Genomic DNA, 57,427 nt, shown 5'->3' with positions numbered 1-57,427 from the left:
GTGCTGAACTGCGCCTGGCCACCCGGTCGCTTGAGGAACACCACTAGTTCGCGCGCTACATCGAGCGCGAGCGCGCTCCCGAGATCATCCTCGATCAATGCAAGCGCGAGATCGATTCCTGCTGTCACGCCCGCCGATGTCCAGAGCGCGCCGTCACGAATGAAAATGGGCGAGGGGTCCACGCGGACAGCGGGATATCGCTGCCCGAGATGTTCGCAATGCGCCCAGTGCGTGACCGCACGGCGCTCGTCGAGCAAGCCGGTAGCGGCCAGCAAAAACGCGCCCGTGCATACCGATGCAACTCGCCGGCACTGCGCCGCGCGCTCCCTGACCCAGGCCACCTGCGCGGGATCTTTCGATGCCGCATGCACGCCGCGCCCGCCCGCGACGATCAGCGTGTCTGTCGTTTGCTGAGCGGTGGGCAAGGGCTGGGCGAGCAGGCCGAGACCCGCGGTGCTTTGAATCTCCCCCGCGACTGCAGCGACAACACGCGCCATGTAAGGTACTGCGGCTCCGCGCGCGAGCGAGAGTTCGTTGGCGGAGGCGAAGGCCTGGAGCGGGCCGGCGACATCCAGCAACTGGACGTCCGCAAAAGCCAGGATGTCGATACGGCGCGCAGCTTGGCTCATGGCTTAAAACCGGGTTGGCGTGAAACGAGGGTTAATTGACGATTTCGCCAAATCGTAGCGAGGTATTCTAAGTGCGTCTACTTCCTTTTAAAGGTTCATCGCCATGACGCTGCATATCGGTTTCCTCGTTTTCCCACGCGTCCAGCAACTCGACCTGACTGGGCCGCATGACGTCTTCGCGTCGGTCCCTGGCGCGACCATCCACCTGGTTGGAGAAACGTTGGACCCCGTCAATGCGAGCAGTGGTCTCGTGCTGTCGCCCACGATTACTTACGCCGACTGTCCTGCGCTCGATGTCATATGCGTGCCGGGCGGCGTGGGTGTCGGCGAGTTGATGGAGGACGACATCGCGCTCGATTTCATCCGGCGTCAGGCTGCGCAGGCGCGCTTCGTCACGTCGGTGTGCACGGGGGCGCTGGTCCTCGGAGCGGCCGGTTTGCTGCGCGGACGGCGCGCGACCACGCACTGGGCGGCTCATCATTTCCTGGAAAGCTTCGGGGCTATTCCCGTGAAAGAGCGCGTTGTTCAGGACGGCAATCTGATGACGGGCGGTGGCGTGACGGCGGGCATCGATTTTGCGTTGACGCTTCTCATCGGCTTGATCGGCGAGACCGAGGCGCAGGCAATTCAGCTTCAACTGGAATATGCGCCCGCACCGCCCTTCAATTCAGGAACACCTGACACCGCGCCGAAGGCGCTGGTGGATCTGTTGTGGAGTCGCGGCGAAGCGGGGCGTGCTGTGCGCGCTGCAATCGTTGAACGCGCCGCGGCGCGATTGCATAGTTAGCAGACCCGGCGCGGTGCCGATGCGCTCGGGCGTGCGTTTTACCAGAGGCGGATGTCATGCCACGCGTGCGGATTGCTTCGATCACGGTTCTTGCCTCGATTGGCATAGTGCTGGGCGGGGCGCCTGACGCTTTTGCCCAGAGCTCCGATCTAACGCCGGCCGTGCCATCACCAACGTCGCCAACACTCAAGCAGGCGCAGAAAGCGCAACGCAAAGCCGATAGAAAAGCGGCGCGTGCGAAGAATTCGGCGGAACTGAGCAAGTTGGAGAAGAACGGCTATAACCCGGCCGATGATCGTAGCGACTACCCGGATAACTTGCGCCGAGCGCAGGACAAGGCGAACGGGCAGTGAGTTCGCGGGGAGTACCGGGGAGTGCATTTTCATTTCGTTGTCCCGGGTATGCCCGATGCTGAGTAGGCAACGACAACCCGGGAGACCACCATGTCGAAATTTCATCTTGCGCGAGTGATTGTTGCATCCGCGACAATTTCTTTAGCTTTTACGAGCGCAGTGCATGCACAGTCCGCCGCGACAGGCTCCACCGCGCAACCAGCCAGCGGACCGACCACTCGAGCGTCGGAAAAGGCCGATCTGAAAAATCTGGAGAACCACGGTTATCGGCCGACTGCGACCGAGTCGAACTATCCGAACGACATCCAGAAAGCCGAGAAAGCCACCTACGGGTCGGGTGCAAAGGGAGCAACCGGCGCCACCTCAGGCACAAACGCTAAGACGCCCGCCAGTCCAAACAACTGATCACCGATCGCTGATCGATTCAAGCCCATTGACGCTTGCCTTCCGAGCTTACGCTTCGTAGGGGAATGGAAGTTGCGACGGCCGCCTCTGGTTGGGCAGCAGCCTGCTGCCTGCATTAACCTACGGTCGACGCGTGAATGAGAAGAAAAGCCCTGCTGTGCGCTGTATTGTGTGTTTGTGTTGCCGCGAGCGGCTGCACCTCTCTCGGTGCAAACCGTCTCAAGGCCGATCAGGTCGATTATGCGAGAGCACTGGGCGAAGCCAAGAAGCGCGAGATACTCGCGGCTATAGTAGGCATCCGCTTCGCGGACTCGCCGGCCTTTTTGAGTGTCAGCCAGATCATTGCCGCCTATACCTTCGATGCCACCGCCGGGTCCACACTCAGCGCGGGTGACGCCACGCAGAATTTCGCCGCCGCCAACGCCAGCGTTTCGTACTCCAACCATCCCACGTTCACGTTCACGCCGACCACGGGCCCGGCGTTCGCCGCGGCTTACATTCGCCCGCTTGCGCCGGCGCTCGTGCTGCCGCTGGCCGAAAGCGCGATTCCTATCGACCTGCTGTTGCGCATCACGGTCCAGTCGATAGGCGGCCTGCAGAACGCAAACGCACTAGGTGGCCCGAACGCGAACGGCAGTGTTGGATTCTTCGAACTGATCCAGGCGTTGCGGCGGCTTCAACTAGCCGGCCAGCTCAACGTTGAGTCGCACGATGAAGATAAAGGCGGCGGTGTCTACTTCACGCTTGGCGCGACCACGAGCGGCGAGAGCGGGCAGACGTCAGCCGATCTGGCGCTGGTGCGCAGGCTGCTGAAGCTTTCGCCGAAGACCAAGACCTACGAGGTCGTGTACGGCCAGTCGGCCCAGCGTGGCGAACGGATTCCAATGGTCACGCGTTCGGTGCTCGGGATTTTGACGGACCTTGGCGCGCAGATCACGGTGCCTGACGAACTGGTGGCTAGCGGGTCGACCAAGACGACGATCGGCTTGATCGGGGTTGAGACGCGCCCTACGATCGTTGTCAACGTTGGCAAGAAGGCGCCGGAAGACGCGTACATCGACATCCGCTATGGGCCGTCGCACTACTGGATCGACCGGGGTGATTTCGACTCGAAGTACGCGTTCACGGTCGTGCAGATGTTGATGGCGCTGGCGGAGACCAATCAGGACGCGAAGACGCCGATCGTGACGATTCCAGCGGGGTAGGCGCGTGTGATGGGCGGCGAGGCTTGATTCGCAGTACGTCTCGATTCAAGCCTCGATACACTTCAATGTGCTTCGCCGCGACCTGCAGGGCGAATGGGTGGGTTGTCGTCCGGCGCTTTGGATCCAAACCAGGCCGTGTCTGCATTTCGCACGGGCTGGAAGGCCACGACCGGCTCACCCATCTCCGGTGCAACACCGGTCTCGTGGGTCTCATGGGCCTCGTGTGTTACGTGGATTTCGCGTGGTGCACGTGCGATCGGGTTTGCGAACAAGTGCGGCGGCGCGCTAAGCGTCGTGGTAGGCGTCGTGGTCGGAACGCTACCCGTGCTTGCCATTGGCGCCGTGCGCGGGACTGCAGGCGTGCTCGCGACTGAAGCCGCGCGCGGGATCACGATGGCCTCGCGGATTGGCGCAGGGTGGAGCGGCCCGCGTTCAGCAATGGCGGCGTTCTGGATCTCCGCGATTTCCGCCGCTTTCTTCGCTTCGGCAATCTTGATAGCCACATGCCTCAGGAACACGCGCGAGTCGGTGTAGCTCGAGTCGATAGCGAGCGCGTCTTTTGCATAACGCCGTGCGCATCGCCATGAAGCCGAGCGGTCGCATGTGCGAGCGTGTTGCATGGCGGTATCGCGTGCGGCTTCGCGTTGGGCGAAGTCGTCGCGGACCCGCTGGACATCAGGGCTATTGACCTGATCTGCGGGCACGTTGGCCAGGTTCTTTCGAGCCGCGCTCAGGTCGTTGGTGACCAGTGCGAGGCGGGCGAAGTAGAGGCTCTCTCCCGAGCTGCCCAACGGCGGACGCTCAGTGGCGATGACCGGCGCGACCGGCGGCAAGGACAGTTTTGGCAGTTCCTTTTCAACTGACACAGACGGCTGCGGCGCATGGCTGGCGATGGGGACATCGGCGACGGCGCTAGGGCTGGGTGCGGGCGGTAAGGCAGCGATTGCAGGCGGAGTATTGAATACGGGCGCGGGGCTCGGCGCGATCGGCGCGGTTGTCGCGTTCGTTGACGGTGGCGTTGTAGCCGTATTTTGCGCAAGCGTGACGGGTGCTGGGGGCGGCGCCGTTGTCGCGTTCGTTGACGGTGGTGGTGTAGCCGCATTTTGCGCAAGCGTGACGGGCGCTGGGGGCGGTGTTTTATGCGGTGCGGGTGCGGCCACAGGACTCTGTGCGAGCGTGACTACCGATCCGGTACTCACGTTCTTTGGTGCGCGTGCGGCTAGAGGACTCGGCGCGTTGGTCTCGTTCGCCGTCGTCGTGGCTGCGGTCGCTGTCTGCGCGGTTGCAGGGGGTGGTGCGATCGATGTCGCCGTGGCGACGGGACCGGCCGCCGGGCTCATCGTGAGCGTTGATATCTCCGCCCGCAAGGCCACGGCTGCGGTTGTCAACTTGCTCATGATCGACGCGATCATCTCAGTCGTCGGATTCGTCGCCGGGGCGAGCGTTGCCGCTGGTGATGGTGCTTGCGATCGTGCTTGTGGCGCAATTTGCGTCGGGTTTTGCGCAAGTGCGGGGGGCGTCACAACGATCGGCGCAGGAGGCGTTGCAACGATCACTGCAGGGTGCGTTGCAAGGATCACTGCAGGAGGCGTTGCAGGGATCACTGCAGGGTGCGTTGCAAGGGTCACTGCAGGAGGCGTTGCAGGGATCACTGCAGGGTGCGTTGCAAGGGTCACTGCAGGGGGCGTCGCAAGCGTCACTGCAGGATGCGTCGCAGGGATCACTGCAGGAGGCGTCGCAACGATCACCGCGGGGGGCGTAGGAGCGCGCACCGAGGCGGGCTTCGCCGGTTTCGCTGCCGCTACGATCGTCGTTGTGCTGGCCGGTGCTGCGGCTTTCGGTGCATTGCTGGTTGCCACGGGAATGAACGCCGGTGTTCTCGCAGGCTCCGGCAGCGCAGCAAGCCGTTGGACCACGGGCGATCTCAGGCCGGGCGCGTAAGTCAGTGCGAGCGCGACGGCGAGCAGTGAGCCGCCTGCCACGCCGAATGCCACGCGCCGGACGACGCGGGCGCGCGCCCGCGCAATATGCATTGCCGCGTCGACTTCCTCGGGCACGCTCGGATACGGCACGAACATGCGCCCGGGCATCAACATGGCGGCGCCGTTATTGAAGTCGACGGAGTTCGGTGCGGACAATGCGCGGGACCGATCTGTGCCGCAATGCGGGCATTCTTCTTCGCCGTGTGTCAAGGCGTTGCCGCAGCGATGACAAACCGCGTAAAAGGCAGGCGTGCGAAAAGATAACAGGTTCATGGCGAACCCCTCGGGGCAAGTGTCGACGCCGGCTCCTGATGCGAGCCGGATCGTTCGTATAAGAATAGTGCGATTAATTCAGAAGTTAGTAACCCCGTATGTTTTGTAGACCGCATTGATGCATATCGGTGGCACTTCTCCACGCCCGCATCAAGCTGCATCGGGCTACGCTCGTTGCAGCTTGTCTGAATCTGGCTTGGGTGTGGCGGAAAACAGCGAAGAAAACAGGTCGCAGTCTGAAATTCACCGCCTCCCGGTAAGTGACTTGAAAGCCGCCAGTCGCCAGCGTGGCCAAGTTCACATAGGCGAAACGTCTCGTCCGGGTTGCGCATGATAGTGGCTGGGTTGTTTGTGTTCAGCCGGTACCGGGGATGAGTCCTGTGCCACTTGTCGGATCCGGTGACGACAGGTCCGAAGCAATGTTGTAGTTCTTCGTGCGTTCGGGTTGCGGGTTCGGATTGTCGTTGATCAACATGGCTGATGTACCGCAGCACGCCGGGCTGAGACGGATCGAGCGGATCGGATGCAGTCTGGTTGAGCAGCGTCTCTGACTGCGAGTTTTCGACCGGCGGTGGTGCAGGCAAGCTCCCACCTGAATCGATTAGCAATCTTAACGAATTGCTAGTCGGACTTCATTTAAAGATGATAGATATGTCAGAGTTGGATAGTAGACCGCCGCGATATTGCGTTCGGTGGACATCTGTTGAAATGGGCGCCATCAGGACATCCGGTCCCCGTGGCCGCAAATTTAAGGTCGTAACAGGCGACCCAACAGACCGGCCAACAGACAATCGGTAGCTCCGAGAGATATTCTCCCTATAACGGAATTTCTCCGTCCAGCAGGCCTTCGAATTTAAATGTTCAACAGAATAAGGATTTTGAATACTCAGTAACTCAATATTATAGTTAGGATTTAGAATACCCAATAACATAACCTTATACGATTACCGCCTTGTTTGTGTGAGTATTAATTACCGAGCGCCCTGAAAACCGAAGTCGGTCATTATCATTGTCGTCGGCTATATGTAATTATTTAGAATATTTTTTGTAATTTATAAAAATTTGTATTCAGAGTGTCGTAAATAGCGCTAAAAATTTTTTCAAACGCTGGTCTTCCTTCTCTTATTTTTTCAGCTTTGGATGTTCACTCCCGTCGGCCCTCGATCATCACGTCAAGTGTACAGTCCGAGCCTCGTTCGAGGCCCCGCGCAACCGCTTCAAACGACCGCCCAGCATACCTTTGCGCTTTCTACTTCCAGCCATGTGCCGATAGATCATGGCGTGCCATGGAAAGACCGTCGCAGCCGCGGCATCCCAATTATCGAGTTGCGAGAGGCGCGCGCATATCTGTTCGAACATCCGCTTATTCTTTTAAAGCGGTGCAAAAACAGCATCGGTTAGAGCCTTTTCTCTAAAATCGGTATGCTGTCATCAAATAAAGTTTGACCGTGCATTTTTTGTCCTGTTATCGTCGCATCCCATGAAACGCCGGTGACAATCGCGCAAACAGTTCAAGAGTCATCGGGCGCTTCGTTCAAATCGTCTTCACGCGTTAATGACAGACTGAAATGATCGATTCGAATTTACTTTGTCGTAAATCTGCTTAGACAATCGTTCGGCGGTTGCGAAATCCCACCGAGGTATTGCATGGCCGTATCCGTGTCATCGCGTCAGGCTTGCGCGCTGCAACATAAATTCGGAGTGCAAATCAAGGGTCGGAGTGAAGGAAGCAGTTGGCGGAAGTGAACGTTGGTTGCTCGCTGGTTGCTGAATTCAGCGCGCGGCAGTTATAGAAATGGACGGTTCACGCCGGAGGAGTAAAGGTGGGTACGAAAGTCGAAGGGCAATTTCCGGCAGCAACGGCCCGTTTGCAAAGGCCAGGACGCCCACGTGAGTTTGGGCGCAAGCAGCAAAACCCTGTGCGGCGCTTCGGCGGAATCGCAGTTGTTCTGCTCCTGCACATCGTGCTGATCTACGCACTCATCAACGGCCTTGCCACCAAGGTCGTACAAGTCATCCAGCATCCTATCGAGACCAAGATCATCGAGCCGGTGAAGCCGCCTCCGCCGCCGCCATTGCCCACCGTGCAATTGCCGCCGCCGAAGTTCGCGCCGCCACCGCCGCCGTTCGTGCCGCCGCCGGAAGTGCAGGTACAGACGCCGCCCCAGCCGACGATCACGCACCAGGCCGCGCCTGTCGTATCGGCACCTGCCGTGGCGCCGCCCGCACCGCCGGCGCCTCCCGCGCCGACCAAGCCTGTGAGCACCGAAGTCGGCGTGGTGTGCCCGAACTCGGATCAGATTCGTTCGTCGATTCACTATCCGAAGGAAGCGCAGGAGAACAACGTGACGGGCGATGTACTGATTGACTTTGTGGTCGACCCGCAGGGCCATATTACGAACGAACGCGTTGCCAAGTCCTCGGAAGATTCTTCACTCGATCGCGCGGCTTTCAACGCGGTCAAGCAGTTCACGTGCGTTTCCCAAGGCCAGGCCGTCCGTGTGCAAGTTCCGTTCTCGTTTAACTTGAACTGAAACCCACGGGCAGTCCGGTACGGGTAGCGATTTATCGGTCTTCGTTTAGAAGTTGTACTAATGAACATGGAGCAGGCATGAAAAAGCGTACTCTCGCCGCATTGGCGGCAACCCTGTTGTTCGCCGTAACCACGGTGGATACCTTTGTGGCACCGCACATGGCTCACGCGCAAGCTAGCGACGCGACCGCGTCGGCCGCGGCCGCCACCACCGCCGCGCCGCAAACGGCCGGATCGGCCACAGACGAAGCGGTACCGCCGCCGGCCGCGGCTACGTCCGAAACCGTCAACAACCCGTACGGTCTCGGCGCGCTCTGGAAGAACGGCGACTTTGTTGCACGCTTCGTGCTGATTCTGCTGGTGCTGATGTCGATGGGCAGCTGGTACATCATGATCACCAAGTTCTTCGAGCAGTTCCGCGCCAATCGTCGTGCCAAGAGCGCGGACGAGCAGCTGTGGACCGCGCCGTCGCTAGTCGAAGGCGCCAAGATGCTCGACGAAGCTTCGCCGTTCCGATTCATTGCCGAAACAGCCATCGAGGCGGGCGAACATCACGACGAGGCGCTGCTTGAAGCCGTCGACCGCAACACGTGGATCGACACCTCGGTTGATCGTGCCATCACGAACGTATCGAATCGTTTGCAGGATGGTCTGGCTTTCCTCGGCACAGTCGGCTCGACAGCGCCGTTTGTCGGCCTGTTCGGTACCGTGTGGGGGATTTATCACGCGCTGACGGCCATTGGTATTGCTGGCCAGGCTTCGATCGACAAGGTCGCGGGCCCGGTGGGTGAAGCGCTGATCATGACCGCGATCGGTCTCGCCGTGGCTGTGCCGGCAGTACTCGGCTACAACTTCCTGGTTCGCCGCAACAAATCGGTGATGGAGCGTGTTCGTGCGTTCGGCGCACAACTGCACACTGTCCTTCTCGCCGGCAGCCGCCGCTCGGCGCGCGCTACGGCCCGCGAAGCAGCGATGGCCCAATAAGCGGAGTTCGTCATGGCTATGAGCGTTGGGCAAGATGATGACGACGAGGTCATCTCCAGTATCAACACCACACCGCTCGTCGATGTGATGCTGGTCCTGCTGATCATCTTTCTGATCACGATTCCGGTGGTGACGCATACGGTGCCGGTGCAACTGCCGAAGGAGACGATCCAGCCGCTGCAGACCACACCAAAAAGTATTGTCATTGCGGTCAACCGCGACGGCGATTTCTTCTGGAACGAGAAGCTGGTGGACGGCCCGACACTGCTGGCACGCCTGAAAACCGTGTCGGTCATGACACCGCAACCGGAAGTGCACGTTCGTGGTGACCAGAGCGCGCGTTATGAATTCATCGGCCGGGTCATTACCGAGTGCGAGCGCGCCGGTATCGCGAAGGTTTCGTTTATTACCGAGCCGCCTGCACGCGGCGGCTAGGTGTGCATGCGATCGGAGCAGGTGCTTTGCACCCAGTCCGATCGACAGCTTTGCATGGGCTTGGACTAAGTGCTGTGCATGGGGCCGGAGTAAGCGCTAAAGCGCCAACTCTGGCCGACAGCTCAAGCGTGACAGGAGACGATTATGGGAATGAACGTATCTTCGGGCGGCAGCGGAGAACCGGATGTGATGGTCGATATCAACACCACGCCGCTGATCGACGTGATGCTGGTGTTGCTGATCATGCTGATCATCACGATTCCGATCCAGACGCACGCCATCAAGATGAACTTGCCGGTCGGCAACCCGCCGCCGCCGATCACGCAGCCGGAAGTGGTGCAGATCGATATCGACTTCGACGGCACCACGACCTGGAACGGCCAGCCGGTACCGGACCGTGCGGCGCTCGACTCGAGGCTTGCACAGGTGGCCGCCGAACCGGTGCAGGCGGAAATCCATCTGCGGCCTAACAAGCTGGTGCCGTACAAGGATGTCGCTGCGGTGATGGCGTCAGCGCAACGACTGGGCGCGACGAAAATCGGCCTGATCGGCAATGAGCAGTACATGCAATAGGGAAGTGCAATGCTAACGATCCATCAATGGTTCAAACGTACCGCCATGGCGGCCGCTACCTGCGGACTGTCCGCGCTCGTCGTGCTACCGGTCACGTCTCATGCCGCGGACACTTTGCGCCCGGATGTGGCGAAGCCGCTGAACGCCGCGCAGGATCTGTATCGCGCGCACAAGTACAACGATGCATTGACGAAGATCGATCAGGCGGCGGCCGTCCCGGGCAAGACGCCGTATGAAAGCACCATGGTCGAAGAGATGCGCGGCGCTGCTGCTGCGGCGGCAGGCAACAACGCTGTGGCGGCTCAAGCCTATGAAACGTTGCTGGGCTCAGGGAGGCTCGCTGGCGCCGACGAACAACGCACGACGGCGGCGCTTGCAGGCATCTACTTCCAGGAGAAGAACTACCCGCAGGCTATCAAGGTCGCGCAGCGCTATCAGAAGTCCGGCGGCAGCGATCCCGATATGCGCACGCTGCTCGTTCAGTCTTACTACCTTTCGAACGACTGCGGCAATGTGGTGAGCTTGCTCAAGCCAGGGATCGACGCGCAAGCGCGTGCCGGCCACGCGCCTGACGAGTCGCAACTGCAATTGCTTGGCACCTGTGCGCAGCGCGTAAAGGATGACGCGACGTACCGCGGCGCGCTCGAAAAGCTGGTCGCCTATCACCCGAAGCAGTCTTACTGGGACGATCTGTTTCAATCGATCCGCACGAAACCGGGCTATTCGTCGGCGCTCGATGTTGACACGTATCGGTTGCGCCGGGCGACCGGCTCGCTCACGAGCGTCGACGATTACATGGAGATGACGCAGCTCGCGATCGTGGCGGGAACCACGGCCGAGGGCAAGCAGGTGATCGACCAGGGGTTCGCATCGGGTGTTCTGGGCCACGACGCACAGGCGGATCGCGAGAAGCGGTTGCAGGCACTCGCCGCGAAGCGGGTGCAGGCACCGGCTGATGCGGCGAACCCTGTAGCGCCGGTCGACGTCGATTTCAACGAGGTCTTCGCGGGCCAGACCAAGCAGGGTCTTGCAGCAATGGAAGCGGCGATCGCGAAAGGCGGGCTCGACCACCCTGACCAGGCGGAGCTGCATCTCGGCGTCGCCTACTACATAGCAGGTGACAAAGCTCGCGCAGTGCAAACCTTCCGTGCGGTGAAGGGCTCCGACGGTTCAGCCGACCTCGCCCGATTGTGGGTGCTGGTGGCGTCGAAATAACGGTAACGGTGTTCCGGCCCAACATGTCCCAACCTGCGAAGTGCCACCGCGCTATCCGTGCATTGAAGCGGGCAGGACATGCTCGCCGTATGAAATGCAGGTCAACGACCGACTACGGGGTTGGTTGCGTATGCAACCACCGCCCGGTTTTAGACCGCTGCGAAAGTGTCCCGACGATCGCACTGTCTGAACTACGCATCGCGGCAACTAACCGGGCATATGGTGCGTGTCTCAGGGAGGATGTTGCATTCAATAAAACATAGTTTGGTATACAAACTAATTTTTGACCAGGATTCTGTCTTGCTATGGTTTTGCCACTCGATAACAAGGCACAGGTCGCAGTTTCCATAGGCAGCAAAATCCGCGCGCTTCGCCAGCGACTCCAGCGCACGCTGGATGAGGTGGCAACAACTGCGGGGATTTCCAAGCCCTTTTTATCGCAGGTGGAACGAGGTCATGCAACGCCTTCTATTACCTCGCTGGTGGGCATTGCGCGAGCGCTGGGCGTCACGGTGCAGTACTTCGTTGACACGCCGACCGAAGGCAAGTCAGTGCATAGAGGAAGTGACCTGAAGTACTTCGGGTTTGACGGCACCGAAAACCTTTTTGGACGGCTGACGAACCTGGCGGTCGGCGGCCGGCTGGAAGCGATTCTCGTGAGAATGCCGGTGGGACAGAACCCATCGGAAGTCACGACGCATGCAGAGGAAGAGTTCTTGTACGTGATGAGCGGTCAGATAACGCTTACGTTGGAAGGTACAACGTTCGTATTGCAGGCAGGTGACACCGCGCATTTTGAGTCAACCGTGCCTCACGCCTGGTGCAATACCGCTCGCGAAGAAGCGGTGCTTGTATGGGTGGGAACACCAAAATTGTTCTAGGTGCTGTTTTGATCGGTGCTTTTGTTAAAAGCAATCGATATACATTCGTAAGTATTGCTTATGGATAAGTGAAAGGTTGATCGGATGGAGAGGCGTTGTCTGGTCCATCAAGAAAAGTAGTTGAAGTTAAAAAAAATTAGAAAGCGCTGCGCAGTTCGTTTGTAACAAATAAGTAGTCCGATATTGAAGTATCTGAAGTGTCCCGTCTTCCCGTCTGGATTTGCAATCTGGTGCGCTATTGACCCGTTTGCCAGGCAGCAGGAGCGCGGGTCAGCTTTAACGGAGCGCGGCGCAAGAACGCCGTATATCGAGTGGAGAGGTCCACAAGGCCTCTCTTCACACACAGCTGTGGCTTTACTTACGAGCGGGAAGGGGAAAAATGAAACAAAGGGCATTGGCGCTGGCCGTCAAAAGAATAGTCTGGGCTGAACTAGCGTTGTCAGCCGCAATCGCCGTACCGGCCTTTGCGCAGACCCAGCCGGCCACCACCGCAACCGCGGCAGGCGCAACGACCACGGAAAGCACGCCGGCAGCAGCGGCGGCGCCGGCATCGGGCACCGCTGCAGCAGCGGCCGCGGACAACAACACCGCGACACCGACTGCTGAAAAGGGCGTCCAGCAAATCAAGAAATTCGAAGTGACCGGGTCGCTGATCCGCAGCGCCGACAAAGTCGGCTTCAATGCGGTTCAGACGATTACGCAGAAAGACATTACGGAGAGCGGCGCCACGACTGTCGCCGACTATCTGCGCACGACCTCGGCCAACTCGGCCAATAGCTGGGGTGAAGGTCAGTCGGGCAACTTCGCCGCGGGCGCTGCGGGTATCGCCCTGCGCGGCCTCAGCGAAAAGTACACACTCGTGTTGGTGGATGGGCAACGCGTTGCGCCGTTTGCGTTCTTCTCGAACAGCGTCGACTCCTTCTTCGACTTGAACACGCTGCCGCTGAACTCCATCGACCGCATCGAAATCGTGAAGACCGGTGCCGTGTCGCAATACGGCTCGGACGCCATTGCGGGCGTGGTCAACATCATCACGAAGCACGACTTCCAGGGGCTGCAACTCGACGGCAGCTACGGCAGCGCCATCAGCCAGGGCGGCGGTGCGGGCACGACCAAATTCGGCGTGCTCGCCGGCTTTGGCGATCTCAACGCCGATCGCTTCAACGTGACGGCAGCCGCAAGCTACTACAAGTCGAATGGCTTCACGCTCGCCGACCGCGACGCGACGAGCGCTCAGGATTTCACCAATCAGCCGGGCGGCCATTCGTTGCTCGCGCCGTCTTACTGGAATATGCCCGACGGCAGCGCGCAGGCATTGAGCGGCTGCGCGAACGGTGGTTCGGTGCATCCCGCAGCCTCCAACTCGCTGACAGCGGGGTTGCCGGGCACGATCTGCGGCTACAACTCCGCGGAAAGCACGTCTATCGCGCCGATGACCGAGCGTTTGAACGCGAAGCTTCACGCTGATTTCAAGATCAACGATGAGACGACGGCGTTCGGGGACTTCCTGATCAGCAGCAACAAGACCACGACGAATGACGGTCTGTGGAACAACGTTATCGGCAATCCGCAGGTCCCCGCACTCGTGTGGAATCCGGCGACCAAGCTGCTTTCGCCGTTCAACTTCACTGTGCCGGCGAGCAATCAGTACAACCCGTTCGGGGTAGCCACGCCGCTCACGTATGCATTCCCGGGCGCAGTAGCGGAAGACACATATGCCACCTACTGGCGCGCGTCGACGGGCATCAAGGGTTCGTTCAACCTGCCGAACGGCGAGTGGGATTGGGCGACGTCGGTCAGTCACTCGCAGAGCACGGTTTCGAACACCTATACGAACCAGCTCAACACCGCGGCACTGACCAATATTTACCAGAACGGGACGTTCGATTTCTCGAATCCCGCGGCTACGCCGAACGGCCTCAACGGGCTGTACCAGGATGCGAATAACCTGGCGATCTCGAAGCTCGATACCGTTGACGCGACGCTGTCCACGCCGCACCTCTTTAGTCTGCCGGCGGGCGATGTGGGCCTCGGCTTCGGTGCACAGTTCACGCACCAGAGCGAAGTGATGAATCCGGGCGCGGCGTTCGAACAAGGTCAGGTCATCAGCCCGAATCTCCAGACGGTGAACGGCCAGCGCAACGTGGCTGCCGTGTATTACCAGGTGGACATTCCGATTGTGCGCGCGTTGACGTTCAGCCAGTCGGGCCGTTACGACCACTACAGCGATGTAGGCGGTGCGTTCTCGCCGCGCTTTGCGTTGCGCTATCAGCCGGTTCAGGCGCTCACGATGTACACCTCGTACAACCGTGGCTTCCGTGCGCCGACGTTCGTCGAGAACAGCAACTCGCAAACGATGGGTATTCAGGTAGACCAGGCCACGGGCCAGAACTACACGTCGATCACGGAAGGCAATCCGGACCTGAAAGCCGAACGTACGAAGAACCTGAGCATCGGCTTCCAGCTGTCGCCCACCCGTACGACCGATATCGGCCTGGATTGGTACAAGATTCGTGTCGACAACGTGATTGGCCAAGGCTCGCCTTCCCAGACCGTAACCGACGCGAATGGGAATCTCCTGTACAAGGTCATCCCGTACATGAACCTCGGTTATCTCGATACGAACGGTTTCGAAGGCACGTTCCGCCAGTCGCTGCCGACGAAGACGGGGACGTTCACGCTGTCTGCTGACTGGGCTTATGTGAACAGCTTCAAGCTCGGCTCTCCGGGTGCGTCGCCAGTGAATGGTGCGGGTAACGATTACACCCTCACACAGCCGTTCGGCGGCAGCTTCCCGCGCTGGAAAGGCAACACCACGCTGGACTGGGCGTACAACAAGTTTGACGCAGCGTTGACCTGGCAGTTCACAGGCCCGTATGCGCAGAACCTGGTCGCTGCCGGACCGTCGCACGTGGGCTCGTACAGCCAGTTCAACCTGATGATGACGTACACGGGCTTCAAGCACTGGACGATCTTCGGCGGCATCGACAACATCTTCAACCGTGCGCCGCCGTACGATCCGATCTTTGCAAACGGCACGCTGGATCAGAATGGTTACGACCAGTCGATCTACACGAACATTGGCCGTTTCGCGCAGGTCGGCGCAACGTACAAGTTCTGACGCGGCTGTAGTCTGTCGGTCTGATGGAGCGGCCGCTCCGGCGCGTGTTATACGGCGCTGGAGCGGCCTCATTTTTGTTTGTCGCGCTGATTGTTTATCGGCGTGGTTTCATCGCGATCGATCTTGGACCTTTCGATCCAATCATCGATCTGTCGACGCTTCAACGCATGACGCGTTCATCGTCGTCACCCATGCCGAACGCGGAAGTCACGAATACCAGGAGTTTCCAGATGTTCTTCGCACCACGTCCCTTTCCTTCGATCCGACTTACCCGCGCGTCGGCGGCACTTGTTCTAGGTGGCGTCATGCTCGCGGGCACCGTGCAGGCGGCAATCGTTCCTCCCGGCGTGCAACTCGCCGCGAAGCAGGAACTGGTGCGCAACAACGGCACTGAAGTCGAGACACTCGATCCAAACGTAGCAGAATCGGTGCCGGCCAATACCGTCGCGCGCGATCTCTTCGAAGGGCTGACTGCCACGCGCGCTGACGGCGAGACCGTCCCCGGCGTCGCGGAAAAGTGGGAAATGAAGGACCCCACCACGTGGGTGTTTCATCTGCGAAGGAATGCGAAGTGGTCCAACGGGGAGCCCGTGGTCGCGGCTGATTTTGTGTACGGATGCCAGCGTCTCGTCGATCCAAAGACGGCCTCGCCGTACGCAACCACTTACGGCATGTTCCTGCTTAACGGAACAGACATTGTTGCAGGCAAGAAACCGGTGACGTCGCTTGGCGTAAGCGCAACCGACCCGTACACGGTCGAAATCAAGACTCCCTATCCGGTGCCGTTCCTGCCCGACCTGATGTCGAATACGAACCTCGGGCCGGTGAACAAGGCGGCCGTCGAAAAATACGGAAAGGACTGGACCAAACCCGGCAAGCTGGTCAGTAACGGCGCGTTCATGCTAAAGGACTGGCAAGTGAACAATCGCCTCGTGCTGGCGAAAAACCCGCAATACTGGAATGCCGCTAACGTGCAACTGAACCAGGTTACGTACCTGCCGGTGGAAGACGAAAACACCGACGTCGACCTGTACAAGTCCGGCGGTGACGACTGGGTCAACCAGCTTCCGTCGGGCACCTATGCCCGCTACAAACAGGAGTACCCGAACGAGATGCGCGCGGCACCCATGCTCGGCTTGCGTTATTACTCGTTCAACAACAAAGACCCGCTCCTGAAGGACGTGCGGGTGCGTAAAGCGCTATCCATGGTCATCGACCGGGACATCCTGGCGCAGCGTGTGACTGCCGACGGACAGATCCCGGCGTATGGGGTGATCGTGAAGGGCGTGAAGGGTGCCGACGTCAGCGCGTACGACTGGGCGTCATGGCCGATGGCGAAGCGTGTTGAAGAAGCGAAAAAGCTGCTGGCCGAGGCGGGCGTGAAACCCGGCACCAAGCTGCAGTTCGCCACCAACACCAGTGAGTATCACAAGAAGATGGCGATCTTCGCGGCTTCCGAATGGAAGACCAAGCTGGGCCTGGATACTGAAATCCAGGCGATGGAATTCAAGGTGCTGCTCAAGAAGCGGCACGACGGGGACTACCAGATCGCACGCAACGGCTGGGTGGCGGACTACAACGACGCAAGTACCTTCCTCACGCTGGTTCAATGCGGTTCCGAGCAGAACGACAACCAGGCGTGCAATCCCAAAGCCGATGCGCTGATGCGCCAGGCGTCCAACTCCACGGACCCGGCCACGCGCCAGACGTTGCAGACCGAAGCCGGAAAGGTGGCAATGGAAGATTATCCGATGCTGCCGCTGCTGCAATACACGCTGGTGCGGCTGGTGAAGAGTTATGTGGGCGGTTATTCCACGAAAAACCCGATGGACCATTACCGCAGCGAAGACATGTACATCATCAAGCATTGAGCGCTGCGCGTGGGTCCTGGGGGTGCTTATCGCCGCCGGCAAGGGATATAACTGCTCGTAAAACCTGCAACCCCATATTGGCGAAGTACAGTTCTGGTTCGAGACGACGGCCGCAAGTGACGATGAATAGAGTCTTTATCAACTTAGGGTGTGCGGCACTGCTTGTTGCATCGCACGCGTTCGCCAGGCCGTCGATCGCGCAATACGACGAGCCGAAATATCCGGCGAACTTCACGCACTTCGACTATGCAGACCCGGACGCGCCTACTAACGGCGACATGAATTTCCAGAACTACGACGAACTGCAAAGCTACGATTCGATGAATCCGTTCCTAGTCCGTGGCGCACCGGCGCCCGACCTGAAGAACCTGATGTTCGACACGTTGATGCAGCGAAGCTGGGACGAACTGGCGTCGGAGTATCCATTAATTGCGGACGACGTGGAGGTTGCTCCGGACGGCAAGTCGGCCACATTCCATATCAATCCCCGAGCGCGTTTTTCCAATGGCGACCCGATCACCGCCGCCGATGTGAAGTATTCGTACGACATGTTGTCCAGCCATCAGGCCTCGCCGATCTACAACTCGCAGTTCGCCAACATCAGCAGCGCGAGCGTGGTCGATCGCCTGACAGTGCGCTTCGACTTCCGGGAAGCGCGCCGCGATGCACCGCTGATCGCAGGAGACTTGCCGGTCTTCTCGCCGAAGTGGGGCATGAAAGCGGACGGCACGCGGCCGCCGTTCGACCAGATATCGGATGTGCCGCCGGTGGCAAGCGGTCCTTATCTGATCGAGCAGCGCAAGAACGACAAGCAGATCACCTACAGGCGCAACCCGGATTACTGGGCTGCCAATCTGCCGTCGCGACGCGGCATGTACCGCTTCCAGCGCGTCACGTTCCGGCTCTTTACAGATCACTACACGTCGCTGGAAGATTTCAAGGCGGGCCACACGGACATGCGTGTGGAGTATTCGTCCTCGACCTGGTCGCGCAAGTACATAGGCAAGAACTTCAGCAACGGGTCGCTTAAGAAAGGCGCGTTCCCCGATGGCCCGGCGCAGATGCAGGGCATCTTCTTCAATACGCGCAGGCCGCTGTTCGCGGACGCTCGCGTGCGCCGGGCGTTGACGCTCGCTTTCGACTACGACTGGTTGAACCGGCTGGCTTTCTACGGTCAATATCGCCGCACGGGAAGTTACTTCCAGGACTCTCCGTTTGGCGCGCAGGGCGTGCCGGATGCGAAGGAGTTGACGCTGCTCGAGCCATATCGGACGATGCTTCCCGCCGCCGTGTTCGGCCCGATGCTGAAGCAGCCGGATACTGTGCCGCCGCATTCGTTGCGTGGCAATTTGCGTGAAGCCCAGGCGCTGCTCAACGACGCGGGCTGGCAGTATCGGGACGGTGCATTGCGCAACGCCAGTGGCATACCGATGACCATCGAGATCATGGACGACCAACCCGGCATGGATGGGGTCGTCCTGCCCTACATCCAGCAGTTGCAGACGCTCGGTGTGCAGGCGCACCTGCGGGAACTCGACAGCGCCTTATATGAGAAGCGCATGGACGCGTTCGATTTCGACATGACCACGTTTATCTACGCACCGGTCACCATTCCGGGTGGTGAACTGACGCGCCGCTTTGGCAGCGCTGCGGCCTCGCAAACAGGCTCGGAGAATTATCCGGGAGTCCGTTCGAAAGCCGCCGATGCAATGATCGACGCTGCGTTGAAAGCCCAAACGCTGAGCGATCTGCAGACCGCTACCCGCGCGCTCGATCGCATCCTGATCAACGGGTACTACATTGTGCCGGAGTACTATGCGCCGAATACGCGCGTGGGGTATCGGGCGCGAATGGGTTTTCCTCAGGTCTCGCCGCTTTCTTACCTTGCGGAGGACTGGTTGATCGACTACTGGTTTGTGAAGGCGCCGCCCGCCGCCGTTGCATCAACACACTGAGATTGCCATGGCCGCTTATATCCTCAGACGCTTGTTGCTGATGATCCCCACGCTGATCGGCGTGGTCACATTGACGTTCGTCGTGACGCAGTTCGTACCGGGCGGACCGGTCGAACAGATCCTGACCCAGATGCGCCATGGCGGAGGCAGGGCAGAGGCGGGCGGGGCCGGCGGGTATCACGGCAGCCAGGGAGTGGACCCGCAGCAGGTCGAGCAACTCAAGAAGCAGTTCGGCTTTGATAAACCGCCGCTCGTACGTTACGCGACCATGCTCAAGAATTACGCGAGCTTCAATCTCGGCCAGTCGTATTACCAGCATCAAAGTGTCTGGGCGGTGATCCGTTCGAAGCTGCCGGTGTCCATCACGCTGGGACTCTGGACGGTACTGCTGACCTACCTCATCGCAGTGCCGCTGGGAATTTCGAAGGCCGTGCGAAACGGCTCCCGCTTCGATACCGCCACAAGCGTACTCGTGCTGACCGGTTACGCCATCCCCGGTTTCGTGCTTGGCGTGCTGCTGCTGATGTTGTTTGGCGGCGGCACGCTGTGGCAAGTGTTCCCCATGCGCGGTCTTACCTCCGACGACTTCGACCAGCTCAGCATGACGGGAAAGATACTCGATTACCTGTGGCACATCGCGTTGCCGGTGACCGCCGCGGTGGTCGGCAACTTCGCGATTATCACGATCCTCACGAAGAACACGTTCCTGGAAGAGATCAGCCGGCAATACGTGCTGACCGCTCGCGCGAAGGGCGCGCCGCAACGTGACGTCTTGTGGAAACACGTGCTGCGCAACGCGATGATTCCGCTCTTGACCGGATTGCCCGCGGCGTTTGTGGGTGCGTTCCTCAATGGCAACCTGTTGATCGAGACATTGTTTTCACTCGATGGCATGGGCCAGCTTTCCTACGACTCGGTGATCCGGCGCGACTACCCCGTCGTGCTCGGTTCGCTTTATCTTTTCACCCTGATTGGTCTTGTGACCAAGCTTATTGCGGACGTCTGTTATGTCCTCGTCGACCCCCGTATCCAGTTCGACCGGCTGGACCGGTGAGCGCGTGAACGTCTCCGCGAACCCGCTCTCGGGCGAATCCACTATCGCAACGCCTCCGCCGTCCGACTCGCCCGGCCGGCGCATATGGCTGCGTTTCAAGGCGCAGCGGCTAGGCTACTGGAGCACGATTGTGTTCGTCGGCTTGTTTGTCATCAGCCTGCTCGGCGAGGTGTTGGCAAATGACAAGCCGTTGCTGGTCCGCTACGAAGGGCACTATTATTTCCCGATCCTGAAGGACTATTCGGAGAAAGTATTCGGCGGCGATTTCCCGGCGCGCACGAACTATCTCGACCCGTATATTCACGACCGGCTCGAATCGAAGGGTAACTTCGCGATCTATCCGCCGAATCATTTTCACTACGACACCGTCGACTATTTCGCGAACACGCCCAATCCCGCGCCGCCCTCGGCCGCCAACTGGATCGGCACGGACCAGTTCGGCCGCGACGTCCTCTCGCGGCTGCTGTACGGTTTCCGGCTCTCTGTGCTCATGGCGCTCGCCCTCACGGTCTCGGGCGTCTTGCTGGGCGTCCTGACGGGCGCAGTGCAGGGGTTTTACGGCGGACGCACCGACTTGATCGGCCAGCGCCTGATCGAGATCTGGAGTTCGATGCCGGATCTATACCTGCTGATCATCTTTGCGTCGATCTTCGAGCCGACCTTGTGGCTGCTCTTCATCCTGCTCTCGGCGTTCGGATGGCTCACGCTCTCGGACTACGTGCGCGCCGAATTCCTGCGCAACCGTTCGCTCGACTACGTTCGCGCGGCTCGCACGATGGGCTTGTCGAACTGGCAGATCATGTGGCGTCACGTGTTGCCCAACAGCCTTACGCCGGTCATCACCTTCCTGCCGTTTCGGATGAGCGCGGCGATCCTCTCGCTGACCAGCCTAGACTTCCTGGGACTGGGCGTGCCCGCACCCACTCCGAGCCTTGGCGAACTGCTTGCAGAAGGCAAAAACAATCTCGACGCCTGGTGGATCTCCGGCGCGGCGTTCGGTGGCCTTGTCGTCACCTTGCTGCTGCTGACCTTCATGGGCGACGCGTTACGCAACGCGCTCGATACCCGCACGCGCGGCTCTGCATTCGGAGGGGCACAGAAGTGACAACCCCTCTGTTGCAACTCGACGGTTTATCGATTGGTTTCGGCGACAAGACCGTCGTACGCGACCTGAATCTTTCTATCGGGCGTGGCGAACGCGTGGCGCTGGTGGGCGAATCGGGATCGGGCAAGAGCGTCACGGCGCTTTCGATTTTGGGCCTTGCGGACAACGCTCGTCAGACGGGGCGCATCCTGCTGGACGGCGAAGATCTCCTGCAAAAGACCGAGCAACAGATGCGCGGCATCCGCGGCCGCGACGTCGCCATGGTCTTCCAGGAACCGATGACCGCGCTCAACCCGTTGTTCACCATCGGCAAGCAGATCGCGGAAAGCCTGCGCCTGCACGAAGGGTTGCGACCGAACGCGGCACGCCAGCGCGGTATTGAGTTATTGCGGCGTACCGGTATCCCCGAACCGGAACGGCGCATTGACAGCTTCCCGCATCAACTATCGGGTGGTCAGCGGCAACGCGCGATGATCGCGATGGCGCTCGCGTGCCGGCCACGCCTGCTGCTCGCCGATGAACCGACCACGGCCCTCGATGTGACCGTGCGCCAGCAAATAGTGGAACTGCTGATCGGCTTGCAGGAACAGGAGGCGGCCGAGCGCGGCATGGCGGTGCTGCTGATCACGCACGACCTGAACCTGGTCAAGCGCTTTGCGCAGCGCGTGGCGGTGATGGAGAAGGGCGTGCTGGTGGAAACCAATTCGACCGCGGAACTGTTCGCGAATCCGCAACACCCTTACACGCGCCGCCTGCTCAACAGCGAGCCCGAACGCTCGATCGATCCGATCGCGTCGAACGCGGGGAGCTTGCTCGAAGTGCAGGGGTTGTCGGTGGACTACCGGACTTCAGTGAAAGGCTGGCGATCCCCGTTTTCGAAGTCTTCGTTTCGCGCTTTGGAGGATATAGGCATTACGTTGAGACGCGGCGAAACGCTCGGCATAGTGGGCGAATCCGGATCAGGAAAGTCTACGCTTGCCGCCGCTATCCTGGGCCTGCAGCGGCCGACGGAAGGATTGATTCAGATCGACGGATTATCCTTGTCCGCGCTCAAGAGCGCGAATTCGCGGCGGATGGTGTCGTCGCGGCTGCAAGTGGTATTTCAGGATCCCTACGGATCGTTGTCGCCGCGCATGACGATCGAGCAAATTGTGGGCGAAGGGATTGCCTTGCATCGGCCGGAAGTGGACGCGGCGGCGCGTCGACAGCGCGTGGTGGCGCTGCTCGACGAAGTGGGCATGCCGGCCGATGTCCTGCCGCGTTATCCGCACGAATTTTCCGGTGGCCAGCGCCAGCGTATAGCAATTGCCCGGGCGCTCGCGGTCGAGCCGGAACTGCTGGTGCTCGATGAACCTACGAGTGCGCTCGATGTATCGATACAGCAGCAGGTGCTCAACCTGCTCACGCGGCTGCAGAAAAAATATCACCTGACCTATCTGTTCATCACGCATGACCTTGCCGTGATGCGCGCGATGGCGCATAGGGTGGCGGTCATGAAGGCAGGGCGCATAGTGGAGATGGGCGACACGATGGCCGTTTTGCAAGCGCCCGCGCATCCCTATACGCAGGCGTTGCTTGCAGCTTCGATCGTAGCGGGCGCAGCGGCAAAGGCGGCTTGAGTGTGTCCCTGAACCCTTAGCTCAGGGCACGGACTCGTCGCTCTTTCCGTTGAGGAGACGTTCCACGGGCAGCGCGTCGAATGGACCTGGCTCAAGCGAATCCTGCCTGGAATCCGAATTGGCAGCCGGTTCGTTATCCGACGGCGCCGGCTTGCCCGCCACTGGGGCTCGGATTACCGGCAATGACAAACAGCAGAAGGCAGTCGCGGTGGATGAGGCGAAGATCCAACGCAGTTTGCTAAGCCTCTGTAAAACGGCAAGAGCTACCGTGGTTTTGCAATTAACAGTAAGCTTGACCGTCTTTTATCGCTCCGCTTGATTTCATGCGCATCGGCAAAGCTGAAATGCGCGGCCGCCCTTGGACGAAAACTAATAAAACTAAAATCAGATTCGACCTGAGCTGGTTTTAACGTCCGGCTATAAACTCGACTGAAGGCGCTTGCCGCCGGCAGAATCGTGCATGCGAAAGCTATGACCTCAAGCGCATCGACCCGGCCGGGTTGTGCTGCATTTGCGTATCGCGAGTAAGCTTTAGCGGGATTTCCGCGCGCGTAGGGTCCCCGTAGGCTTCCGGCGATGCATCCTCACGCTTCGGCTCCAACGGCCCCTCATTTCCCGTGCACCACTACAACCGATTTTCCGATCTACAAACAGGAGCTTTCCATGATGAATCGAGACAACCCCGTGTGGCTCATCACCGGCTGCTCGACCGGCTTCGGCCGTGAGTTGGCCAAACTTGTGCTGGAGCGCGGATGGCGCGCCGTGGTGACCGCACGGGACCCGTCGAAGCTCGCGGATCTGGCCGAAGGCTACGGGGAGCGCGCACTGGTGCTGCAACTCGACGTGACCGAGCGCAAGCAGATCGCCGATGTTGTCGCGAAGTCGCAGAAGCATTTCGGCCGTATCGATGCGCTCGTGAACAACGCCGGTTACGGTTATCTGGCGGCAATTGAAGAAGGCGAAGACGACGCTGTACGCGCCATGTTCGAGACCAACGTATTCGGCCTGGTCGACATGACGAAGGCCGTGCTGCCCATCATGCGTGCGCAAAAAAGCGGCCTCATTGTCAATATTTCGTCGATAGGAGGGATCACGAGCTTCGCAGCCACGGGCTACTACCACGGCACCAAATACGCGGTGGAAGGGATCTCGGAGTCGCTGGCGATCGAAGTGAAACCGCTGGGCATCGACGTGCTCGTGGTTGAGCCCGGACCGTTCCGGACCAACTGGGCCGGGCCGTCGATCAAGCAGTCGGCTACGCGCATCGATGACTATGCGGCGACCGCCGGCGAGCGCCGCAAGCAGACCGAAGCGCGCAGCGGCAATCAGGCGGGTGATCCGGTGCGCGCGGCGCAGGCGATCATTGATGCGGCACTCTCCGATACCCCGCCGTTGCGCCTGTTGCTCGGCAAAGCCGCGCTTGAACTGGCGCGCAAGAAAGTCACTTCGCTGACCAATGACTTCGATGCGTGGGAGAAAACGACCATTGGCGCCGATTTTCCGGAAGGCGCGAGTTAAGCCGGAACTTCGCGTGGCGCATGAGGCACATCAGGCACTTCCGCGAATATTTTGCATAAGGCAAACTTATGGACATCGCCGGAAAACGCTGCAGCTTCGCATGGTGCCTGGCAGCACGGGCATGCTGGGAACCCTGTTAAGGCAGCGCCGCGCCAAACCGGAGCGCCCATGAGACGACCGCATCACCCGATTGACCTGCGTGCGTTGCAGGCATTCGTTGCCGTCTGCGATACAGGCTCGATGACTGCCGCTGCAAAGCAGCTCGGCGTGAGCCAGAGCGCGATTAGCCAGGCTGTATCCGCGCTCGAACGCGAGCAGGGTACAAGCCTGTTCGATCGGGACAGCCGCCCGCCGCGGGCCAACAGCGCAGGGCGAGCCTTGCTCGAACTCGCCTCGCCCTTGCTCGATCACGCGCAACGGGTGAGTGCCCGCATCGACGAGGTATCCGGTGCAGGCAACGCGTCGGTTCGGCTGGGTTGCGTGGACTCGTTCGCGGCCACGATCGGTCCCGAACTGATTCGAGCGCTCTCGGGTTCGTCGCGGCAGATTGCGTTGTGGTCGGGATTGACGCCCGGGTTGACCAAGCAGTTGCACGATCGCGAGATCGATCTGGCCGTATGCACCCAGACTGTCATTTCGGACCCGCGTATTGTGGAGATTCCCTTGTTCTCCGAGGCATTCGTGGCGGTTGCATCGCGGCGCTTCCTCGCGTCGCGACCCGCGGCGGACTGGCGTATGCTCGCCAGCAATCTTCCTTTGATTCGTTATACGGGGCGCTCGGTGATTGGCCAGCAGGTCGAGCGTTTTGCGCGGCACCTCGGTATCGACAGCCCGCGGCGTTATGAATTCGACGCTACCGATCCCCTGCTCAGCCTCGTTGCCGCGGGTCTTGGTTTCGCCATCTCCACGCCACTTTGCTTGTGGCAGGCGCGCCATTATCTGGAGGAAATCGAGGTGTTGCCGCTGCCGCCAGGCGGCCTTGCACGCCGCGATTTTTTCCTGCTGCACCGTGAGAGCGAATGGGATGGTTTTGCGGCCGAACTGATCTCCTTGACGCGTGGTGTGCTCGACCAGCGCATTCGCCCGGCGCTTCAGCAAGCGCTACCCAACCTGCCGGACGATGCGATCCAATAACGCTTATCGACTTGCCTATTGACCTCTTTCTCTACCCCTTTTCGTACGCTTACTTCGCCCGGAATCCATCATGACCGATCTCTACACCTTGCATCGCGGCGATGCGCCACTGCTTATTTCAATCCCGCACGTCGGCACTGAAATTCCCGAGAGCTTGCGGCCGTTGTACACGGACATAGCGCTAACCGTGGCGGACACCGACTGGCATCTCGACCGCCTGTATGACTTCGCCCGCGAGATAGGCGCGACAATTCTGGGCGCTCGCATCTCGCGTTATGTGATCGACCTGAACCGTCCATCGAACGATGAAAGTCTCTACCCCGGCCAGACGACAACGGGCCTGTGCCCGGGCGAAACCTTCCGGGGCATGCCGCTGTATCGCGATGGCGTGGGGCCCGATGCTGCCGAGAAAGCGCGGCGCGTAGTGACCTACTGGCAGCCGTATCACGACGTGCTTGAGGCAGAACTTGCACGGTTGCGGGCAGCGCATCCGAACGTGTTGTTGTGGGAAGCGCATTCGATTGCAAGCGTGTTGCCGCGTCTGTTCGAGGGCAAGCTTCCCGATCTGAATATCGGTACGCAGGATGGGCGCACGGCGGCGCCGGGCGCGTTGCAAGCGGTTACCGATGCCGCTGCGCAGAGCGCTTATACGTGGATCGCCAACGGCCGTTTCAAGGGCGGCTACAACACGCGTCACTATGGAACGCCTGAGACTGGCGTTCACGCGATACAACTGGAAATGTGCCAGTCGACCTACATGCATGAGACGGAACCGTTCGACTACGCGCCTGAAGCAGCCAGTCAGGTTCAGGTGGTGGTGAAGAACATGGTGGGCGTGGCGCTGGATGTGATCCGGGGGCTGTAATCGCTGTTGCTTGAGCGTTGAACCGGCTGGCGCTGCCGGGCACCCAAGCACGATTTTCAACGATCTCTTAATATGCCCACTGCATGGCCGATACATCAACGAAGCCGCCTGCCCGTGTCGCCTGCGCGGGAGCAGCTCATTGGCTTTCAATGGAAAGGAGTGGACATGGAATATCGCTTATTGGGCGAGACAGGATTCAAGGTGCCCGTGCTGAGTCTGGGCACCGCCACGTTCGGCGGCAGCAACGATTTCTTCAAGGCATGGGGCAGCACCGATGCCGACGGCGCGCGCAGCCTGGTTGACATTGCGCTGGAGGCGGGCGTCTCGATGTTCGACAGCGCCGACATCTATTCCGATGGCATGGCGGAGGAGATACTCGGCAAGGCAATCGCCGGACGCCGCTCGAAGGTGATCGTATCGACGAAAGGAACGTTTCAGTTCGGCTCGGACGTGAACAGCGTCGGCTCGACTCGGCATCACTTGACGGAAGCTATCAATGGCAGCCTGAAGCGCCTGAACACCGACTACATCGATATCTATCAACTGCACGGTTTCGACGCACTGACACGCGTGGAAGAAACCTTGCGCACGCTCGACGACTTCGTGCGCGCGGGCAAGATCCGCATGATCGGCTGCTCGAATTTTTCCGGCTGGCACTTGATGAAATCGCTGGCGGTGTCCGACCGCGAAGGCCTCGCGCGGCATTCGGTGCATCAGGCGTATTACTCGCTGACCGGCCGCGATTTCGAGCATGAACTCATGCCGCTGGGACTGGACCAGAAGGTCTCGACCATTGTGTGGAGTCCGCTGGGGTGGGGGCGCCTGACAGGCAAGATCCGTCGCGGCAGCCCGTTGCCGGAGAACAGCCGTTTGCACAAGACGGCGGATATGGGACCGCCGGTTGCCGACGAATATGTGTACGGCATTGTGGACGCACTGGATGCCGTGGCCAGGGAAACGGGAAAAAGCGTGCCGCAGATTGCGTTGAACTGGCTGCTGCAGCGGCCGACAGTCGCGAACGTGATTGTGGGCGCTCGCGACGAGAAGCAGTTCCGCGAGAACCTGGGCAGTGTGGGGTGGTCGTTGAGTGCGCAGCAGATTGCGGCGCTGGATAAAGCGAGCACGTTGCCGCTGCCGTATCCGTACTGGCATCAACGCGGATTCGCGGATCGCAATCCGTCACCGGTGTAGAGAGGAGGAGAGGGCGAGGGATGCTATTGCATCGTCAGCGTCACCTGTCCTCTACCGTATCCCCACGCTCCGCAATAATTCGTCCCAACTCCCGCGTAGAAGGCACGCGGCGCATTGGGTTCGTTGACCCCAGTTCATCGTCGGCCAGGTTTTCAATCAGTGCCAGCAACACCTTGCGTGCGGTCTTGATGTCGTGCTCGCTTAAGCCCACCGCGCCGACCTCGTTGACTTCCTCGGCGAGCGGCACGAGCTTTTCTTTCAGCGCCCGGCCCTCGGCCGTGAGGAACACGTGCACGTTTTTCTTGTTGTCCGGCATCTGCTGACGCTCGACATAACCCAGCGCCTCCATAGCCTTGACCGCGGCAAAGGTCGTTGGCTCCATCACCCCCGCCTGCGTGCTCAGCTCGCGCTGCGTCAAGCCATCCGTCTCCCACAGGATTCGCAGGAACGTCCAGTGCCCGTACGACACGGTGTGCTCTGCAAGCCGCATCTGCAGCGCGCGCACCAGCGAACGCGCGGCGTCCTTCACGAGGTGGGCCAGCCGGTCGTTGGGTACCGCGTCGTGCCAGTGACGCAGGATTGCAGCGGTTTCGCGAGGCGCGCTGTCCGCAGGTTTCTTTCTTGTCATGACCGTATTTCCCAAAGCTTGAAGCGTTGCCCAGGCCAACATGATAGCCGGTCGGAACGGACCTGAAGAACGGCGCGGGGCCGTCCGGGCGTGATGGTAAATCGAGTGTCAGAGTGTCATTGACTACGCACCTTGTCTGTCACGGAGGTCACACCACTGACGCCAGTTCCGCCTGTCCCGGGCAGCATCCTCGCAAACGATACAGCCATGGACGCCAGCTCCTGCGCCACCGGAGTCAACGGCACGCCCGCGCGGCGCAGCAGGCACACACGCGTACTCAAAGCCTGTTCTTTGATCGGGACCACCTCCACATGGTCCCTGAAGAACGGATGTGCCGCGAGACGCACGGGTTCGAGCGACAGATAATCGCTGTTCGCCACGCAATGCAGCGTATCGAATACCGCCTCGGTCGTGGCCGCGATACGCGGCGGTTCAAGCCCCGCGTCTTCGAACAACGTGGACAAACGGTTCGCGACATCACCTGCATGGCGCGGCCGCGTACTGACCCACTCGCAATCCTGCAACGCCCGCAGCGATCGCGCGCGGCCTAGCGGATGACCACGCCGTGCGATGACGGTGACGGGCGATTCAAACAGCGTGGTCGCGTCCAGATCATGAATATCCGCTTCGTTCGATACCAGCGCCAACGCGAAGTCCAGGCTGCCGTCGCGCACCCAGGCCGTCAGGACCCTCGACGTGGCGCTGGTCAGGTGAACGTCAATACGAGGACAGCGCTCGCGAAAACTCGCGAGCAGCGCGGGAAATAATCGCATCATGGCCTCAGCCGCTGCGCCGAGCGAGACCTGGCCGGTCAACTCACCGCGTAACTGGCGCATTTCGTTTTCGGTTCGAACGCATTCGCCGAGGATCACGTCGGCGCGAATCCGCAAGCGCTCCCCAACCGAGGTCAGGCGCGCGCCGCGATGCCCGCGTTCGAACAGGGGGCCGCCCGCGCTGGTCTCGAGTTTCCTCAACTGTTGCGTCACGCCGCTTTGTGCAATGCCAAGGCTGCGCGCCGCCGCCCTGAGGCTGCCGGCTTCAGCAACAGCCACGAACACGCGAAGTTGCGTCAAGGTCAGGTCCACAATTTCCACCCGGGTGATAGGTAAAAGTGATCATGATAAGTAAATCGGCCCTGTTTGGTGGCATTTTGCACTCGTACCATGCAGGCGTGTCGTCCCCATCACCGTCTTGACCACCGCGTCTTGACCACTGAGTAAGCGCCGATGAAAACTCTCTCCTCATTGCTGGCCGCCGCCGTGATTGCGGCCGTAACCGTCTCCACGCCTGCCTTCGCGAAAGACGCGAACGTATTGCGCCTCGGCATTGATCCGACGTATCCGCCAATGGACGTAAAAATGCCGGACGGCACCGTGACCGGTTTTGACGTCGATCTCGCCAACGAGATTTGCCGCCGCATCGCGATGCATTGCCAATGGGTCGAGATGGAGTTTTCCGGCATGATCCCGGCGCTGCAGGCACGCAAGATCGACGCGATCATCTCGTCGATGGCGATCACAGAAAAGCGCATGCAGCAGATCGCGTTTTCGACCAAGCTGTTCCAGTTCAAGTCCCGTTTGATCGCGAAGACCGGCACTCCGCTAACCGTCAGCGCGGAAGGTCTGCGCGGCAAGCGCATTGGGGTACAGAGCGGCACGCAGTTCGAAACGTATGCGCAGAAGAACTGGCAGTCGGGTGGCGTGGAAGTGGTCGCGTATCAAAGTCAGGAAGGCGTTTTTGAAGACCTGATGGCGGGCCGGCTGGACGCGGCGCTGCTGGGGTCGGTGGAAGCGGATAACGGCTTCCTGAAGACACCGCGAGGCAAGGGATTCGGGTTTGTCGGCGGACCGCTTGAGATGGGTGACCACGGCACGGGCATCGGCCTGCGCAAGGACGACGCTGCGCTCAAGGCAAGTATCGATAGCGCGATTGCCGGCATGCGTGCAGACGGCACGTACCAAAAGATTGCCCACAAGTATTTCGACTTCGACGTCTACGGCAACTAACAGGATTTTCAGGAGCATTCGATGCACATCCAAAACACGCCGCTGGTTTCCACGTCCATCGGCACGCGCCGCGAGTTCGTCAGCTTTCACTTTGGCACGCCGGGAAAGGGCGAGAAGATCTACATACAAGCGTCGCTGCACGCGGACGAAATTCCCGCGATGCTGACCGCGTGGCGCCTGAAGCAACGGCTGATCGAACTGGAAAAGGCGGGACGGATTCGCGGCGAAGTGATCCTGGTGCCGGTCGCAAACCCGATCGGACTCTCGCAGCATGTGCTCGGGCAGTTCCTTGGGCGCTTCGAGTTGAATAGCGGCCACAACTTCAATCGCAGCTTCCCGCTGCCCACCGCCGCTGCTTTGGTCGAGCATATTGGCAGCCAGTGGACGCAGGACGCCGACGCCAACACGCGGTTGTTGCGGCGTGCTGTATGCGACATGCTCGCCGAGGTCAAGCCGAAGAACGAGTTTGAGTCCTTGCGCCGCGAGATGCTGATCATGGCAGCCGATGCCGACGTCATCCTCGACCTGCACTGTTCGTTGGAGGCCACCATGCACCTGTACACGAGCCCTGCGAGCTGGCCGGCGGTCGAGCCGCTCGCGCGTTACCTGGGCGCAAGCGGTGTACTGCTCTGTGCGGACTCGGGCGGCCAGTCATTCGACGAGGTTCATACGCAACTCTGGAACGACGTCCGTGCGCTTCTGGGCGAGGGCACGCCGCTCGCCGCGCCCAACGTTGCACTGACGGTCGAGCATCGCGGCCAGCGCGACGTGTCCTATGAGTTCGCGGAGCAGGACGCGGACGCGATTGTCGACTACCTGACGTATCGGGGAGTGATCGAAGGCGAAGCGCGCGAGATGCCACCGCTCAACCATCCTGCGACGCCATTAGCCGGCAGCGAGCAGTTCATCGCGCCCGCAAGCGGTGTGGTGGTGTATCGCGCACAAGTTGGGGCACATCTGAAAGCGGGTGACCCGGTCTTCGATATCGTCGATCCGATCACGGACGAGGTAACCACGCTCACGACGAAAAACGACGGCGTCTTTTATATGCGCCGGGCGATCCGCTTTGTTATCGCCGGCGCACCGATGGGCCGTGTAACCGGCGCGGTCCCGTTCAGGACCGGGGTGTTGATCGGCGCTTGATCAGCGTCACTTGATAGCGTCACTTGACCTCGCTGGCGCGCCCGCGTGCGGACCCTCGCGAAGCAGAAATCCCCGCTCCTGCTTCGGCGGGCATCCGCATGAACATCGGGTAAGAAGTAATCACGACAAGCGCGGTAACAATAAACGCAGAAGCCAACTGCCACCGTTCAGCGTGCGCGCCGGGAGCCACGATCATGGTGACCTGAATGGTCCCTGCCGCGACCGTCACACCGACTGCTTTCATCAATTGCTGAGCGGTGCCCTGGAATGAAGTGGCGGCAGCCAGCTTGGGCTTGGGCACATCGGCAAAAGCGAGTGCGCCCATGGTGGCGAAGCTAAGCGAACGCGATAATCCGCCCACAAGCAGCAACAGGAAGATGGCGCTAGCGGGCCAGTTCTGCGACATGAAAGAGCACACCACGAGCACGGCGGCAAACGAAACGCTGCCAGCGCACAACACGGTCCGGACGGAAAAACGTCTTAGTGCAAGCGAGGTCATGGGCCGCATGCAAAACGATCCTAGCGCGCTAGCGAACGTGACAAGGCCACTTGCGGAAGCGCTATAGCCAAAGCCGGTTTGTAACGTCAGCGGCACGAGAAAGGGCAGCGCGCCCGCACCGGCTCGAAACAAGCTCCCCGCAATGGTCGCAGCATGAAAGGTCGGAATCGCGAGCAGCGAGAAATCGACAGCCGGATCATCCACGCGGTGGCAGTGCCTGACGGCCATCCAGAACATCAGCACCCCCGCAGCGACGCATGCCGGCGACGCAAACGGCGGCAGGACCCCGCGACCCGCGCATTCGATGCCGGTCATGAACAGCGTCAGCGAAGCGCCTATCAACATCATTCCGCGCACGTCGGGCGGCGCATGATGTTCGGGCGGCGCGGCCGGAAGCAAGCGCCACGTCAGCAGCAAGCCCACTATGCCGACAGGCACGTTGACCCAGAAGATGCTGCGCCACGAGAGGGTATCGGTGAGAAAGCCACCCAATGGCGGACCCATCAACGGGCCGATGAGAGCAGGCATGGTGAGCCAGGTCGTGGCCTGCAACAGCTCCTCACGTTTGACGCCGCGGAAAAGGATCAGACGTCCGACAGGCACCATCATGGCCCCGCCGATTCCCTGCACGATGCGCGCAGCAATCAGCTGCGGGAGGTTCGCGGCCGCGGCACAAGCAAGCGAGGCCAGCGTGAAGGTTGCGATTGCCCACATGAAGACGCGCTTTGCACCGAAGCGGTCGGCAACCCATCCGCTAGCCGGAATGAACACCGTCAGCGCAACGAGGTAAGCAGTAATGGCGCTACTCAGATGGACCGGATCGACGCCCAAGTCGCGCGCCATGGCGGGCAGGGCCGTCGCGACGATCGTACCGTCCATGTTTTGCATAAAAAGCGCGCTGGCTACAACGGCGGCGGTGATGCGGAAGTTGGCTGGTTTCACTAGGCGGCGAGCGTATTTCTGGTAGAGCCAACGACGCGCCTGCGAGCAAGGCGCCGAGGGATCAATCGATTGCGTGGCAGCAGAGTCTACTTGAACCGGGGGGCGTGATGCGAGAGCATCGAGGCGCCGCGTTCATTACAAAAGACGTACAGGTAGTGCGCCGGCTTAAGGCTTAAATGCTTGCTAGCCGGCTGGCGGTAATTGCTTCCCGATTTTGTTGGTGTCGGAACATTACGCTTGGCGGGGGAGTGTTAGGTCAGGGTAATTACTAGGAATAACACCGTCGCGCGCGTCACACTAATAGGACTAGGATGGCGTATGAAACTCAATTTCCCGAACCCAAGCCGTTCCTACGACGACTCCCGGCACTGCGTGTGCTTTTGGGGGTATGACGGTTCGCGCGAGATTTCATTCCAGATAGACGACGCGGCTCTATCGAGTTTCAATCCGCAAATGGGGTCGGGCGAATCGGCCGTCCTCGCCGCCTTCGATCTGTACCGCGAACGCATTCTTCTGAAGGCCGAAGGCCTGTACGTACGCGGCTCGCAAAACATCTTCAAGATATCCTGAGCCTATTGGACGTACTTGCTCCGGCGGGTCGCCGTACGCTAGCGCGCCTGCGAACTGCGCTTCAGTCCTTGCCGCGTATAAAATCGCAGCATGCCCAAGCTAATTTCCTCTGAAAGCCAGACCCCGCGCTCCAAGCAATCCGGGGTAGAGCACGCGTTGCCTTTGCATACGCCCGGCACGGCGTCGTTATTGCTGGCGGCGTGCATCGCGACAATTGCGTGGCTGGCGCTCGCCACGCAAACCGACGTCACGGTCCACCGGATGCTAGCCCGGGGCTTAAGCGTATTCGATGGGTTTGAACGCCTTAGCAGCTATCTGACGAACCTGACCGTATTTACTGTCGCCCTTTGTTTTTCGTTCGTCGCCGCACTTGGCCGCTCGCCGCTCGGGCGATTTTTTCGCAAGCCGCCGGTGGTGACGGCGGTCGTGGTGTACATCGTGTTTGTCGGGCTGGCTTATAACCTGTTGCTGCGTCACCTGTGGACGCCTTCGGGATATCGCGCGGTCCTCAACGAATGCCTGCACACCGTTATTCCCGTGTTGTCGATAATCTACTGGGTGTTGTTCGTGCCGCGCTTCCATCTGACATTGCGGCAATGCCTGCTTTGGCTGATCTATCCGCTAGGTTATCTCTGCGTCACACTCTGGCGCGGCAGCACGTCGGACTTTTATCCTTATCCGTTCATTGATGTCGGTGAACTCGGCTATCCGCATGTGCTGTTCAACGCGACCTTGCTCGTGCTGGCTTTTGTCACGCTGATGGGCGTGTTCATTGCGTTTAATCATAGGCGTCCGCATTAGCGCTTGATCGGGTGGCCGGCCGCCGGCCGCGTACGTGCGTGACCGGCAAGGCTTCATTCGCATGCAGTGGTTACTTCGGCGCGTAGTGCATGTCGCCATTGCCGAACGACCAGTCCTCGCGATTCACCTCGACCAGGTTGATCCAGACATCTTCTTTTCGTACGCTCGTCTTCGCGTGTATGCCGTCTGCCACCGCGCGGTAAAACGCTTTCTTCATCTCGATCGTGCGGCCGGTGTTCCATGTCACCTGGATAAATACGATCCCCGGCGTGTAGGTCACGCCCAGGTATCCCTCGGCCGGGTAGATCAATTCGTCAGGCGCATGGCGCGTGATGATCTGAAACTTGTCGTGCTCCGGCACTTTGACGACATCGATCATGGCGTCGTACACGACGTTGCTGATTGCTTGAACGACTTCCGGCGATGCAGTCTGCGCAAGATTGATTCGAACGAGTGGCATGGTTTGACCTCAGGCTTAATTGGGAATGGGAACTTGCTGCAATGAAGATTAGACTAGATGGAAACGTGCATCAAGCGCATAGTTTTCATATGAATCATGAGACTCAAGCATGTTATTCGAAGACCTTAAAACCCTGGTTGCGGTGCTCGACCACAATTCGTTGACGCGGGCGGCGGATGTGCTGTCGCTGACGCAATCGGCTATATCGCGGCGGATTCAGCATCTTGAAGCTGTCCTTGGCGCGGAACTTCTGGACCGCAACAGCAAGCCGCCTCAGGCAACCGCGCTTGCGCGCCGGATCTACGAACATGCGGTCCCGCTTATGCGCAGCGTGAATCAACTGCTTGAGATTCCCCGGGAAGACGCTGTGCCGAGCGGGACGTTTCGCTTGGGCCTTTCTCAGGTGGTAGCGGAGGTCGTTTTGTTCGACGCGGTGATGCGTCTGAAAGCGGCGTTTCCGAAGCTCGAGGTCCAGTCGCATACCGAATGGAGCACTGGGTTGTTGCAACAGGTCAGTCTTGGGAAACTGGACGCGGCCACGTTGCTGCTGCCGTCCCCCAGCACGTTGCCGGACAACGTGGCAGGGCGGTTTATCACGACGCTCGAGGTGCTGGTGGTCCAGAGCAGGCGTCGGCCGGTGATTGAGCGTCGCTCGACCATCTTGGCGCTGGCGGACCAGGAGTGGATCCTCAATCCGCTGGGTTGCGGCTACCGTGCCGCGCTGGAACGGGCGATGCAAGGGGTGGGACGCGAACTCAGGTTAAGCGTGGATACGCACGGCACCGAGATGCAACTGAAGTTGATTGCTGCGGGGCTCGGTTTGGGGCTTGTGCCGCGGACTGTGCTTCGCCAGAGTGGTTCGTATGCCGAACTATCTGTTGTCGACGTGAAAGACTTTTCATTAAGTCTCGATATCTGGATGGTCCACCCGGTTCAGTTGGGCAATTTAACACGTGCAGCCAGTGTGTTTGGCGATGCCGTGGCCGAGGGGTTTGCGAATGCATCTGCTGATCGCGCCCGACAGAAAACCGCCTCTGCCGCAACTCGCAAGTCGGTTTCTTCGACGTAGGGGCGTGGCTAAGCTAGCGTTTCTCGGCCGATGCCAACGACCCCCGAGCAGCTTACTCGCCCGACTTCTCAATCGCCCGCCGATACGCCTCACGCGCTTCAATGCGCCGGACGAACGCCGTGAGGTTGGGGTACGCATCTTCGCCGCAGAACTTCACCGCCATCTGGACGGCGAACGACAGCTGGACGTCCGCGCCCGTCAGTTCATTGCCAATGAAATAGTCCCGTCCCGCGAGCTCGCTATTCAGAAAGCCGAGGTGCCTTTGCATTTCACTTTCAATGCGCGGCTGCAGCGGTGCAGCGCCATCGCCAAGCCGGCTTGTGTAGAGCTTGAGCATGAGCGGCAACATCGCGGAACCTTCCGCGTAGTGCAGAAACTGCAAATACCGATTGTAATCACGCGAGTCCGCTGCGGGCGCAAGCCGGCCGTTGCCATACTTGCGCACCAGATATTCGATGATCGCGCCGGACTCGAAGATCACTTCGTCACCGTCACGAATCACGGGGGCTTTACCCAGCGGATGAATCTTTTCGAGCTCGGGTGGCGCAAGCCGCGTCTTTGGGTTGCGCTGGTAAGCATGGACCGTGTAATCAAGTGCGAGTTCTTCAAGCAGCCATGTAATGCGGCGCGACCGGGATTCGTTCAGATGATGGACTTCGATCATGAATAGCCTTGTGATTCGAACGTTGAAGAAAGGGACGACCAGCGAATAGCACGCAAGCTACGGTCCACGTCAATGCGGTAACCGTGTGGTAGCCCGTGATGCTGCGATCGCGCATGCTGGCCTACGGCTTGACGAAACGCAGCGTCATGCGGTCCGATTCTCCAATGGCGGCGAAGCGCGAGCGGTCAGTGTCGCCACCCCGGTAGGTCGGCGGCAAGGACCACACGCCGTGCGGATAGTCCTTCGTATCGCGGGGATTGCTGTTGATCTCACTGCGCGCGGCAAGCTTGAAGCCCGCTGCCTGTGCATGCTCGATCACGTAGGCTTCGGTCAGGTAGCCGGTATCGATCATTTGCTGAACCGATGTACCCGGTATTGCGCGATGCTCTTCCACGCCGAGCACGCCGCCCGGTTTCAGGACCGAATAGAACGCACGAAGGTTGGCATCGACTTGGCCGTCTTCTATCCAGTTATGGATATTACGGAACGTCAGCACGCGATCCACTTGCAGCCCGGCCGGAAAGCCGCTGAACTGCCCCGATTGCAACGTGCCGACCACGACCGTTCCGAAGATGTCGGGAGAAGCCGCGAGCTTGCGCTCGAACAAGGCGTTATTCTTGGCTTCCCCGGCAGGAAGCGCTCCTTGAGGCGGCAGATATTGCGCTTCGTAAAGCGTGCCGCTTGCCCGCAAATAAGGCCCGAGGATGTCGGTGTACCAGCCGCCGCCCGGCGCGATTTCCAGCACGCTCTGGTTCGGTGCGAGGCCGAAGAATTCCAGTGTCTCCTTCGGGTGCCGGTAGACGTCGCGCGCTTGCGCCTTTTCTCCACGATGCGGCGCGGCGATGGCGGTATCGAGTGATGTCGATACGGTAGGTGTCGCGCACGACGCTAGCAGCAGGGCTGCGGGCAACGCCAGAAAAGCACGCCGCATGAGACGGGGAGTTGGGAGTATTTTCATGCGGGTTATTATCGGGCAAAGCGCGACGCTTGTCAGAGCGTGTTCTGCTTTACCCCGCGCGTAGGACCGGTGCACTATCGCTCAGAGCAGCGTCCTGACGTGCCATAGCTCAGGAAACAGCACCACGTCCAGCATCTTTCGCAAATAGGGCGCACCGCTGGTTCCACCCGTGCCTTGTTTGAAGCCGATGATCCGCTCAACGGTGGTGACGTGACGGAAGCGCCATTGCCGGAAAGAATCTTCGAGATCGACGAGCTCTTCCGCCATCTCGTAGAGCTCCCAATGCTGCGTTGGCTCGCGATACACCGTGAGCCAGGCGGCTTCCACGCTGGCGTCGAGTGTGGTCGGCTGAGTCCAGTCGCGCTCCAGCCTTTCCGGTGCGATCGGAAAGCCGCGGCGGGCAAGCAGGCGGATGACTTCATCGTAGAACGAGGGTCCGTCAAGCGTCGCCTTGACCTCGGCAAGCACGTTCGGACGATGCGCATGCGGCTTGAGCATCTGCTCGTTCTTGTTACCAAGCAGGAACTCGATCTGCCGGTACTGATGCGACTGGAATCCAGACGACGCCCCCAGATAAGGCCGCATTGCCGTGTATTCGGACGGTGTCATGGTCGCGAGGACGCTCCATGCCTGGACCAGCTGATCGAGAATGCGCGAGACACGCGCAAGCATCTTGAACGCTGGCGGCAGGTCATCGCGACGCACGGCGGCGAGCGCCGCATGCAGCTCATACAGCGCGAGCTTCATCCATAACTCGCTCGTCTGGTGCTGCACGATGAACAGCATTTCGTTGTGGTCGGGCGAGAGCGGGTGTTGCGCTGCAAGGAGCGTATCGAGCGAAAGGTAGTCGCCATAGCTCATCGAATCGGAGAAGTCGAGCTGTGCGTCATGCCAGCCTTCCGGTTTCTGCACAGCATCGCCTGCCGTTCCCGTCTTCGTTCCATAGCCCATGGGACAGCCGCCCGTGCCTTCGCTTTCATGTGATTGTGTCATCGCGTGTTCTCCGCCTGGGTCAGGTAACGGCGCCACGTTCGGCGAACTCGGGTGCACGCCATGCTTCGGTCGCAAGCACGTCGCGCAGTGTTTCAACGGCGTCCCATGCATCCACATAGCGCGTATAAAGCGGCGTGAACCCAAAACGCAAGATGCGAGGCTCGCGGTAATCGCCAATCACGTTACGCGCGATCAGCGCCTGCATGACCTCGTACCCGTGCGGATGTTCAAAGCTTGCCTGCGATCCGCGTTCGGCGTGTGCCCGCGGCGTCACGAGCTGCAATGGAAATTCGCTGCAACGTGTCTCCACGAGTTCGATGAACAGGTCACTCAGCGCCAGCGATTTCCGGCGCAACGTGGTCATATCGGTTTGCCCGAATACGTCGAGGCCGCATTCGACCATCGACATCGAGACAATAGGTTGCGTGCCGCACAGGAACCGGCCGATACCGTCATCGGGTCGATACTCAGGGCTCATTTCAAAGGGTTTTTTGTGTCCCCACCAGCCGGACAGCGGTTGCGAGAAATTATTCTGCAGCCGCTTGGGCACCCAGATAAACGCGGGCGAGCCCGGTCCGCCATTCAGGTACTTATAGGTGCAGCCGACCGCGTAATCCGCGCCGGCGGCGTGTAAATCGACCGGGACCGCGCCCGCTGAATGAGCCAGGTCCCAGACTGCGAGCGCGCCCGCTTGATGGATCACGCGGGTCAACGCGCTCATGTCGTGCATGGCGCCGGTGCGATAGTTCACGTGCGTGATCATGGCGACGGCCGTGTTCTCGTCGATAGCGGTGGCGAGCTCGGATGCATGATCGACAAGTCGCAGTTCATATCCGCGATCTAACTGCTCGATCAGGCCTTGCGCGATGTAGAGATCGGTCGGAAAATTCGAGCGTTCGGAGACGATGACACGGCGCTTCGGATCGCGCTCGTTGGCTACCCGCAGCGCTGCCGACAGGATCTTGAAGAGGTTGATGGAGATGGTGTCGGTGACGACCACTTCGTCCTCGGCCGCGCCAATCAACGGAGCCAGCTTGTTGCCAAGCCGCTTGGGCAACGCGAACCATCCTGCGGTATTCCACGAGCGGATCAAACCGTCGGCCCATTCGCCGGTAATGACAGCGGCGGCGCGTGAAGCGGCGGCCTTCGGCGCTACGCCAAGCGAGTTGCCATCAAGATAGATAGTGTCGTGACCAAGCGCGAACTGGTCGCGCAAATGGGCTAGCGGATCGTCGCGGTCGAGTGCCGCGGCATCGTCTCTATGGTTCATTGAAGCGTATTCCGGTGAGTTATTGTGTCCGTGCGTGACGGAAATCCACGTCTCGGCGCCGTCTGGCGGAGCGCGTGCCCATGCATAAAGCTTAGCCGAGAACGTGCTTTAATTGATTGCGAAACAAACGCGGCGCTTGGATCTTGATGCAATATTCTTCGATGAAAACCGCGCTTAAGCGCGATAAATTGATGGCGATCTGTTATGTGTGGCATTCGGGTGCGCTCACCAAGGCGTGCGCCGGATCGCTTAAGCTGGCGCCGCTCGCCGGCAGCGGCGTCACTTGCGCTACTCGCGTTACTCTCGCGCTACTCTTTACCATGCAGCCAACCCTTAGCTAGTTACCTGGATAGATCATCGCTCATGACCTCACCCGTTCTCACCTCGACCCTGACCGACTGCGTCGACAACCACTTTGACCAGGAGGTCCAGTTTCTTTCCGCGCTCGTGCAAAAACCGTCTGACAATCCGCCGGGCGATTGCGCGGGCCACGCGGAGATGGCGGCGCAATGGTTGGAAAGGATCGGCTTCGCGGTCGAACGCCACGTAGTGCCGGCGCAAGACGTCACGCGCGCCGGCATGATCAGCGCGACGAACCTGGTGGTTCGCCATCGCTTTGGCGCGGGGCCGGTGATCGCGCTGAACGCTCACGGCGACGTGGTGCCCCCCGGCGATGGCTGGACCGCCGATCCATACGGCGCGGAGATTCGCGATGGTTTCATGATCGGGCGCGGGGCGGCGGTATCGAAATCGGACTTTGCCACCTATGCGTTCGCGTTGAAGGCGTTGATCGAGAGTGGTGCGACGCTTGCCGGGACGGTGGAGCTGCACCTGACCTATGACGAAGAAACTGGCGGCCTGATCGGACCGGAGTGGTTGCTGAAGCAGGGCATCGTGAAGCCTGACTACGCCATCTGTGCAGGCTTTTCCTATTCGATAACGACCGCGCACAATGGCGCGATCCACCTGGAAGTCACGGTGCGGGGCAAGTCGGCGCACGCGGCGCGGCCCGATACCGGGTATGACGCGCTGGAGGCCGCTACGGCGGTGCTCAATGCGCTGTATGCGCATCGGGCAGCATTGCGCGAGATCCATTCGCAGACGCCGGGCATCGACCATCCTACGTTAGTGGTGGGTCTGATCAAAGGCGGCATCAACACGAATGTGGTGCCCGACAAGGTGAGTTTGCGATTCGACCGGCGCGTGGTGCCGGAAGAGAATCCGCAAGACGTGCTCAAGCAATTGAAGGCGCTGATCATGGCGTCGGTGGAAGGCTTGCCGGGCATTGGCGTGGAGATACAAGAGGTGTTGGTGACGTCGCCGTTGCGCTCGCTTGACGGTGCGGAGCGCTTGTCACAAGCGTTGCAACGAGCGGCCCTGGTTACGCTGCAACGCGACATTCCTACCGAAGGTGTGCCGCTTTATACCGATGCCCGCTTGTATTGCGAGGCGGGCGTACCGACCGTCATTTATGGCGCCGGTCCGCGCACGCTGCTTGAGGCTAATGGACATCGGGCCGACGAGCGGGTCGCGCTTGAAGACTTGAAGGTAGCGACGAAAACAGTTGCGATTGCGCTTGCGGATTTGCTTGGACCAAAACCCTAAGTGTTTATATGCTTCGTTCCTTTGCGGCCTTGCAAAGGAACGAAGCCGTATCCCGCTTTAAAATCCAACCGCCGCTCCCCGCAGCAAGCAGCAAGCAGCAACCGCAGGCCGCCTCAATCTCCCCAATCGACCGGTATTCCAGGCTCCTCCCGCTTGGGCATTCAGCACGTCTTCAAAAACGCGAACATAATTCCGAGTGTCGTTATTTGAGCTTCACTGCGGCGCCCGGTCGTCCGTCGCGAAGCGCGACAGGTTGAACCTCAATCTCGAATCAAACCACTATGAAAACATCAGAAGAGACAAAGCATTCCTGGCTTTGGCTGATCTTGCTCATTCCGTACGTCGCCTTGCTCTGGCTGCCTTTTTATAACGATACCCGCCCGTCTTTCGCAGGGTTCCCATTCTTCTATTGGTATCAGTTTCTATGGGTCCCGCTGACTTCGCTGATCATTTACATCGTATATAGAGGTGTCAAATGAGCGATATCGTTCCGGTCAACCCGGTGGCCATGACCGTCTTTATCGCCTTCTTCCTGCTGGTGACGGTAGTGGGATTTTTCGCGGCGCGCTGGAAACGCGGCGACCTGACGCAACTGCATGAATGGGGCTTGGGCGGCCGCCAGTTCGGCACCGTGATTTCATGGTTCCTGGTAGGGGGCGATTTCTACACCGCCTATACCGTCATTGCCGTACCCGCTTTGGTGTATTCCGTAGGCGCCTATGGTTTCTTCGCGCTGCCTTACACCATCATTGTTTATCCGTTTGTGTTTGCCGTCATGCCGAAGCTATGGAAGATCGCTCACGCGAAGAACCACATTACGGCCGCCGATTATGTGCAGGGCGAGTATGGCGGCAAGTGGTTCCCGGCGGCCGTGGCAGTGACCGGTATTGTCGCGACCATGCCGTACATTGCATTGCAACTCGTGGGCATGCAGGTCGTGATCAAGGGTCTGGGCGTGAGCGGCGAGTTGCCGCTGATTGTTGCGTTCGTGATCCTCGCGCTCTACACGTACACCAGCGGCTTGCGCGCGCCGGCCATGATCGCGTTCGTGAAGGACATCATGATTTATATCGTGGTGATCGCGGCGGTCTGGCTGATTCCATCGAAACTCGGCGGCTACGCGCACGTGTTCGACGCCGCCGACCAGTTCTTCACAGCCAAGGGCGGTGCGACCGGGATTATCCTCAAGCCGACGCAATTCACAGCCTACGCATCGCTTGCGTTAGGTTCGGCGCTTGCCGCGTTCATGTATCCGCATACCATGACCGCGATATTGTCGTCGTCGTCGGCTGCTACCGTGCGCAAGAATGCTATCTTCCTGCCCGCGTACACGCTGCTGCTCGGACTGATCGCGTTGCTCGGCTACATGGCGATTGCCGCGGGCATCAAGGTGCAATCCGCGTCCGATGTCGTGCCCGCGTTGTTCGGGCAGTTGTTCCCTTCATGGTTCGTCGGCTTCGCGGCCGCGGCCATTGCGATCAGCGCGCTCGTGCCGGCGGCAATCATGTCGATTGGCGCCGCGAACCTGTTCACGCGTAACCTGTGGCCGATGATGGCGCGTGACATCACGCCCGAGAAGGAAGCGAAGACAGCGAAACTGGTATCGCTAGTTGTGAAGTTCGGTGCGCTGCTGTTTATCGTGTTCCTGCCGACGCAGTATGCGATCGATCTGCAATTGCTCGGTGGCATGTGGATCCTGCAGATATTCCCAGCCATGGTGTTCTCGCTTTACACGCGTCGGCTGAACACGCCGGGGCTGTTCCTCGGCTGGCTGGCGGGGATCGTGCTCGGAAGCGGCATGGCGATCGCGCAAGGTTTGAAGCCGGTGTTCGCGCTGCATGCAGGGGGCGCGACGTATCCGCTGTATATCGGGCTGATCGCGCTGGCGTTGAATATTGTGGTGGCGTTTGTTGTATCGATGGTCACGCCGAGGCGTGCGCAGGTTCAGCAGGCGACGTAGGGAGGAGGGCGAGGGCGCCGTTGCTCGGGTCGATGCGCAAGATTTTTCGCGCATTGAGCTAGTCATCTGCACGTCGCTAGCGCGTGTCGATTGTGGAATCCGAATCCGGCCTGTAAGCTTCGGCGTCGAGCGTTCCTTGCTCGTTGTTCCCCCGTGATTTGCAGTACTTCGGCAACACTTCCGCAACATTCCCCTGTTTCCAAATCGATGCAACATTCAAACGTTTACTCCCCGCGCCGCCGTTCATTGCTGACGTCTGCGCTCATGATCCCCATTGTCAGCGCGTGTACGTCGTGGCGTGCAACCACCGGCAGTTCATCTGCAGAAGACCAGCTGAAGCAACTGGAAAGCAATGCCGGAGGACGCCTTGGTGTAGCTGCGCTGAACACCGCCGATGGCAAGCGGGTGGACTTTCGCGCGGACGAGCGTTTTCCGCTCTGCAGCACCTTTAAATTAGTGCTGGTATCCGCGGTCCTTGAACAGAGTGCGCTTCAAAAGGGGCTGCTTGATCGTCGGATTCATTACACGCAGAGCGAGCTGCTGTCGTGGGCGCCCATCACCAAAAAACAGATCGCTACAGGAATGACAGTCGCGGAACTCTGTGCTGCCGCGCTGCAATATAGCGACAACACTGCAGCCAATCTGTTGATGAAGCTGGTAGGCGGCCCGGAAACGGTGACTGCATTCGCTCGCTCGATCGGCGATAACCAGTTCCATCTGGATCGCTGGGAGCCTGAACTGAATACCGCGATACCCGGCGACCCGCGCGATACATCCACGCCGACGGCGATGGCGCAAAGCCTGCAGCGCGTGGCACTAGGTGATGCGCTCGGTGCTTCGCAACGCAGCCAACTGCAAACTTGGCTGCTAGGCAATACCACCGGTGCCGGAAAAATCGCTGCCGCTTTGCCGGCGCATTGGATGATCGGCGACAAGACCGGTTCGGGCGACTACGGTACGACGAACGACATCGGCGTACTGTGGCCACCAGGAAAACCACCCGTTGTCCTGACCATTTACCTGACTCAAAGAGAGCAGGACGCAAAGGCGCGTAACGACGTGGTGGCATCGGCGACGCGGATTGTCGTGGGTGCGTTTGCGTGAGTGGTTTCTGGCGCACTTCGCCCTGACCTTTCCATGACCTCTCGATGACATCTTTGTCATCAAGCTTCCACACGTCTCCGGGCGCGCTAACATTAGGCAAGAGGAGGACGCTTTGGCGCTCGCCCTGCATTTGTCTACCGGGCGCACGTCAAGCGCGTCGTCCTGAAACCCGGAGGTACTCCATGATTTCCACGAAGCAAAATCCTGCCACGTTCCTGCGTTCGCGCGGCGCGGCGTTGTTGACGGCTATCGGCCTGGGCGCCGGCATCTTGTTCGCATCCATGCACCTGGCGCATTCGTCAGAAGCCGCAGTCGTCATTGCACCCCCCGCGCTCGATGAACCCGCGAATGGAACGCACCAGGAAACCGCCGTGCTGGCAGGCGGTTGTTTTTGGGGCGTTCAAGGCGTGTTCCAGCACGTCAACGGTGTGACGAAAGTTGTGTCGGGCTACGCCGGTGGTCAACCCCAGACCGCGCAATACGAGACCGTCAGCGGGGGCCAGACGGGTCATGCCGAATCCGTGCAGATCACTTACGACCCGACGAAGATCACTTACGGCAAGTTGCTGCAGATCTATTTCTCGGTCGCTCATGACCCGACGGAATTGAACCGGCAAGGCCCGGACAGCGGAACGCAATATCGCTCGGCAATCTTTCCGGCCAACGACATGCAAAAGCGCATCGCGCAAAGCTATATCGCGCAACTCGACAAGGCGCATGTCTTCTCCTCGCCGATCGTGACGAAGACAGACGCGCTCAAGGGTTTTTATCCTGCCGAGTCTTATCACCAGAACTATTTGACGCTGCATCCGGATGCGCCGTATATCGCGATCAACGACCTGCCCAAGGTCGAGAACCTGAAGCGCCTGTATCCGACGCTGTATCGCGACAAACCGGTGCTGCTGAGCGTGGCAGCGGAGTAATGGAAAGGTGGTGGAGTTGAAACCCGCGGCCTGACGGCTTGCGGGTTTCTGCCGCTCACGCGATCGATCGACGCCGCGGCTCAGCGGTTTTCTATCAGCTTGTCGACGAGTTCGCGTCCCGCATGATAGGCCGCGTCCAGCGCCTTTGCTTCGGTCTCGAAGTCGTTGCCGAGCTCATAAAACTGGGTACGTTGCCCGGCATGACGCAGGTCCGCGCCCGGTCGGCACACGTACCCGTTGTAGTGGTAAGGGGTATCTGGCGTGGGAGGTCCATATGCAAGGATGGGCAGCACCCAGATCTCAAAGCCCCTGTAGTCTATTCTTTCCCACATGGAAACCTCCCTCCTCAGGATCGCGGGACCGCCGCGAGCGGCTATGACCGGCGAGATCGGCACGCCATCATTGCCGGTACCAAACCGATGGAATCTAGACCGCCCCGCCCAACACGCGAGCGACGAAGTGCCTGCCCCAAGCTTCTCCGTGCGCAATGGCCTCCGCCATCGTGACGTAAGGCCCGTGACTACCGGTCAGTTCTCCGGAATCTTCGGCGTGCGTGCGGCCATGAACCGGCGTTCCGTCATGGCGAGTCACAATCACGCGAACGTTAAAACCGATCACCTTGTCTGCATCAGGTGGATCGTATTTCGACTCGACGTTTATAGTCAGAAGGTAGTCGCCAACTTCAACATCTTGATGCATGGCCGTCTCCCTGTTCATCGAGGAGTCTTATTATGACCGCGAACGCCGTGGAGACCCTTGATTTACGAAAAGCGGCGGCCGACTTGAAAATCCACCGCCGCTTTCGCTAAGGCCAGTAACGACTTACTGCGATGCCTGCGTGCTCTTGCGCAGCTTCGCGACATCAGCCGTACCGACTGCGGGCGCGCCATTGTTCCATCCAGCGCGAATGAACGTGAGCACATCGGCGATCTGCTGATCGTTGAGCACCGGCGCGTATTTCGGCATCGGATACGCAGCGGGGATGCCTTGTATCACGAGATCCTGCGTGCCGTTCAGCGTGACGCTGATCAGCGACGATGCATCCTTCTCCAGCACGTTCGGATTGCCCGCCAGGGGCGCTAGCAGCGGTGCGAACGCACGGCCATCCACACCGTGACAATGCATGCAGTACGCGGTGTACACCTTCGCACCTGCATCGTTGGCGGGATGCTGGAGGAGAGCGGCGGTAGCCTTCGAATCATAGGCATAGGCCGGCGCGTTCGTGCCGCCTGCCGCCGGCAACGACTTCAGATACGCCGACATGGCTGCCAGATCCTGATCGCTCATGCCCTGTGTGCTGTGGTTGATCACATCCGTCATGGACCCGAACGCCGACGCATGGGCATTCGCTCCGGTCTTCAGGAACGTGGTCAAGTCAGCATCCGACCAGCGGCCCAGCCCGACGTTCTGCTCGCCCGTCAGGTTGGACGCAAACCAGCCGTCGAGTACACCGCCTGTCAGCCACGCGCTGCCGCTTTCATCCCGTGCTTTTTCCTGAAAAGCAATACCGCGAGGCGTGTGGCACGCGCTGCAATGGCCCAGGCCCTGGATCAGGTAAGCACCGCGATTCCACGCAACATCTTTGCCGTCCTTGTCGCGATACACGTCTTTATCGAGGAACACCATGTTCCAGAACCTGAGCGGCCAGCGCATGTTCAGCGGGAACGGAATATCCGATGGCCGGTTCGCCTGGTTCACCGGCGCGACCCCTTTCATGAAGTACGCGTAGAGCGCCTTTACGTCGTCGTCGCGGACCTTTGCATAGGACGTGTAGGGCATTGCCGGATAGAGGTTGTGACCGTCCTTCGCCACGCCCTGGCGCAACGCCTTTTCGAAATCCTCCTCGCTCCACTTGCCGATACCCGTATCCGGATCTGGCGTGATGTTGGTCGTATAGATCTTGCCCATGGGTGTGGTCATCGGCAGGCCGCCGGCGAACGGCTTGCCCTTGGGCGCGGAATGACAGGCTACGCAATCGCCCACTTTCGCGAGATATGCGCCACGGGCAACCAGCGGATCGTCATTTGCAACGGCATGAGCCAGCAGAGGCAAGCCGAACGTGAGCGCCAGGGAAGCAACAAGATGTTTGATCATTGTGTGTTCCCTCATGCGCTTTGCAGTTGACGGCCAACGGGCAACTGCCGCAAGCGCTTGCCGGTGGCGGCAAAAATCGCGTTGGTCAGGGCGGGCGCGAGAGCCGCCGTCCCGGGTTCACCGATGCCTCCCGGCGCCTCGCTACTCTTCACGATATGCACCTCGATAGGCGGCGCCTGATCGATTCGCAGCATCCGGTAATCCGTGAAGTTGGATTGTTCGACGCGGCCGTCCTTGATCGTGATCTCGCTATACAGCGCTGCCGTGATGCCGAAGATAATGCCGCCCTGGATCTGCGCCTCGATGGTGTTCGGATTGACCACCATGCCGCAATCCACCGCGCAGACCACGCGGTTCACGGCCACTTCGCCGTCGCCGTTCACGGTGACGTCCACGACCATGCCGAAGAAGCTGCCGAACGCGTGCATCACCGATACCCCGCGTCCCTGGCCCTTAGGCAGCGTATTGCCCCAGCCGGCTTCACGAGCGGCGACATCGAGCACGTTCTGCGCGCGCGGTGTCTTGCCCAGCAAGTCGTGGCGATACTTCACCGGATCGACCTTCGCCTGCGCGGCCAGTTCGTCCATGAAACTTTCGACCACGAAGGTGCCGCGAGTCGGACCTACGCCGCGCCAGAACGCGGTGGGCACGTCCATGGGTTCCTGGCGCACATAGTCGATCAGTTGATTCGGGAGGTCGTAGGGAAGATCGGCGGCCACTTCCACCGCATCCGGATCAACGCCGTTCTTGACCGCAGGCGGGGCGAACCGCGCCAATATAGACGACCCCACAATGCGATGCTGCCACGCGACCGGGCGGCCATTGGCATCGAGGCCGGCGGAGATGACATCGTAGTAGTACGGGCGATACATGTCGTGCTGGACGTCCTCCTCGCGCGTCCACGTGACCTTCACGGGCGTGCCGACCTGCTTGCCGACCTTCAGCGCCTGGCCGATGAAATCGGTTTCCAGCCGGCGTCCAAAGCCGCCGCCGAGCAAGTGGTTGTGCACGGTGATCTTGTCGGCGGTAAGACCGGTGATCTTCACGGCGGTATCCACTGCACGCGTGGGCACTTGCGTGCCGACCCAGATATCGCAGCCATCAGCGCGCACAGACACCGTGCAGTTCACCGGCTCCATGGTGGCGTGCGCGAGGAAGGGTTGCTGGTACACGGCGTCAACGCGTGTCTTGGCGTCGTTGAAGCCCTTCTTCACGTCGCCGTCCTTGCGCGCCACCGCACCATCGCGCTTCGATGCATCGGCGAGCTGCTGGACTACCTTGGCCGTCGAAAAGTCCGCACCGCGGCCTTCGTTCCATGTGATATCGAGCGCTGCCGCACCGCGCTTGGCCGCCCACGTATGGTCGCCGATCACGGCTACGCCGTTGTCGATCCGGATCACCTGGCGAACGCCGGGGATTTTCTTCGCGTTCGTATCATCGACGGAGGCAAGCGTTCCGCCGAACACCGGGCTGTTCACGATGGCGGCATAGACCATGCCCGGCACCCGCACATCGAGTCCGAACACTGCCGTGCCGTCCACTTTTTCAGGCGAGTCGAGGCGCTTGGCAGCGGTGCCGATCAGCTTGAAATCTTTCGGGTCCTTGAGCGGCACGTTCTGTGGCGCGGGCAGGTTCGCGGCGGCATCGACGAGTTGTCCATAGCCGATGCGGCGATTGCTCGCGGCATGGACCACTTCGCCTTTCTCTGCGTGGCACGACGCAGCGTCGACCTGCCATTGCTGCGCCGCAGCGGTTATCAGCATCACGCGTGCCGTTGCACCGGCCTTTCGCATGGGCTCCCATGCATAGCGGATCGAAGTCGAGCCGCCGGTCAACTGGCCGCCGAGCAGCGGGTCCATAAAGAGCTTTTCGTTGGGCGGCGCGTGATCGATCACCACGCTGTCCAGCGGCACTTCCAGTTCTTCCGCAATCAGCATGGGGATGGCGGTATAGACTCCCTGACCCATTTCCACCTTGGGAATCACCAGCGTAACCTTGCCCGTTGCGTCGATCTGCACAAACGCGTTGGGCTCGAATACACCGCTTTGCGGCGCTTCGTTGCCGTCGCCGCCGATCACCGACTTACCCTTGGGTGCCTCGCCCTGGCTTGCCGCGGGCAGGCTGAATCCGAGCATCAATCCGCCGCCAACCGCAGCGCCGACCGATATCCCCAGCTTTAAAAATGTGCGCCGATTAAGGCCGTCGGGCGTGCGGCGGTTCTGTGCATCGAGTAATCCTCGCGACATGTCACGCCCCCTTGGCGGCGTGCTTGACGGCGGCACGGATACGGTTGTACGTACCGCAGCGGCAGATGTTGCCCGCCATTGCAGCGTCGATATCGGCATCCGAGGGGTTGGGGTTCGAGGCGATCAGCGAAGCCGCCGACATCACCTGACCCGACTGACAGTACCCGCACTGCACAACATCGAGCGCAAGCCATGCCTCCTGCACTTTCTTGCCCACGGGCGTGGTGCTGACGGCCTCGATGGTCGTCACCTTTCGATTGCCCACCGCCGCGATCGGCAGCACGCAGGAGCGTACGGCCTGACCGTCGAGATGGACTGTGCACGCGCCGCATTGCGCGATACCGCAGCCAAATTTTGTGCCCGTCAGACCGACCAGGTCACGCAGCACCCAGAGAAGCGGCATGTCGGGAGGGGCGTCGACCGTGTGAGATTCGCCGTTGATGGATAGGGTCGTCATCTGCAACTCCTGTTGTCGTGAGGGATTTTTATAGTCGTTCTTAATCCGAAACCTTATACAAGATTACGAAGATTCGTGCTGAGTCGCCTGTAGGCCCTGGTTGCGCGCGTGTGGGCCGCGAGATACCTTGACGAACAAGGTCATTGCTAGCGTGCCGATCGGGCAGGCGCTGCGAGCGGTCGTCTATGTGGCGAACGCGGTGCATGAAGGGGACGGTACGTAGAATATGCAACCGCGTGGGTTGGCGGGCGAGAGTGCGCTGCAAATGTCGGGCAAGCAGGGAGCGCCCTGTTCAGGTGCAAAGCGCGCCAGGCAGCTTTTTCTTGGTGCTGCCATATTTGTCTGAGTGCTGATCGTGTCGTGCAGGCGCGCTTCTATTTATTTTCGACAGATCAGGAATAAATCCGGTGGGAAATGGGTTTGCCCTTGTACCAACCCGTTAAACACACTGGAGTCGAAAATGAAGACACTTTCCTTGCTCACGTTGTCCGTCGCCGTCCTCTTTTCATCGAGCGCTTTCGCGCAAGGACTGACCCGTGCCGAAGTCCGCCAGCAACTGGTGGAAGCGCAACAAAATGGTTCGGAGTACGTGTCGGATGCATCGTACCCGGATGTCCCGCCGGTGTTTCAGAACCAGGCCGACAATCAGAGGAAAAACGCGAGCGCGTATGGCGGCGTTGCTGCCGGCTCGAACGCTGGCGCGCCGCGCGCACGGATGAGTGGTTCGCAAAGTCCCGAAACCTGCGTCGGACCTGTGAGCTTCTGCAATATCTATGCAGGGTCGTGAACAGAGTGTGTCGCGCAATTGGTGGTCGTGTGACCGCCAAGCGTTACTGCTGAGACAGACCGGGCCAATCAATGTCCGGCGAGTCACACGCTACAACCCAAATGCTGGGCATGGCGCAGACCGATTCATCGTCTGCGCCGTGCTCGTTTGATCAGACCGGCATCTTGCGGAACGCGATCGCAAAACGGTTCCAACTGTTGATCGACGACACCAGCAGCGTCAGGTCGACGATCTCTTCCTGAGTGAAATGCGGATGCACCGCTTCCCAGACGGCATCGGGTACGTGGTCGTGGGAGACCAGCGTGAGCGCTTCGGTCCATTCCAGTGCTGCGCGTTCGCGGTCTGTGAAGAATGGCGTCTCACGCCATACCACCACGGCTGCCAGCCGGCGATCCGTCTCGCCGCCCTTGCGCGCATCGGTCGTGTGCATGTCGACGCAAAATGCACACCCATTGATCTGCGATGCACGCAGACGAACCAGTTCCGCCAGCGACTTTTCCAGCGATGACTTACCGATGTACTCTTCCAGCCCAACCAGGGCCTTGATGGCGGACGGCTTTGCTTTGTAGAAATCCAGACGAGTTTGCATGACGGCTCCTTTGATTTAGACGATGCGCAACGCGGCGCGACATGAGTAAGACTAGACGCTTCACTGGATCTTTCAAATAGCCGATTTTGCCTAATTTCAGGTAACCAGTGATTAAGCCTCCGAGCCTGGTTAGCCTATGTGTGCCAGCCACTCGAGCGGCGGCGGGCTCGCCGTCTAGCCAGACTTCCGCACGCTAGCAAAACGCTTAAAGAAAAAACCTGAGTGCGAGAAATAATGCGCTTCCTTGACTTGGATCATTGAACGTTCGAGCTCACTATTTCCACATGTTGAATCATCTCAATATTGGTCAATAATGCGAGAAATCATGTGAATCTTAGCGCTCGGCAAATTGGCGCAAGTGCTTTAAGCTCATCTACCAGAGCAGTCGCGTGGTTTATAAAAAATGAGCTGTAGTGAAATACTGCAGACACAAAAACCCGATCGAGGGATACAACGGTGGGCATACGCAGCTTCGTCTTAACTTTAGTGCTGCTCGCGACTTCAAGCCTGCATGCATTCGCCGCTGGCGAGGCGGCGCCGGCCGAGAAGGCGCCTGACACCATGCAGGCGCGCGTGCTTGGTTGCGCGGCGTGCCATGGCGCGCAGGGTGAGGGCACGAGCAACGACTATTACCCGCGGCTCGCAGGCAAGCCCGCTGGTTATCTTTACAACCAATTGCTCGCCTTTAGGGACGGTCGTCGCAAGTACCCGCCAATGAATTATTTATTGGCATATCTCCCTGATCCGTATCTGATGAAGATTGCGGAGTACTTCGCCGCCGAGCATCCGCCATTTCCCGCGCCTGCGCCTGTCACTGCCGATACCGCGACGCTTGCGCTAGGCAAGACCCTGGTCAATAGCGGTGCCGCGTCACGCAAGATTCCCGCATGCGTTGCGTGCCACGGTGCGGCACTGACGGGCATGGAGCCGTCCATTCCGGGCTTGCTTGGCCTGCATTCCGATTACATCAGCGCGCAGTTGGGCGCATGGCGCTACGGCACGCGCACCACGCTTGCTCCCGATTGCATGCATGGCATTGCCACGAAACTGGCCGACCGGGACATCACGGCCATTGCGGCGTACCTGGCTTCGTTGCCCGCGCCGGAGAATCCGGCACCGGTGGCGGCGGGGTCACTCAAGATGCCGCTCGCTTGCGGCACTGTTCCTAATCAATAGGCGAGGAAATAGACGTGTTCAGTTTCCGTGCCCTAATGCTTTTTTGCGCTTGCGTCGTGACTTTGAATGCACAAGCCGCCGATCCCGCAGTGATTGCACGCGGCGAATATCTCGCTCGCGCCGGCGATTGCATTGCCTGCCACACGGTGCCCGCCGGCAAACTATTCGGTGGTGGCCGCGGGATGGAAACACCGTTCGGCACGCTCTTTACGCCGAACATTTCATCGGATAAAGAGACTGGTATCGGCAAGTGGACCTCGGCTGAGTTCTACACCATGATGCATACCGGCAAGGCGCGCGACGGCGAACTGCTTTATCCGGCCATGCCGTTTGCCTCCTATACCAAGGTCACGCGCAGCGACTCCGACGCGATCTACGCCTACCTGCTGTCCACGCCACCCATTCATCAGCCTAATCGCGCGCATGAATTACGGTTCCCATTCAACCAGCGCTCCTTGCTGTACGGATGGCGCATGCTGTACATGAAGCCCGGTGAATACCAGCCTGACACCACGCAATCGGTGGAATGGAACCGCGGCGCTTACCTTGTCGAAGGGCTCGGGCATTGCACGATGTGCCATACCGCAATCAATGCACTGGGCGGCAATTCGCCCTCCAAGCGCTTCGAAGGCGGCTTGATCCCGGTGCAGAACTGGTATGCACCTTCGCTCACGTCGAACAAGGAAGCGGGGCTGGGCGACTGGAGTATCGAAGATATTTCGGACCTGCTGCAGTCGGGCGTGTCGAATCGTGGAGCGGTATACGGGCCCATGGCGGAGGTCGTGTACGACAGCTTCCAGTATCTGACGGACGAAGATATTCGCGCGGTAGCGGTCTATCTGAAGACGCTGCCGGCGCGATCGGGCGACAAGCCTGCGCCGGCAACCGCCGCGGTCGTCGAACAACAGACCAGTCTTTCACCGCTGGGCAAGAAGATCTACGACGCCCAATGCGCGCTGTGTCATGCGTCGCAAGGGCAGGGCAAGCTGCCGAATTTCCCGCCGCTGGCGAACAACCAGTCGATCCAGATGACCTCCGCTGTGAACCCGATTCGCATGGTGTTGAATGGCGGATATGCTCCCGGCACGAAGAAGAACCCGATGCCCTACGGCATGCCGCCGTTCGCTCAGTCGCTCTCCGATGTCGAGGTCGCGGCGGTCGTTACGTATATCCGCACGGCGTGGGGCAATCACGGCACGCCGGTCGGTGAAAAGGAAGTCAACACGTTGCGCTCAGCTCCACTTTATTGAGGACGTCATGACTGATTCCGAACAAGAAGATGCCGCCGTCGATGAGATCGTGCGAGACGGCCCGCACGGCGCCATTGCACTGGCTGGCACGTCAACGGCCATTGTGATCGGCTTGTGGTTTGCGTTCTATTTCCTGGTCTTCTTACCCCGCGGCGTTATCCAATGAGCACTGAACACCCGTCGCATGCGTCTGCCGACATAGCCGCGCGCATCGAGCGCAAATGGGCGCTTATGGTCGTCATCATTCTCTCGGTGCTGGTCGCCATGACGATCTTCACCGGCCTGCATTGGGCCATGATGCCGCCATCGAGAGTGGAGACCGTGCGGCCCGAAACGCTTAACGTAAGCGGTGAATTTATTGAAAGCAACCTGGGCAGCGCAGTTGAAGCGGACGGGTCGGTTACCGTGCGTATTGTTGCGCAGCAGTTTTCGTTCACGCCGCAATGCCTGCTGATTCCAACCGATACGCCCATCACCTTTCGCGCGACCAGTGCCGATGTGGTGCATGGATTCCTGATCACGAACACGAATATCAATTCAATGGTCGAGCCCGGTTATATCTCCACCTTCAAGAGCACGTTCACGCAGCCGGGCGAACACTTGATGCCATGTCACGAGTTCTGCGGCTCCGGGCATCAGAGCATGTGGGCGCACGTCAAGGTGATCGATAAAACGGCTTTCCTCAAGATGGCAAACGCTAACGGTTCGCGGAGACTCAGCTGTGTTAAATAGCAAGCGACTCGTTCTCGCGCATTTCTGGCTCGGTTTCATCAGCTTCGGCGGCGCGTTGCTGCTCGGCGCGTGGCAGATGTGGGTGCGCAGTCCGCTGCATCCGTGGCTGAAGAATCCGGAGCTTTACTATCGCTCGGTCACGGCGCACGGCTCGGCCATGGCCTACGTGTTCCCTACGCTGATCGCCATGGGCTTTGGTTATGCGGTCACCGAACTGGCGCTGAAGAAACCACTGGTTGGAGCGCGCTGGGCTTGGGCGGGTTTTATCCTCGTGGCAGTGGGGACGGTCACGGCGATGGTCCCTGTCGCCATGGGCCTTGCCTCGGTCCTCTACACCTTCTACCCGCCGATGATTGGCAACGCGTTCTACTACATCGGCATCGTGCTGGTGGTGGTCGGTTCGTGGATTTGGGTCGCGCTGATGTCGATCAACCTGGCCTTGTGGAAGCGCGAGCATAAGGGTGTGCCGGTCCCTCTTGCGATGTTCGCCACCTTGGCGGGCGCGTATCTATGGGGCTGGACTGCGGTCGGTGCGGCGATCGAGATCCTGTTCCAGATCCTGCCCGTGGCGCTTGGCTTCAAGACGACGATCGACGCCGGCCTTGCCCGTGTGTTCTTCTCGTGGTCGCTGCATGCGATCGTGTACTTCTGGCTGATGCCTGCCTACATAGCGTATTACACGATCCTGCCGCGGGCGATCGGCGGCCGTCTGTACAGCGATTTGATGGCGCGCATTTCGTTCATCCTGTTCCTTGTGGTTTCAATGCCGATCGGCATTCACCATTTGTTTGCGGATCCGCAAGTCGGTTCGGGTTTCAAGTTCATGCAATCGGTGTTCACGGCGCTGGTCGCGGTGCCTACCTTGCTGACGGTGTTCACCATTTGCGCATCGGTTGAAATAGCCGCGCGTTTGCGTGGTGGCAGGGGCACGTTTGGCTGGATCAAGGCGTTGCCCTGGGACAATCCGTTGATGCTTGCGCTTGCATTTTCGTTCGTGATGCTCGGCTTTGGCGGGGCGGGCGGCCTCATCAACATGAGCTACCAGCTCGACTCGACCATTCACAACACGCAGTGGATCACCGGTCACTTTCATCTGATCTTCGGCGGGGCGATTGTCATCATGTATTTCGCGATCGCCTATGATTTGTGGCCGCATCTTACCGGCCGCGCGATGACGGATTTGAAGCTGATGCGCCAGCAGTTGTGGTTGTGGTTCATCGGCATGATCGTGGTGACGTTTCCATGGCATTTCTCCGGCATTCTCGGCATGCCGCGGCGCATGGCCTTCTTCGATTACACCGACCCGGAGATCGCTGCACAGGCGTTATTGGTGATCATCTCGACTATTGGCGGTGTGATCCTGGTTGTCTCGGCGGTGCTGTTTTTCATCGTGCTGATTCGCAACCATCGCGGACCGCAGAGCGTGGTTGACGAGTACACGTTCAGCACGGCGGTGCATGTATCGAAGACCATTCCGGTCGCGTTGAACAGCTTTGCCCTGTGGCTTGCGCTGATGATTGGCCTTACGCTCATCAACTACGGTTATCCGGTTGCTTCGCTGCTATTTCGCTCGGACACATCTGTCCCTGCGATTCAGATTGGAGGGCCGCAGCGATGAGCGATGAGCGCCTGTTCTCGTTACGCAACCCGTGGTTCACGGTCACGGTCGGCGGCCTGCTTGCGATGGTCGTGTTCTCGGTTGCCGTGGGTTTCATATGGCTGCCCTCGGCGCAAAGCGATCAACCCTTCCAGGGCGTCTGGAATGCGATCTGCAGCGCGGCGGGCGTCCCGCAGCAATGGTTGCGCGGGTCGTCGGCCACGCCGGTACCGCTGGTGCAGACCAGCGCGGTCGCCATGACGCCGCAACTGCTGGCGGATTCCAGCAGCACGTCGATCGGCCGCGGCGCGACCTTGTCCATGCGTTGCACCATGTGTCATGGTGTGCGGGGTATGAGTGATGCTAACTCACCGAATCTTGCGGGCCAGTATGCTTCTGTGATTTATAAGCAGTTGCTCGACTTTCAATCCGGTGCACGCCGCAGCGCGGTGATGTCGCCGATGGTCCCGAATTTGAGCGACCAGGACATGCGCGATCTTGCTGCTTACTATGCGTATTTGCCTAGGCCGGTGGCACTGCGATCGGATGCGGCGCCGGCCGTGTCTGTGCCGGATATTGTGTCCCATGGTGCGCCAATGCGGAACATTGCTACTTGTGCGGCTTGTCATGGGGGTATCGATCACAAGGCAGGGGCTCCGTGGCTCGAGGGGATGCCGGCTGCGTATACCAGGGCGCAATTGCAGGCGTTCGCAAATGACACGCGGCATAACGATATCAACGAGCAGATGCGCAATATTGCGAGGAATATGACGCCCGGGGAAATCGATGCAGCGGCGGGGTATTATGCTGGGGCCCAGCCATGAGCGTTGGTTTTTCGCTCGCGCCGGTGGACGGGTTTGGGGTTTTGGTGTTTTGGGGCTAGCGGTTGGGGTCGGTGCCGGGTGGCCAGGTTCATGCGTTAGCGGTCTTAGTCATTGCCGGGTTGCTGCTTTCAAGGTTTGTGGTTTGCTTAGGTTTACTTATTTCTTTATCACTATTAGCCACTGTGCGTGGCGGCACGGGCGGATTCAACTGGTGGTCGCAACACCTATAACTTCTGCAAGTTTATCGGCGGGCGTCATAAAGTCGAGGGTTTTACGTGGTCTTCCATTCAGAAGTGCGGCGACCTTGTTCAACTCGGCTTGTGAATAACCATCCAGGCGTGTGCCTTTAGGGAAGTACTGACGTAGCAGGCCGTTCGTATTCTCGTTGCTAC

General features: G+C 59.9%; 54 protein-coding genes (1 of these 54 cut by a window edge). 37 read left to right on the top strand and 17 right to left on the bottom strand.

From position 1 onward, the window contains the following. Positions 1-629, bottom strand: the 5' portion of a protein-coding gene (locus tag FH08_RS0124115) for a GlxA family transcriptional regulator (RefSeq protein WP_031360824.1). It extends 373 nt beyond the left edge of the window; only the first 629 of its 1,002 coding nucleotides appear in the window; the start codon lies at positions 627-629; the stop codon falls past the left edge of the window. Between the two features lie 103 nt (positions 630-732). Between FH08_RS0124115 and FH08_RS0124110 the strand changes: the two genes are divergently transcribed. The 4 genes from FH08_RS0124110 to FH08_RS0124095 all read left to right on the top strand — a co-directional run bounded on the left by FH08_RS0124110 (position 733) and on the right by FH08_RS0124095 (position 3,379). Then, positions 733-1,416: a DJ-1/PfpI family protein gene (locus FH08_RS0124110; protein WP_031360823.1), complete on the top strand. Its 684-nt coding sequence runs from the start codon at positions 733-735 to the stop codon at positions 1,414-1,416. 56 nt (positions 1,417-1,472) lie between these two features. Continuing rightward, positions 1,473-1,769 carry a DUF4148 domain-containing protein gene (locus tag FH08_RS0124105; RefSeq protein WP_031360822.1) on the top strand — a complete coding sequence of 99 codons (297 nt, stop codon included), beginning with the start codon at positions 1,473-1,475 and terminating at the stop codon, positions 1,767-1,769. A gap of 90 nt (positions 1,770-1,859) precedes the next feature. Next, a complete protein-coding gene (locus FH08_RS49595) occupies positions 1,860-2,174 on the top strand; it encodes a DUF4148 domain-containing protein (protein ID WP_051888472.1) in 315 nt (104 codons plus the stop codon). 137 nt (positions 2,175-2,311) lie between these two features. After that, entirely contained in the window at positions 2,312-3,379 is a 1,068-nt protein-coding gene (locus tag FH08_RS0124095) for a hypothetical protein (protein WP_031360820.1), read from the top strand. Positions 3,380-3,441: 62 nt separating this feature from the next. On the opposite strand, the gene FH08_RS0124090 is transcribed toward FH08_RS0124095, so the two are convergent. Further along, on the bottom strand, positions 3,442-5,634 hold the full coding sequence (locus tag FH08_RS0124090) for a hypothetical protein (protein WP_031360819.1): 2,193 nt from the start codon (positions 5,632-5,634) through the stop codon (positions 3,442-3,444). 1,823 nt (positions 5,635-7,457) lie between these two features. On the opposite strand from FH08_RS0124090, the gene FH08_RS0124080 reads away from it, so the two are divergent. The 16 genes from FH08_RS0124080 (at position 7,458) to FH08_RS0124000 (ending at position 27,688) form a co-directional block, all read left to right on the top strand. Continuing rightward, on the top strand, positions 7,458-8,168 hold the full coding sequence (locus FH08_RS0124080) for an energy transducer TonB (RefSeq protein WP_031360818.1): 711 nt from the start codon (positions 7,458-7,460) through the stop codon (positions 8,166-8,168). A gap of 77 nt (positions 8,169-8,245) precedes the next feature. Continuing rightward, complete coding sequence (locus FH08_RS0124075; RefSeq protein WP_031360817.1) at positions 8,246-9,151, top strand: MotA/TolQ/ExbB proton channel family protein; 906 nt, start codon at positions 8,246-8,248, stop codon at positions 9,149-9,151. Positions 9,152-9,163: 12 nt separating this feature from the next. Next, positions 9,164-9,586 carry an ExbD/TolR family protein gene (locus FH08_RS0124070; RefSeq protein ID WP_031360816.1) on the top strand — a complete coding sequence of 141 codons (423 nt, stop codon included), beginning with the start codon at positions 9,164-9,166 and terminating at the stop codon, positions 9,584-9,586. Between the two features lie 144 nt (positions 9,587-9,730). After that, positions 9,731-10,159 (top strand): ExbD/TolR family protein, encoded by a 429-nt coding sequence (locus tag FH08_RS0124065; protein WP_031360815.1) that lies wholly within the window; start codon positions 9,731-9,733, stop codon positions 10,157-10,159. 45 nt (positions 10,160-10,204) lie between these two features. Continuing rightward, positions 10,205-11,374 (top strand): tetratricopeptide repeat protein, encoded by a 1,170-nt coding sequence (locus FH08_RS0124060; RefSeq protein WP_235210482.1) that lies wholly within the window; start codon positions 10,205-10,207, stop codon positions 11,372-11,374. 305 nt (positions 11,375-11,679) lie between these two features. Continuing rightward, the gene (locus FH08_RS0124055) at positions 11,680-12,255 is read left to right on the top strand and encodes a helix-turn-helix domain-containing protein (RefSeq protein WP_031360813.1); all 576 of its coding nucleotides are present in this window, start codon (positions 11,680-11,682) and stop codon (positions 12,253-12,255) included. A gap of 379 nt (positions 12,256-12,634) precedes the next feature. Beyond that, positions 12,635-15,376, top strand: coding sequence for a TonB-dependent receptor (locus tag FH08_RS0124050; protein WP_031360812.1), 2,742 nt, complete (start codon positions 12,635-12,637; stop codon positions 15,374-15,376). 230 nt (positions 15,377-15,606) lie between these two features. Then, complete coding sequence (locus FH08_RS0124045) at positions 15,607-17,247, top strand: peptide ABC transporter substrate-binding protein (protein ID WP_051888476.1); 1,641 nt, start codon at positions 15,607-15,609, stop codon at positions 17,245-17,247. Positions 17,248-17,369: 122 nt separating this feature from the next. Then, positions 17,370-19,202, top strand: a complete 1,833-nt coding sequence (locus tag FH08_RS0124040; protein ID WP_051888471.1) for an extracellular solute-binding protein — start codon at positions 17,370-17,372, stop codon at positions 19,200-19,202. Between the two features lie 7 nt (positions 19,203-19,209). Continuing rightward, positions 19,210-20,256 carry a microcin C ABC transporter permease YejB gene (locus FH08_RS0124035; RefSeq protein WP_031360809.1) on the top strand — a complete coding sequence of 349 codons (1,047 nt, stop codon included), beginning with the start codon at positions 19,210-19,212 and terminating at the stop codon, positions 20,254-20,256. Then, on the top strand, positions 20,210-21,361 hold the full coding sequence (locus FH08_RS0124030) for an ABC transporter permease (RefSeq protein ID WP_031360808.1): 1,152 nt from the start codon (positions 20,210-20,212) through the stop codon (positions 21,359-21,361). The genes FH08_RS0124035 and FH08_RS0124030 overlap by 47 nt, the downstream gene beginning before the upstream one ends. After that, positions 21,358-22,980: an ABC transporter ATP-binding protein gene (locus tag FH08_RS0124025; protein ID WP_031360807.1), complete on the top strand. Its 1,623-nt coding sequence runs from the start codon at positions 21,358-21,360 to the stop codon at positions 22,978-22,980. Before FH08_RS0124030 ends, FH08_RS0124025 begins: the two co-directional genes overlap by 4 nt. Positions 22,981-23,643: 663 nt before the next feature. Then, positions 23,644-24,498 (top strand): oxidoreductase, encoded by an 855-nt coding sequence (locus FH08_RS0124015; RefSeq protein ID WP_031360806.1) that lies wholly within the window; start codon positions 23,644-23,646, stop codon positions 24,496-24,498. Positions 24,499-24,666: 168 nt separating this feature from the next. Continuing rightward, positions 24,667-25,632: a LysR family transcriptional regulator gene (locus FH08_RS0124010; RefSeq protein WP_031360805.1), complete on the top strand. Its 966-nt coding sequence runs from the start codon at positions 24,667-24,669 to the stop codon at positions 25,630-25,632. A gap of 70 nt (positions 25,633-25,702) precedes the next feature. Then, entirely contained in the window at positions 25,703-26,497 is a 795-nt protein-coding gene (gene hutG, locus FH08_RS0124005) for an N-formylglutamate deformylase (RefSeq protein ID WP_031360804.1), read from the top strand. A gap of 165 nt (positions 26,498-26,662) precedes the next feature. Next, on the top strand, positions 26,663-27,688 hold the full coding sequence (locus tag FH08_RS0124000; protein WP_031360803.1) for an aldo/keto reductase: 1,026 nt from the start codon (positions 26,663-26,665) through the stop codon (positions 27,686-27,688). A 40-nt stretch (positions 27,689-27,728) separates the two neighbouring features. On the opposite strand, the gene FH08_RS0123995 is transcribed toward FH08_RS0124000, so the two are convergent. Then, the gene (locus tag FH08_RS0123995; protein ID WP_031360802.1) at positions 27,729-28,316 is read right to left on the bottom strand and encodes a MarR family winged helix-turn-helix transcriptional regulator; all 588 of its coding nucleotides are present in this window, start codon (positions 28,314-28,316) and stop codon (positions 27,729-27,731) included. 116 nt (positions 28,317-28,432) lie between these two features. Further along, positions 28,433-29,389, bottom strand: a complete 957-nt coding sequence (locus FH08_RS0123990; protein ID WP_235210478.1) for a LysR substrate-binding domain-containing protein — start codon at positions 29,387-29,389, stop codon at positions 28,433-28,435. Between the two features lie 153 nt (positions 29,390-29,542). On the opposite strand from FH08_RS0123990, the gene FH08_RS0123985 reads away from it, so the two are divergent. Both FH08_RS0123985 and FH08_RS0123980 read left to right on the top strand, forming a co-directional pair. Next, positions 29,543-30,322, top strand: coding sequence for a transporter substrate-binding domain-containing protein (locus FH08_RS0123985; protein ID WP_031360800.1), 780 nt, complete (start codon positions 29,543-29,545; stop codon positions 30,320-30,322). 21 nt (positions 30,323-30,343) lie between these two features. Then, the gene (locus FH08_RS0123980; protein ID WP_031360799.1) at positions 30,344-31,465 is read left to right on the top strand and encodes a succinylglutamate desuccinylase/aspartoacylase family protein; all 1,122 of its coding nucleotides are present in this window, start codon (positions 30,344-30,346) and stop codon (positions 31,463-31,465) included. A 19-nt stretch (positions 31,466-31,484) separates the two neighbouring features. Here the strand turns inward: FH08_RS0123980 and FH08_RS0123975 are convergent, their stop codons facing one another. Then, positions 31,485-32,906, bottom strand: coding sequence for an MFS transporter (locus tag FH08_RS0123975; RefSeq protein ID WP_031360798.1), 1,422 nt, complete (start codon positions 32,904-32,906; stop codon positions 31,485-31,487). Between the two features lie 318 nt (positions 32,907-33,224). Here FH08_RS0123975 and FH08_RS0123970 point away from each other — a divergent pair, with 318 nt between their 5' ends. Then, positions 33,225-33,476 (top strand): DUF1488 domain-containing protein, encoded by a 252-nt coding sequence (locus tag FH08_RS0123970; protein ID WP_031360797.1) that lies wholly within the window; start codon positions 33,225-33,227, stop codon positions 33,474-33,476. Positions 33,477-33,566: 90 nt separating this feature from the next. Beyond that, positions 33,567-34,277, top strand: a complete 711-nt coding sequence (locus tag FH08_RS0123965) for a Pr6Pr family membrane protein (protein WP_051888470.1) — start codon at positions 33,567-33,569, stop codon at positions 34,275-34,277. A 70-nt stretch (positions 34,278-34,347) separates the two neighbouring features. Here the strand turns inward: FH08_RS0123965 and FH08_RS0123960 are convergent, their stop codons facing one another. Next, positions 34,348-34,737: a tautomerase family protein gene (locus FH08_RS0123960; protein ID WP_031360795.1), complete on the bottom strand. Its 390-nt coding sequence runs from the start codon at positions 34,735-34,737 to the stop codon at positions 34,348-34,350. 109 nt (positions 34,738-34,846) lie between these two features. Between FH08_RS0123960 and FH08_RS0123955 the strand changes: the two genes are divergently transcribed. Continuing rightward, entirely contained in the window at positions 34,847-35,806 is a 960-nt protein-coding gene (locus tag FH08_RS0123955; RefSeq protein ID WP_035567024.1) for a LysR family transcriptional regulator, read from the top strand. 52 nt (positions 35,807-35,858) lie between these two features. Here the strand turns inward: FH08_RS0123955 and FH08_RS0123950 are convergent, their stop codons facing one another. From FH08_RS0123950 to kynU, 4 genes are all read right to left on the bottom strand, one after another. Then, positions 35,859-36,470, bottom strand: a complete 612-nt coding sequence (locus tag FH08_RS0123950) for a glutathione S-transferase family protein (RefSeq protein ID WP_031360793.1) — start codon at positions 36,468-36,470, stop codon at positions 35,859-35,861. A gap of 121 nt (positions 36,471-36,591) precedes the next feature. Further along, a complete protein-coding gene (locus tag FH08_RS0123945; protein ID WP_031360792.1) occupies positions 36,592-37,428 on the bottom strand; it encodes a class I SAM-dependent methyltransferase in 837 nt (278 codons plus the stop codon). A gap of 81 nt (positions 37,429-37,509) precedes the next feature. Continuing rightward, positions 37,510-38,421, bottom strand: coding sequence for a tryptophan 2,3-dioxygenase (kynA, locus tag FH08_RS0123940; RefSeq protein ID WP_031360791.1), 912 nt, complete (start codon positions 38,419-38,421; stop codon positions 37,510-37,512). Positions 38,422-38,440: 19 nt separating this feature from the next. After that, the gene (kynU, locus tag FH08_RS0123935) at positions 38,441-39,691 is read right to left on the bottom strand and encodes a kynureninase (RefSeq protein WP_031360790.1); all 1,251 of its coding nucleotides are present in this window, start codon (positions 39,689-39,691) and stop codon (positions 38,441-38,443) included. Positions 39,692-40,054: 363 nt separating this feature from the next. Between kynU and FH08_RS0123925 the strand changes: the two genes are divergently transcribed. The 5 genes from FH08_RS0123925 (at position 40,055) to msrA (ending at position 45,283) form a co-directional block, all read left to right on the top strand. Further along, entirely contained in the window at positions 40,055-41,296 is a 1,242-nt protein-coding gene (locus FH08_RS0123925) for an ArgE/DapE family deacylase (RefSeq protein WP_031360788.1), read from the top strand. 281 nt (positions 41,297-41,577) lie between these two features. Continuing rightward, entirely contained in the window at positions 41,578-41,775 is a 198-nt protein-coding gene (locus tag FH08_RS0123920; protein WP_031360787.1) for a DUF3311 domain-containing protein, read from the top strand. Continuing rightward, positions 41,772-43,256, top strand: a complete 1,485-nt coding sequence (gene mctP, locus FH08_RS0123915) for a monocarboxylate uptake permease MctP (protein WP_031360786.1) — start codon at positions 41,772-41,774, stop codon at positions 43,254-43,256. Before FH08_RS0123920 ends, mctP begins: the two co-directional genes overlap by 4 nt. A 207-nt stretch (positions 43,257-43,463) precedes the next feature. After that, the gene (bla, locus tag FH08_RS0123910; protein ID WP_031360785.1) at positions 43,464-44,360 is read left to right on the top strand and encodes a class A beta-lactamase; all 897 of its coding nucleotides are present in this window, start codon (positions 43,464-43,466) and stop codon (positions 44,358-44,360) included. A gap of 182 nt (positions 44,361-44,542) precedes the next feature. Beyond that, on the top strand, positions 44,543-45,283 hold the full coding sequence (msrA, locus tag FH08_RS0123905; protein ID WP_031360784.1) for a peptide-methionine (S)-S-oxide reductase MsrA: 741 nt from the start codon (positions 44,543-44,545) through the stop codon (positions 45,281-45,283). A gap of 80 nt (positions 45,284-45,363) precedes the next feature. Here msrA and FH08_RS0123900 read toward each other — a convergent pair whose 3' ends face one another. From FH08_RS0123900 to FH08_RS0123880, 5 genes are all read right to left on the bottom strand, one after another. Then, positions 45,364-45,615 (bottom strand): hypothetical protein, encoded by a 252-nt coding sequence (locus FH08_RS0123900; protein ID WP_031360783.1) that lies wholly within the window; start codon positions 45,613-45,615, stop codon positions 45,364-45,366. 94 nt (positions 45,616-45,709) lie between these two features. After that, positions 45,710-45,982: a hypothetical protein gene (locus tag FH08_RS0123895; RefSeq protein WP_031360782.1), complete on the bottom strand. Its 273-nt coding sequence runs from the start codon at positions 45,980-45,982 to the stop codon at positions 45,710-45,712. 123 nt (positions 45,983-46,105) lie between these two features. Next, on the bottom strand, positions 46,106-47,377 hold the full coding sequence (locus FH08_RS0123890) for a c-type cytochrome (RefSeq protein ID WP_235210476.1): 1,272 nt from the start codon (positions 47,375-47,377) through the stop codon (positions 46,106-46,108). A gap of 11 nt (positions 47,378-47,388) precedes the next feature. After that, entirely contained in the window at positions 47,389-49,623 is a 2,235-nt protein-coding gene (locus FH08_RS0123885) for a xanthine dehydrogenase family protein molybdopterin-binding subunit (RefSeq protein WP_031360780.1), read from the bottom strand. A 1-nt stretch (position 49,624) separates the two neighbouring features. After that, on the bottom strand, positions 49,625-50,080 hold the full coding sequence (locus FH08_RS0123880) for a (2Fe-2S)-binding protein (protein ID WP_031360779.1): 456 nt from the start codon (positions 50,078-50,080) through the stop codon (positions 49,625-49,627). 460 nt (positions 50,081-50,540) lie between these two features. On the opposite strand from FH08_RS0123880, the gene FH08_RS0123870 reads away from it, so the two are divergent. Then, positions 50,541-50,867 (top strand): DUF4148 domain-containing protein, encoded by a 327-nt coding sequence (locus FH08_RS0123870; protein WP_031360778.1) that lies wholly within the window; start codon positions 50,541-50,543, stop codon positions 50,865-50,867. 151 nt (positions 50,868-51,018) lie between these two features. Here the strand turns inward: FH08_RS0123870 and FH08_RS0123865 are convergent, their stop codons facing one another. After that, on the bottom strand, positions 51,019-51,456 hold the full coding sequence (locus FH08_RS0123865; RefSeq protein WP_031360777.1) for a carboxymuconolactone decarboxylase family protein: 438 nt from the start codon (positions 51,454-51,456) through the stop codon (positions 51,019-51,021). Between the two features lie 561 nt (positions 51,457-52,017). Between FH08_RS0123865 and FH08_RS0123860 the strand changes: the two genes are divergently transcribed. From FH08_RS0123860 to FH08_RS0123835, 6 genes are read left to right on the top strand one after another with little or no spacing between them, the layout of a single operon-like run. Then, positions 52,018-52,632 carry a c-type cytochrome gene (locus FH08_RS0123860; protein WP_081889556.1) on the top strand — a complete coding sequence of 205 codons (615 nt, stop codon included), beginning with the start codon at positions 52,018-52,020 and terminating at the stop codon, positions 52,630-52,632. A gap of 35 nt (positions 52,633-52,667) precedes the next feature. Then, positions 52,668-53,882, top strand: coding sequence for a c-type cytochrome (locus FH08_RS0123855; protein ID WP_031360775.1), 1,215 nt, complete (start codon positions 52,668-52,670; stop codon positions 53,880-53,882). 7 nt (positions 53,883-53,889) lie between these two features. Then, positions 53,890-54,048, top strand: a complete 159-nt coding sequence (locus FH08_RS51980; RefSeq protein WP_031360774.1) for a hypothetical protein — start codon at positions 53,890-53,892, stop codon at positions 54,046-54,048. After that, positions 54,045-54,614, top strand: a complete 570-nt coding sequence (locus FH08_RS0123845) for a cytochrome c oxidase subunit II (RefSeq protein ID WP_031360773.1) — start codon at positions 54,045-54,047, stop codon at positions 54,612-54,614. Before FH08_RS51980 ends, FH08_RS0123845 begins: the two co-directional genes overlap by 4 nt. Beyond that, positions 54,604-56,232 (top strand): b(o/a)3-type cytochrome-c oxidase subunit 1, encoded by a 1,629-nt coding sequence (locus FH08_RS0123840; protein WP_031360772.1) that lies wholly within the window; start codon positions 54,604-54,606, stop codon positions 56,230-56,232. Before FH08_RS0123845 ends, FH08_RS0123840 begins: the two co-directional genes overlap by 11 nt. After that, on the top strand, positions 56,229-57,035 hold the full coding sequence (locus tag FH08_RS0123835; protein ID WP_031360771.1) for a c-type cytochrome: 807 nt from the start codon (positions 56,229-56,231) through the stop codon (positions 57,033-57,035). Before FH08_RS0123840 ends, FH08_RS0123835 begins: the two co-directional genes overlap by 4 nt. Positions 57,036-57,239: 204 nt before the next feature. Here FH08_RS0123835 and FH08_RS0123830 read toward each other — a convergent pair. Continuing rightward, the coding region (locus FH08_RS0123830; protein ID WP_031358769.1) for a hypothetical protein at positions 57,240-57,427 on the bottom strand (188 nt) is incomplete at its 5' end.

It is taken from the genome of Caballeronia sordidicola (assembly GCF_000729995.1).
Lineage (GTDB): Bacteria > Pseudomonadota > Gammaproteobacteria > Burkholderiales > Burkholderiaceae > Caballeronia > Caballeronia sordidicola_A.
Note: the sequence above shows the minus strand (reverse complement) of the source record. Positions and strands in the feature narration are given on the sequence as shown.

What these genes read in the sequence shown, in the direction of transcription:
- FH08_RS0124110 (WP_031360823.1), top strand. Translation starts at nt 733, where the DNA reads ATGACGCTGCATATCGGTTTCCTCGTTTTCCCACGCGTCCAGCAACTC.
- FH08_RS0124105 (WP_031360822.1), top strand. Translation starts at nt 1,473, where the DNA reads ATGCCACGCGTGCGGATTGCTTCGATCACGGTTCTTGCCTCGATTGGC.
- FH08_RS49595 (WP_051888472.1), top strand. Translation starts at nt 1,860, where the DNA reads ATGTCGAAATTTCATCTTGCGCGAGTGATTGTTGCATCCGCGACAATT.
- FH08_RS0124095 (WP_031360820.1), top strand. Translation starts at nt 2,312, where the DNA reads ATGAGAAGAAAAGCCCTGCTGTGCGCTGTATTGTGTGTTTGTGTTGCC.
- FH08_RS0124090 (WP_031360819.1), bottom strand. Translation starts at nt 5,634, where the DNA reads ATGAACCTGTTATCTTTTCGCACGCCTGCCTTTTACGCGGTTTGTCAT.
- FH08_RS0124075 (WP_031360817.1), top strand. Translation starts at nt 8,246, where the DNA reads ATGAAAAAGCGTACTCTCGCCGCATTGGCGGCAACCCTGTTGTTCGCC.
- FH08_RS0124070 (WP_031360816.1), top strand. Translation starts at nt 9,164, where the DNA reads ATGGCTATGAGCGTTGGGCAAGATGATGACGACGAGGTCATCTCCAGT.
- FH08_RS0124065 (WP_031360815.1), top strand. Translation starts at nt 9,731, where the DNA reads ATGGGAATGAACGTATCTTCGGGCGGCAGCGGAGAACCGGATGTGATG.
- FH08_RS0124060 (WP_235210482.1), top strand. Translation starts at nt 10,205, where the DNA reads ATGGCGGCCGCTACCTGCGGACTGTCCGCGCTCGTCGTGCTACCGGTC.
- FH08_RS0124055 (WP_031360813.1), top strand. Translation starts at nt 11,680, where the DNA reads ATGGTTTTGCCACTCGATAACAAGGCACAGGTCGCAGTTTCCATAGGC.
- FH08_RS0124050 (WP_031360812.1), top strand. Translation starts at nt 12,635, where the DNA reads ATGAAACAAAGGGCATTGGCGCTGGCCGTCAAAAGAATAGTCTGGGCT.
- FH08_RS0124045 (WP_051888476.1), top strand. Translation starts at nt 15,607, where the DNA reads ATGTTCTTCGCACCACGTCCCTTTCCTTCGATCCGACTTACCCGCGCG.
- FH08_RS0124040 (WP_051888471.1), top strand. Translation starts at nt 17,370, where the DNA reads ATGAATAGAGTCTTTATCAACTTAGGGTGTGCGGCACTGCTTGTTGCA.
- FH08_RS0124035 (WP_031360809.1), top strand. Translation starts at nt 19,210, where the DNA reads ATGGCCGCTTATATCCTCAGACGCTTGTTGCTGATGATCCCCACGCTG.
- FH08_RS0124030 (WP_031360808.1), top strand. Translation starts at nt 20,210, where the DNA reads ATGTCCTCGTCGACCCCCGTATCCAGTTCGACCGGCTGGACCGGTGAG.
- FH08_RS0124015 (WP_031360806.1), top strand. Translation starts at nt 23,644, where the DNA reads ATGATGAATCGAGACAACCCCGTGTGGCTCATCACCGGCTGCTCGACC.
- FH08_RS0124010 (WP_031360805.1), top strand. Translation starts at nt 24,667, where the DNA reads ATGAGACGACCGCATCACCCGATTGACCTGCGTGCGTTGCAGGCATTC.
- hutG (WP_031360804.1), top strand. Translation starts at nt 25,703, where the DNA reads ATGACCGATCTCTACACCTTGCATCGCGGCGATGCGCCACTGCTTATT.
- FH08_RS0124000 (WP_031360803.1), top strand. Translation starts at nt 26,663, where the DNA reads ATGGAATATCGCTTATTGGGCGAGACAGGATTCAAGGTGCCCGTGCTG.
- FH08_RS0123995 (WP_031360802.1), bottom strand. Translation starts at nt 28,316, where the DNA reads ATGACAAGAAAGAAACCTGCGGACAGCGCGCCTCGCGAAACCGCTGCA.
- FH08_RS0123985 (WP_031360800.1), top strand. Translation starts at nt 29,543, where the DNA reads ATGAAAACTCTCTCCTCATTGCTGGCCGCCGCCGTGATTGCGGCCGTA.
- FH08_RS0123980 (WP_031360799.1), top strand. Translation starts at nt 30,344, where the DNA reads ATGCACATCCAAAACACGCCGCTGGTTTCCACGTCCATCGGCACGCGC.
- FH08_RS0123970 (WP_031360797.1), top strand. Translation starts at nt 33,225, where the DNA reads ATGAAACTCAATTTCCCGAACCCAAGCCGTTCCTACGACGACTCCCGG.
- FH08_RS0123965 (WP_051888470.1), top strand. Translation starts at nt 33,567, where the DNA reads ATGCCCAAGCTAATTTCCTCTGAAAGCCAGACCCCGCGCTCCAAGCAA.
- FH08_RS0123960 (WP_031360795.1), bottom strand. Translation starts at nt 34,737, where the DNA reads ATGCCACTCGTTCGAATCAATCTTGCGCAGACTGCATCGCCGGAAGTC.
- FH08_RS0123955 (WP_035567024.1), top strand. Translation starts at nt 34,847, where the DNA reads ATGTTATTCGAAGACCTTAAAACCCTGGTTGCGGTGCTCGACCACAAT.
- FH08_RS0123950 (WP_031360793.1), bottom strand. Translation starts at nt 36,470, where the DNA reads ATGATCGAAGTCCATCATCTGAACGAATCCCGGTCGCGCCGCATTACA.
- FH08_RS0123945 (WP_031360792.1), bottom strand. Translation starts at nt 37,428, where the DNA reads ATGAAAATACTCCCAACTCCCCGTCTCATGCGGCGTGCTTTTCTGGCG.
- kynA (WP_031360791.1), bottom strand. Translation starts at nt 38,421, where the DNA reads ATGACACAATCACATGAAAGCGAAGGCACGGGCGGCTGTCCCATGGGC.
- kynU (WP_031360790.1), bottom strand. Translation starts at nt 39,691, where the DNA reads ATGAACCATAGAGACGATGCCGCGGCACTCGACCGCGACGATCCGCTA.
- FH08_RS0123925 (WP_031360788.1), top strand. Translation starts at nt 40,055, where the DNA reads ATGACCTCACCCGTTCTCACCTCGACCCTGACCGACTGCGTCGACAAC.
- FH08_RS0123920 (WP_031360787.1), top strand. Translation starts at nt 41,578, where the DNA reads ATGAAAACATCAGAAGAGACAAAGCATTCCTGGCTTTGGCTGATCTTG.
- mctP (WP_031360786.1), top strand. Translation starts at nt 41,772, where the DNA reads ATGAGCGATATCGTTCCGGTCAACCCGGTGGCCATGACCGTCTTTATC.
- bla (WP_031360785.1), top strand. Translation starts at nt 43,464, where the DNA reads ATGCAACATTCAAACGTTTACTCCCCGCGCCGCCGTTCATTGCTGACG.
- msrA (WP_031360784.1), top strand. Translation starts at nt 44,543, where the DNA reads ATGATTTCCACGAAGCAAAATCCTGCCACGTTCCTGCGTTCGCGCGGC.
- FH08_RS0123900 (WP_031360783.1), bottom strand. Translation starts at nt 45,615, where the DNA reads ATGTGGGAAAGAATAGACTACAGGGGCTTTGAGATCTGGGTGCTGCCC.
- FH08_RS0123895 (WP_031360782.1), bottom strand. Translation starts at nt 45,982, where the DNA reads ATGCATCAAGATGTTGAAGTTGGCGACTACCTTCTGACTATAAACGTC.
- FH08_RS0123890 (WP_235210476.1), bottom strand. Translation starts at nt 47,377, where the DNA reads ATGATCAAACATCTTGTTGCTTCCCTGGCGCTCACGTTCGGCTTGCCT.
- FH08_RS0123885 (WP_031360780.1), bottom strand. Translation starts at nt 49,623, where the DNA reads ATGTCGCGAGGATTACTCGATGCACAGAACCGCCGCACGCCCGACGGC.
- FH08_RS0123880 (WP_031360779.1), bottom strand. Translation starts at nt 50,080, where the DNA reads ATGACGACCCTATCCATCAACGGCGAATCTCACACGGTCGACGCCCCT.
- FH08_RS0123870 (WP_031360778.1), top strand. Translation starts at nt 50,541, where the DNA reads ATGAAGACACTTTCCTTGCTCACGTTGTCCGTCGCCGTCCTCTTTTCA.
- FH08_RS0123865 (WP_031360777.1), bottom strand. Translation starts at nt 51,456, where the DNA reads ATGCAAACTCGTCTGGATTTCTACAAAGCAAAGCCGTCCGCCATCAAG.
- FH08_RS0123860 (WP_081889556.1), top strand. Translation starts at nt 52,018, where the DNA reads ATGCAGGCGCGCGTGCTTGGTTGCGCGGCGTGCCATGGCGCGCAGGGT.
- FH08_RS0123855 (WP_031360775.1), top strand. Translation starts at nt 52,668, where the DNA reads ATGCTTTTTTGCGCTTGCGTCGTGACTTTGAATGCACAAGCCGCCGAT.
- FH08_RS51980 (WP_031360774.1), top strand. Translation starts at nt 53,890, where the DNA reads ATGACTGATTCCGAACAAGAAGATGCCGCCGTCGATGAGATCGTGCGA.
- FH08_RS0123845 (WP_031360773.1), top strand. Translation starts at nt 54,045, where the DNA reads ATGAGCACTGAACACCCGTCGCATGCGTCTGCCGACATAGCCGCGCGC.
- FH08_RS0123835 (WP_031360771.1), top strand. Translation starts at nt 56,229, where the DNA reads ATGAGCGATGAGCGCCTGTTCTCGTTACGCAACCCGTGGTTCACGGTC.